45 protein-coding genes and 4 tRNA genes (2 of these 49 cut by a window edge) are annotated in these 57,671 nt (G+C 61.0%); 39 read left to right on the top strand and 10 right to left on the bottom strand.

From position 1 onward, the window contains the following. Nucleotides 1-548 carry the 5' portion of an HlyD family secretion protein gene (locus M1E04_RS15445; protein WP_456291642.1) on the bottom strand. It extends 508 nt beyond the left edge of the window, so 548 of the gene's 1,056 nt are visible here — the first part of the coding sequence; it begins with the start codon at nucleotides 546-548; the stop codon falls past the left edge of the window. A 257-nt stretch (nucleotides 549-805) separates the two neighbouring features. On the opposite strand from M1E04_RS15445, the gene gltX reads away from it, so the two are divergent. From gltX to M1E04_RS15400, 9 genes are all read left to right on the top strand, one after another. After that, the gene (gltX, locus tag M1E04_RS15440) at nucleotides 806-2,287 is read left to right on the top strand and encodes a glutamate--tRNA ligase (RefSeq protein WP_065986050.1); all 1,482 of its coding nucleotides are present in this window, start codon (nucleotides 806-808) and stop codon (nucleotides 2,285-2,287) included. A 217-nt stretch (nucleotides 2,288-2,504) separates the two neighbouring features. Then, nucleotides 2,505-2,580: transfer RNA gene (locus M1E04_RS15435), tRNA-Ala, on the top strand. A gap of 83 nt (nucleotides 2,581-2,663) precedes the next feature. Further along, nucleotides 2,664-2,739: transfer RNA gene (locus M1E04_RS15430), tRNA-Glu, on the top strand. A 51-nt stretch (nucleotides 2,740-2,790) separates the two neighbouring features. Next, a tRNA-Ala gene (locus tag M1E04_RS15425) sits at nucleotides 2,791-2,866 on the top strand. 53 nt (nucleotides 2,867-2,919) lie between these two features. Continuing rightward, a tRNA-Glu gene (locus M1E04_RS15420) sits at nucleotides 2,920-2,995 on the top strand. A gap of 197 nt (nucleotides 2,996-3,192) precedes the next feature. Further along, the gene (locus M1E04_RS15415; protein WP_456291641.1) at nucleotides 3,193-3,732 is read left to right on the top strand and encodes a TetR/AcrR family transcriptional regulator; all 540 of its coding nucleotides are present in this window, start codon (nucleotides 3,193-3,195) and stop codon (nucleotides 3,730-3,732) included. 260 nt (nucleotides 3,733-3,992) lie between these two features. Beyond that, nucleotides 3,993-4,433 carry an acyl-CoA thioesterase gene (locus M1E04_RS15410; RefSeq protein ID WP_192134178.1) on the top strand — a complete coding sequence of 147 codons (441 nt, stop codon included), beginning with the start codon at nucleotides 3,993-3,995 and terminating at the stop codon, nucleotides 4,431-4,433. 76 nt (nucleotides 4,434-4,509) lie between these two features. Beyond that, nucleotides 4,510-5,469 carry a tRNA dihydrouridine synthase gene (locus M1E04_RS15405; RefSeq protein WP_456291640.1) on the top strand — a complete coding sequence of 320 codons (960 nt, stop codon included), beginning with the start codon at nucleotides 4,510-4,512 and terminating at the stop codon, nucleotides 5,467-5,469. Nucleotides 5,470-5,583: 114 nt separating this feature from the next. Continuing rightward, nucleotides 5,584-6,027: an Hsp20 family protein gene (locus M1E04_RS15400; protein WP_456291639.1), complete on the top strand. Its 444-nt coding sequence runs from the start codon at nucleotides 5,584-5,586 to the stop codon at nucleotides 6,025-6,027. Between the two features lie 51 nt (nucleotides 6,028-6,078). Here the strand turns inward: M1E04_RS15400 and M1E04_RS15395 are convergent, their stop codons facing one another. Next, a complete protein-coding gene (locus M1E04_RS15395) occupies nucleotides 6,079-6,975 on the bottom strand; it encodes a LysR family transcriptional regulator (RefSeq protein WP_192134175.1) in 897 nt (298 codons plus the stop codon). 155 nt (nucleotides 6,976-7,130) lie between these two features. On the opposite strand from M1E04_RS15395, the gene leuC reads away from it, so the two are divergent. The 4 genes from leuC to asd all read left to right on the top strand — a co-directional run bounded on the left by leuC (nucleotide 7,131) and on the right by asd (nucleotide 11,629). Beyond that, nucleotides 7,131-8,555, top strand: a complete 1,425-nt coding sequence (leuC, locus tag M1E04_RS15390) for a 3-isopropylmalate dehydratase large subunit (RefSeq protein ID WP_456291638.1) — start codon at nucleotides 7,131-7,133, stop codon at nucleotides 8,553-8,555. 10 nt (nucleotides 8,556-8,565) lie between these two features. Next, the gene (gene leuD, locus M1E04_RS15385; RefSeq protein WP_065986057.1) at nucleotides 8,566-9,204 is read left to right on the top strand and encodes a 3-isopropylmalate dehydratase small subunit; all 639 of its coding nucleotides are present in this window, start codon (nucleotides 8,566-8,568) and stop codon (nucleotides 9,202-9,204) included. 148 nt (nucleotides 9,205-9,352) lie between these two features. Continuing rightward, complete coding sequence (leuB, locus tag M1E04_RS15380) at nucleotides 9,353-10,435, top strand: 3-isopropylmalate dehydrogenase (protein ID WP_296308737.1); 1,083 nt, start codon at nucleotides 9,353-9,355, stop codon at nucleotides 10,433-10,435. An 81-nt stretch (nucleotides 10,436-10,516) separates the two neighbouring features. Then, nucleotides 10,517-11,629 carry an aspartate-semialdehyde dehydrogenase gene (asd, locus tag M1E04_RS15375; RefSeq protein ID WP_065986059.1) on the top strand — a complete coding sequence of 371 codons (1,113 nt, stop codon included), beginning with the start codon at nucleotides 10,517-10,519 and terminating at the stop codon, nucleotides 11,627-11,629. A 1,075-nt stretch (nucleotides 11,630-12,704) separates the two neighbouring features. On the opposite strand, the gene M1E04_RS15370 is transcribed toward asd, so the two are convergent. After that, the gene (locus M1E04_RS15370; RefSeq protein WP_456291637.1) at nucleotides 12,705-13,850 is read right to left on the bottom strand and encodes an acyltransferase family protein; all 1,146 of its coding nucleotides are present in this window, start codon (nucleotides 13,848-13,850) and stop codon (nucleotides 12,705-12,707) included. A 390-nt stretch (nucleotides 13,851-14,240) separates the two neighbouring features. Between M1E04_RS15370 and M1E04_RS15365 the strand changes: the two genes are divergently transcribed. From M1E04_RS15365 to M1E04_RS15350, 4 genes are all read left to right on the top strand, one after another. Then, nucleotides 14,241-15,257: a 2-dehydro-3-deoxygalactonokinase gene (locus tag M1E04_RS15365; protein ID WP_456291636.1), complete on the top strand. Its 1,017-nt coding sequence runs from the start codon at nucleotides 14,241-14,243 to the stop codon at nucleotides 15,255-15,257. 1 nt (nucleotide 15,258) lies between these two features. Continuing rightward, nucleotides 15,259-15,894: a 2-dehydro-3-deoxy-6-phosphogalactonate aldolase gene (locus tag M1E04_RS15360; RefSeq protein WP_065986271.1), complete on the top strand. Its 636-nt coding sequence runs from the start codon at nucleotides 15,259-15,261 to the stop codon at nucleotides 15,892-15,894. 54 nt (nucleotides 15,895-15,948) lie between these two features. Next, on the top strand, nucleotides 15,949-17,097 hold the full coding sequence (dgoD, locus tag M1E04_RS15355) for a galactonate dehydratase (protein WP_065986272.1): 1,149 nt from the start codon (nucleotides 15,949-15,951) through the stop codon (nucleotides 17,095-17,097). Nucleotides 17,098-17,277: 180 nt separating this feature from the next. Then, on the top strand, nucleotides 17,278-18,591 hold the full coding sequence (locus M1E04_RS15350; protein ID WP_456291635.1) for an MFS transporter: 1,314 nt from the start codon (nucleotides 17,278-17,280) through the stop codon (nucleotides 18,589-18,591). A 268-nt stretch (nucleotides 18,592-18,859) separates the two neighbouring features. On the opposite strand, the gene M1E04_RS15345 is transcribed toward M1E04_RS15350, so the two are convergent. The 3 genes from M1E04_RS15345 to M1E04_RS15335 form a co-directional block, all read right to left on the bottom strand. After that, nucleotides 18,860-21,970 (bottom strand): autotransporter domain-containing protein, encoded by a 3,111-nt coding sequence (locus M1E04_RS15345; RefSeq protein WP_456291634.1) that lies wholly within the window; start codon nucleotides 21,968-21,970, stop codon nucleotides 18,860-18,862. A 151-nt stretch (nucleotides 21,971-22,121) separates the two neighbouring features. Next, entirely contained in the window at nucleotides 22,122-25,124 is a 3,003-nt protein-coding gene (gene eprS / locus M1E04_RS15340) for an autotransporter serine peptidase EprS (RefSeq protein WP_456291633.1), read from the bottom strand. A 955-nt stretch (nucleotides 25,125-26,079) separates the two neighbouring features. Next, a complete protein-coding gene (locus tag M1E04_RS15335; protein WP_456291632.1) occupies nucleotides 26,080-27,102 on the bottom strand; it encodes a metallophosphoesterase in 1,023 nt (340 codons plus the stop codon). A gap of 237 nt (nucleotides 27,103-27,339) precedes the next feature. Between M1E04_RS15335 and M1E04_RS15330 the strand changes: the two genes are divergently transcribed. Continuing rightward, entirely contained in the window at nucleotides 27,340-28,143 is an 804-nt protein-coding gene (locus tag M1E04_RS15330) for an IclR family transcriptional regulator (RefSeq protein ID WP_065986279.1), read from the top strand. Nucleotides 28,144-28,179: 36 nt separating this feature from the next. Here the strand turns inward: M1E04_RS15330 and M1E04_RS15325 are convergent, their stop codons facing one another. After that, a complete protein-coding gene (locus tag M1E04_RS15325) occupies nucleotides 28,180-29,232 on the bottom strand; it encodes an NAD(P)-dependent alcohol dehydrogenase (RefSeq protein ID WP_065986280.1) in 1,053 nt (350 codons plus the stop codon). A gap of 178 nt (nucleotides 29,233-29,410) precedes the next feature. Here M1E04_RS15325 and M1E04_RS15320 point away from each other — a divergent pair, with 178 nt between their 5' ends. Beyond that, complete coding sequence (locus M1E04_RS15320; RefSeq protein ID WP_065986281.1) at nucleotides 29,411-30,316, top strand: AraC family transcriptional regulator; 906 nt, start codon at nucleotides 29,411-29,413, stop codon at nucleotides 30,314-30,316. A gap of 622 nt (nucleotides 30,317-30,938) precedes the next feature. Here M1E04_RS15320 and M1E04_RS15315 read toward each other — a convergent pair. Further along, entirely contained in the window at nucleotides 30,939-32,603 is a 1,665-nt protein-coding gene (locus M1E04_RS15315; RefSeq protein WP_065986282.1) for an electron transfer flavoprotein-ubiquinone oxidoreductase, read from the bottom strand. Between the two features lie 563 nt (nucleotides 32,604-33,166). On the opposite strand from M1E04_RS15315, the gene M1E04_RS15310 reads away from it, so the two are divergent. The 9 genes from M1E04_RS15310 (at nucleotide 33,167) to M1E04_RS15270 (ending at nucleotide 40,410) form a co-directional block, all read left to right on the top strand. Beyond that, nucleotides 33,167-33,916: an electron transfer flavoprotein subunit beta/FixA family protein gene (locus M1E04_RS15310; RefSeq protein ID WP_065986283.1), complete on the top strand. Its 750-nt coding sequence runs from the start codon at nucleotides 33,167-33,169 to the stop codon at nucleotides 33,914-33,916. Next, nucleotides 33,916-34,845: an electron transfer flavoprotein subunit alpha/FixB family protein gene (locus M1E04_RS15305; protein ID WP_065986284.1), complete on the top strand. Its 930-nt coding sequence runs from the start codon at nucleotides 33,916-33,918 to the stop codon at nucleotides 34,843-34,845. The genes M1E04_RS15310 and M1E04_RS15305 overlap by 1 nt, the downstream gene beginning before the upstream one ends. A gap of 137 nt (nucleotides 34,846-34,982) precedes the next feature. Continuing rightward, complete coding sequence (locus M1E04_RS15300) at nucleotides 34,983-35,804, top strand: substrate-binding periplasmic protein (RefSeq protein ID WP_456293204.1); 822 nt, start codon at nucleotides 34,983-34,985, stop codon at nucleotides 35,802-35,804. Nucleotides 35,805-35,825: 21 nt separating this feature from the next. Beyond that, nucleotides 35,826-36,179, top strand: a complete 354-nt coding sequence (locus M1E04_RS15295; RefSeq protein WP_369320144.1) for a DUF4398 domain-containing protein — start codon at nucleotides 35,826-35,828, stop codon at nucleotides 36,177-36,179. Further along, on the top strand, nucleotides 36,176-36,991 hold the full coding sequence (locus M1E04_RS15290; RefSeq protein ID WP_456291631.1) for an OmpA family protein: 816 nt from the start codon (nucleotides 36,176-36,178) through the stop codon (nucleotides 36,989-36,991). Before M1E04_RS15295 ends, M1E04_RS15290 begins: the two co-directional genes overlap by 4 nt. 151 nt (nucleotides 36,992-37,142) lie before the next feature. Next, complete coding sequence (locus M1E04_RS15285; protein WP_122538388.1) at nucleotides 37,143-38,582, top strand: aminotransferase-like domain-containing protein; 1,440 nt, start codon at nucleotides 37,143-37,145, stop codon at nucleotides 38,580-38,582. A 113-nt stretch (nucleotides 38,583-38,695) separates the two neighbouring features. Next, nucleotides 38,696-39,403 (top strand): translation initiation factor 2, encoded by a 708-nt coding sequence (locus M1E04_RS15280; protein ID WP_456291630.1) that lies wholly within the window; start codon nucleotides 38,696-38,698, stop codon nucleotides 39,401-39,403. A gap of 95 nt (nucleotides 39,404-39,498) precedes the next feature. Further along, nucleotides 39,499-39,756, top strand: a complete 258-nt coding sequence (locus M1E04_RS15275) for a YkgJ family cysteine cluster protein (RefSeq protein WP_065986289.1) — start codon at nucleotides 39,499-39,501, stop codon at nucleotides 39,754-39,756. A gap of 45 nt (nucleotides 39,757-39,801) precedes the next feature. Next, nucleotides 39,802-40,410: an START domain-containing protein gene (locus M1E04_RS15270; RefSeq protein WP_296306307.1), complete on the top strand. Its 609-nt coding sequence runs from the start codon at nucleotides 39,802-39,804 to the stop codon at nucleotides 40,408-40,410. Between the two features lie 85 nt (nucleotides 40,411-40,495). On the opposite strand, the gene gltA is transcribed toward M1E04_RS15270, so the two are convergent. Continuing rightward, nucleotides 40,496-41,785 (bottom strand): citrate synthase, encoded by a 1,290-nt coding sequence (gltA, locus tag M1E04_RS15265; RefSeq protein ID WP_037009384.1) that lies wholly within the window; start codon nucleotides 41,783-41,785, stop codon nucleotides 40,496-40,498. A 362-nt stretch (nucleotides 41,786-42,147) separates the two neighbouring features. On the opposite strand from gltA, the gene sdhC reads away from it, so the two are divergent. The 10 genes from sdhC (at nucleotide 42,148) to brnQ (ending at nucleotide 55,304) form a co-directional block, all read left to right on the top strand. Continuing rightward, entirely contained in the window at nucleotides 42,148-42,522 is a 375-nt protein-coding gene (gene sdhC / locus M1E04_RS15260) for a succinate dehydrogenase, cytochrome b556 subunit (protein ID WP_065986291.1), read from the top strand. After that, nucleotides 42,516-42,884 (top strand): succinate dehydrogenase, hydrophobic membrane anchor protein, encoded by a 369-nt coding sequence (gene sdhD / locus M1E04_RS15255; RefSeq protein WP_065986292.1) that lies wholly within the window; start codon nucleotides 42,516-42,518, stop codon nucleotides 42,882-42,884. Before sdhC ends, sdhD begins: the two co-directional genes overlap by 7 nt. A gap of 3 nt (nucleotides 42,885-42,887) precedes the next feature. Further along, complete coding sequence (gene sdhA, locus M1E04_RS15250) at nucleotides 42,888-44,660, top strand: succinate dehydrogenase flavoprotein subunit (protein WP_065986293.1); 1,773 nt, start codon at nucleotides 42,888-42,890, stop codon at nucleotides 44,658-44,660. Between the two features lie 11 nt (nucleotides 44,661-44,671). After that, on the top strand, nucleotides 44,672-45,376 hold the full coding sequence (locus M1E04_RS15245) for a succinate dehydrogenase iron-sulfur subunit (RefSeq protein ID WP_065986294.1): 705 nt from the start codon (nucleotides 44,672-44,674) through the stop codon (nucleotides 45,374-45,376). Between the two features lie 269 nt (nucleotides 45,377-45,645). After that, nucleotides 45,646-48,477 carry a 2-oxoglutarate dehydrogenase E1 component gene (locus M1E04_RS15240; protein ID WP_296306315.1) on the top strand — a complete coding sequence of 944 codons (2,832 nt, stop codon included), beginning with the start codon at nucleotides 45,646-45,648 and terminating at the stop codon, nucleotides 48,475-48,477. A 42-nt stretch (nucleotides 48,478-48,519) separates the two neighbouring features. Beyond that, nucleotides 48,520-49,815 (top strand): 2-oxoglutarate dehydrogenase complex dihydrolipoyllysine-residue succinyltransferase, encoded by a 1,296-nt coding sequence (odhB, locus tag M1E04_RS15235; protein ID WP_456291629.1) that lies wholly within the window; start codon nucleotides 48,520-48,522, stop codon nucleotides 49,813-49,815. 172 nt (nucleotides 49,816-49,987) lie between these two features. Continuing rightward, nucleotides 49,988-51,424 carry a dihydrolipoyl dehydrogenase gene (gene lpdA, locus M1E04_RS15230; protein WP_456291628.1) on the top strand — a complete coding sequence of 479 codons (1,437 nt, stop codon included), beginning with the start codon at nucleotides 49,988-49,990 and terminating at the stop codon, nucleotides 51,422-51,424. A 198-nt stretch (nucleotides 51,425-51,622) separates the two neighbouring features. After that, complete coding sequence (gene sucC, locus M1E04_RS15225) at nucleotides 51,623-52,789, top strand: ADP-forming succinate--CoA ligase subunit beta (RefSeq protein ID WP_004882574.1); 1,167 nt, start codon at nucleotides 51,623-51,625, stop codon at nucleotides 52,787-52,789. After that, nucleotides 52,789-53,676: a succinate--CoA ligase subunit alpha gene (gene sucD / locus M1E04_RS15220; protein WP_037009399.1), complete on the top strand. Its 888-nt coding sequence runs from the start codon at nucleotides 52,789-52,791 to the stop codon at nucleotides 53,674-53,676. Before sucC ends, sucD begins: the two co-directional genes overlap by 1 nt. A gap of 314 nt (nucleotides 53,677-53,990) precedes the next feature. Next, entirely contained in the window at nucleotides 53,991-55,304 is a 1,314-nt protein-coding gene (gene brnQ / locus M1E04_RS15215; protein WP_065986298.1) for a branched-chain amino acid transport system II carrier protein, read from the top strand. A 120-nt stretch (nucleotides 55,305-55,424) separates the two neighbouring features. On the opposite strand, the gene M1E04_RS15210 is transcribed toward brnQ, so the two are convergent. Beyond that, on the bottom strand, nucleotides 55,425-55,676 hold the full coding sequence (locus M1E04_RS15210) for a hypothetical protein (protein ID WP_065986299.1): 252 nt from the start codon (nucleotides 55,674-55,676) through the stop codon (nucleotides 55,425-55,427). Nucleotides 55,677-56,003: 327 nt separating this feature from the next. Here M1E04_RS15210 and htpG point away from each other — a divergent pair, with 327 nt between their 5' ends. Then, nucleotides 56,004-57,671 carry the 5' portion of a molecular chaperone HtpG gene (htpG, locus tag M1E04_RS15205; RefSeq protein ID WP_456291627.1) on the top strand. 237 nt of this gene lie beyond the right edge of the window, so only the first 1,668 of its 1,905 coding nucleotides appear in the window; the start codon lies at nucleotides 56,004-56,006; its stop codon lies beyond the right edge, outside the window.

Below are 57,671 nucleotides of genomic sequence, written 5' to 3'. Positions count from 1 at the left end.
AGCGCGTTGACCTGCTGGCGCTGACTCTGGGCATCGGCCTGGGCCTTGGTGACCTGGGAGCGGGCAACGTTGCTGTCGGCGGTCATGGTGGTCACCTGGGCTTCCGAGACGAAGCCCGGGGTGCGCAGCTTTTGCAGTCGCGCCAAGTCCAGTTGCGTGCGCCCGAGGGTCGCCTGATTCGCTTGCACCTGCGCATCGCTGGCGGCGATCAGGCTCGACTGCTGGGTCAAGCGGCTCTGTGCCTGCAGGCGCTCCGCTTCGCGGGTTGCCAGGGTCGCCTGGGCCCGGTCGATGGCCAGGCGGAAATCATCCGGCTCAAGCCGCACCAGCAACTGGCCTTTTTCCACGTGCTGGTTGTCCTGCACCAACACCTCGTTGATCCGCGCGCCGAGCTGGCTGGACACCCGGGTGATTTCACCCTGCACGTAGGCGTTGTCGGTGGACTCGTGAAAGCGTCCTTTCAGGTACCACTGGGCGAAGAAGGCGAGGGCGATCAGCAGGACCACCACGAAGAAGATGAACAGGCGGCGCTTGAGTTGGGCGGGCATGGGCGTTCTGAATTATTGGAATGTACACAAATTTATCAGGGTTGGCGGTCTGGCACCTAGCCATCGTCGCGATCATGACCGCCACTGATGGCGCGGCATTCGTTGCAACATGCGTGGCGACGCGTGCCGGGCGGCGAGGGCGGGGCCGCCTGTCCTGCCATTACCACGATTCTGCGCTCCATCAAGCGTCCGCGCTGGAGCCGCGCAGGCCGCGCCTGTTAACATTCGCGGCTTGTTCGACCTATCCGGGATTTTCCATGACCACCGTTCGCACCCGCATCGCGCCATCGCCCACCGGCGACCCCCACGTTGGCACGGCCTACATCGCGCTGTTCAACTATTGCTTCGCCAAGCAGCATGGCGGCGAATTCATCCTGCGCATTGAAGACACCGATCAACTGCGCTCGACCCGCGAGTCCGAACAACAGATTTTCGACGCCCTGCGCTGGCTCGGCATCGAGTGGAGCGAAGGCCCCGACGTCGGCGGTCCCCATGGCCCGTATCGCCAGAGCGAGCGCGGCGACATCTACAAGAAGTATGTGCAGGAACTGGTCGACGCCGGTCATGCCTTCCCGTGCTTCTGCACCGCTGAAGAGCTTGACCAGATGCGCGCCGAGCAGACCGCCCGGGGCGAAACCCCGCGCTACGACGGCCGCGCGCTGCTGCTGTCGAAAGAAGAAGTCGAGCGCCGCCTGGCCGCCGGCGAACCCCATGTGATCCGCATGAAGGTGCCGAGCGAAGGCGTCTGCGTGGTACCGGACATCCTGCGTGGCGAAGTCGAAATCCCGTGGGACCGCATGGACATGCAGGTCCTGATGAAGACCGACGGCCTGCCGACCTACTTCCTGGCCAACGTCGTCGACGACCACCTGATGGGCATCACCCATGTGCTGCGCGGCGAAGAGTGGCTGCCGTCGGCACCGAAGCTGATCCTGCTCTACGAGTACTTCGGCTGGGAAAAGCCGGCGCTGTGCTACATGCCGCTGCTGCGTAACCCGGACAAGAGCAAACTCTCCAAGCGCAAGAACCCGACCTCGGTGACGTTCTACGAGCGCATGGGCTTCATGCCGGAAGCGATGCTCAACTACCTCGGTCGCATGGGCTGGTCGATGCCCGACGAGCGCGAAAAGTTCTCGCTGGACGAAATGGTCGAACACTTCGATCTGACCCGCGTGTCCCTGGGCGGGCCGATCTTCGACATCGAGAAACTGTCGTGGCTCAACGGCCAATGGCTGCGTGAGCTGCCGGTGGAAGAGTTCGCCACCCGCGTGCAGAAGTGGGCGTTCAACAGCGACTACATGATGAAGATCGCCCCCCACGTTCAGGGCCGCGTCGAGACGTTCAGCCAGATCGCGCCGCTGGGCGGCTTCTTCTTCGCCGGTGGCGTGACCCCGGACGCTAAGCTGTTCGAACACAAGAAGCTGTCGCCGGAACAGGTGCGTCAGGTCATCCAGCTGATTCTGTGGAAGCTGGAGTCCCTGCGTCAGTGGGAGAAGGACAAGATCACCGGTTGCATTCAGGCAGTGGTCGAGCACCTGGAACTGAAGCTGCGGGACGCCATGCCACTGATGTTCGCCGCCATCACCGGTCAGGCGAATTCGGTATCGGTCACCGACGCCATGGAGATTCTGGGCCCGGACCTGACCCGTTTCCGTCTGCGCCAGGCGCTGGACATGCTGGGCGGGGTGTCGAAGAAAGAGAACAAAGAATGGGAGAAGCTGCTCGGCGCCATCGGCTGAGTGACCACCTGAATGAGCCAGGGCCATTGAGCGATGGCCTGTTCGCCGGCGTGGGCCGGTTTTCCGGGAGGCGGTAAGTGATTGTTATCCCGGAAAATTCTTTTGGAATTGTTTAAAAAAGAGTTTGACAGCTTTGTGGGTCGCACTTAATATGCGCCCCGTCCACACGGCAACGCAGAAATACGCGGTAACGCGGCGTTCTACGTAAGTGTATTGTGGGGCTTTAGCTCAGCTGGGAGAGCGCCTGCATGGCATGCAGGAGGTCAGCGGTTCGATCCCGCTAAGCTCCACCAAATTAAAAGCTTCAAGGTTTGCTTTACTGCCTTGAAGTTTGTCCCGCTCCGGAACCAGCACCGAGGCGGTACGCAAGGGTTACGTCCCCTTCGTCTAGTGGCCTAGGACACCGCCCTTTCACGGCGGTAACAGGGGTTCGAGTCCCCTAGGGGACGCCAGTTTTACCGAGTGAGGCCTTAGAGCTGATCTCCGCCGAGAGGCGTAAATCCGGGGCTATAGCTCAGCTGGGAGAGCGCCTGCATGGCATGCAGGAGGTCAGCGGTTCGATCCCGCTTAGCTCCACCAATTTCTGCCAGGGTTCGTCAGTTGTCATCGGCGAATCTGCTCGAAGGTTTTGCGTCCCCTTCGTCTAGTGGCCTAGGACACCGCCCTTTCACGGCGGTAACAGGGGTTCGAGTCCCCTAGGGGACGCCACGATTTCTCGCTCTGCGAGACCAAGGGTCATTCGATTATTGAATGACCCTTTTGTTTTTCCGGGGTTTGGTTCCAGACCCTGTTTTTCTTTGCCTCTCTCTTCGTTCATCTGCCCATCGTTCATCCCAAGCACCGGTGTCGTCCTTGCCAATGCACATGATGAGGATAATATTATCGCCATCATCCCGGAGGCGGTCATGAACGATAAAAAAGCACAGACCCGCGAACGCATTCTCGCTGCTGCCAGTACCGCGTTGATCGCCCGCGGCCCGATCGAACCCAGCGTCAACGAGATCATGGGCGCAGCCGGGCTGACGGTAGGGGGCTTCTACGCCCATTTCGACAGCAAGGAAGCGCTGATGCTTGAAGCGTTCCGCCAGTTGCTGGCGGAACGCCGTGAGATGGTCGCCGGCATCGACGGTCAATTGCCGGGTGAGGAGCGCCGCGCGCTGCTGGCCGCGTTCTACCTGTCGCGCAGGCACCGCGACGCCGAAGAGCACGCGTGCCCGCTGCCGACAGCGATCGGGGAGATGGCGCGTCTGTCCGAGGATTTTCGCAACGCCCTGGCGGAACACGTCGAACTGATGGTGGCGCAGCTCGCTGCCAGCCCTGAAGAATCCGACAAGACCCTGGCCGACATCGCATTGATGGTCGGCGGCCTGGCCCTCGCCCGAGCCCTGGGGCCCGGTGAACTGTCGGATCGCGTGCTCCGGGCGGCGAAGTCCGCGGTGCTGTGATGCCATTGTAGGACCGGCTTCAGCCGGGAAGAGGCCAGCGTGGGCACCCGCAATTTTGCAGCGTGACATCCGACGCCTTCCCGGCTAAAGCCAGTCCTACAGAACTCCCACGCACCCCGTAGGACTGGCTTCCGGCGGCTGAGGGGACTGATTTATTTACAACGCTTCACCGTAAATTAATCTGTCCCCGGCTGGACCATTTCTTGTCCGATGCTTTTAGTTACACTGCCCGGGTGATGAATTTGATAGGGCATTAAGAAATGGTCTGGGATCTGGCAACGCCGTTCGTCATCGATCTGCAGGTGGGCGAGGAGGATATCGACGGCCTGGGTCACGCCAACAACGCGGTGTATGTCACCTGGCTCGAACGCTGCGCATGGCGGCATTCCCAGCAACTGGGCCTGGACCTGACCGAGTACCGTCGACTCGACCGGGCCATGGCCGTGGTGCGGCATGAGATCGACTACTTGGCCAGCGCCTATCAGGATGACGAACTGCAACTGGCGACCTGGATCGTCGACTGGGATCAACGCCTGAAAATGACCCGGCGCTTCCAGCTCAAGCGGCCCAGTGATGGCGTGACCTTGCTGCGCGCGCAGACCACCTTCGTCTGCATCGAACTGTCGTCGGGTAAACCCAAGCGCATGCCGAGCGAGTTCATCGACGGCTACGCCGCCGGCCTCCACAGCGCGGTCTCCTGACGCTCGGCGCGCGTAAACCGTATCCAATCCGCCGGCCTCTGCGTAAACTGCCGGACTTTTTTTCGAGTGTGACCCCATGCAAATTGCCCTGGCACCCATGGAAGGCCTGGTCGACGACATCCTGCGTGACGTGCTGACGCAAGTCGGCGGCATCGACTGGTGCGTGACCGAATTCATCCGGGTGACCGAGCGCGTGTTGCCGGAGCATTACTTCCACAAGCTCGCGTCCGAGCTGTTGCAGGGCTCGAAGACCCGCGCCGGCGTGCCCTTGCGTGTGCAGCTACTGGGGTCGGACCCGGTATGTCTGGCCGAGAACGCAGCCTTCGCGGCCGAACTGGGGGCGCCGGTCATCGACCTGAATTTTGGCTGCCCCGCCAAGACCGTCAACAAATCCCGAGGCGGGGCGGTGTTGCTCAAGGAGCCGGAGCTGCTGCACACCATCCTCAGTCACGTACGCCGCGCCGTGCCTGCGCACATTCCGGTCACCGCCAAGATGCGCCTGGGCTACGACAGCACTGAACCGGCGCTGGATTGCGCCCGGGCCCTGGAAGCGGGCGGCGCGGAGCACATCGTCGTCCACGCCCGCACCAAGGTCGACGGCTACAAGCCGCCGGCGCACTGGGAGTGGATTGGCAAGATTCAGGACGTGGTGAAGATTCCGATCATCGCCAACGGCGAGATCTGGACCGTCGACGACTGGCGCCGCTGCCAGGAGATCTGTGGCGCCCGCGACATCATGATCGGCCGCGGTCTGGTGGCGCGTCCGGACCTGGGTCGGCAGATCGCCGCCGCGCAAGCCGGGCGTGACGTCATCCCCCTGACCTGGGCCGAGCTGCAGCCGCTGCTGCGCGATTTCTGGCTGCAGGCCATGGCCAAGATGACCCGCGTCCAGGCACCGGGCCGCCTCAAGCAGTGGGTGGTCCTGCTCACCAAAAGCTACCCCGAAGCGACCGTCCTGTTCGATGCCCTGCGCCGCGAAACCGACTGCGAGCGGATCAGCCAGATGCTCGGTGTGAGCGTGCCGGAAGCCGCCTGAAAATTTTTTTGCACGACTCTTGAAACGCAAATGGCCGTCCCTATTTTGGGATTACGCGATGCCGAAGTCGGGTCGCGGCGATAACCACTTGCTGATTTATCAGGAGATTTTCAGATGACTACTGCATTTTCCCTGGCTCCACTGTTCCGTCACTCCGTTGGCTTTGACCGCTTCAATGACCTGTTCGAGTCGGCGGCGCGCAACGAGTCGGCCAGCAGCTACCCTCCCTACAACGTCGAGAAACACGCTGATGACCAATACCGCATTGTCGTCGCGGCAGCGGGTTTCCAGGAGGAAGACCTGGAGCTGCAAGTCGAGAAGGGCGTACTGACCGTCACCGGCAACAAGCGCGAGAATACGGCGGAAGGCGTGACCTTCCTGCACCAGGGCATTGCCCAGCGTGCCTTCAAGCTGTCGTTCCGCCTGGCTGACCACATTGAGGTCAAGAACGCTGCTTTGGCCAATGGCCTGTTGAACATTGACCTGCTGCGTCTGGTGCCTGAAGAGGCCAAGCCAAAACGCATCCAGATCAATGCCCGGAAAACCCTGACTCACTGATCCAGAGTCAGCGTGAGAAGGCGCCCTGCGGGGCGCCTTTTTTGTGCGCGCTCAGCGCGCGGGCGATTGCTCCAGCCCTGCAGCTTGCGCATCCAGCAGCGCCATGAACGCCCGCGCCGCGTTAGACAGCGTGCGTTCGGTGTGGACGATATACCCCAACTGCCGCCGTAACTGGACACCCGGCAACGGGATGGGGGTGACTTGCTCGTCGAGCATGGTCCGGGGCAGCACGCTCCAGGCCAGTCCGATGGACACCATCATCTTGATCGTCTCCATATAGTTGGTGCTCATGGCGATATTCGGCTTCAGCCCCTGCGACTCACAGAGCTCGCTGACGATGTGGTGGGTGAAGGTGTTCTCGCCCGGAAACACCGCCGGGTAGCGGGCGAGGTCGGCCAGGCTGACGTTTTTCCGGGTCGCCAGCGGGTGCTCGGGCGCGGCGACGAAATCCAGCGGGTCGTCCCAGACCTTGACGGCTTTCACCAGCGCGTGGGGCTCGGGTGCCAAGGTGATCACCGCCAGCTCCGCACGGCCGTGGAGGATTTCTTCGTAGGCCACTTCCGAATCGAGAAACTGAATGTCCAGCGCGACGTCCGGGTAGGTCTTGGTAAACGCCCTTAATAGCGTAGGCAACCGGTGCAAACCGATGTGGTGACTGGTCGCCAGAGTCAGCCGCCCGGTGACCTCGCCGGTCAGGTTGGTCAGCGCGCGACGGGTGTCGTCCAGCACATTGAGGATCTGATAAGCGCGGGGGAGCAGGGCGCGTCCGGCTTCGGTCAGGCTGACCTCACGGCCCAGCCGATCAAAAAGCCGCACGTCCAGCTGCTGCTCCAGACCGGCGATGCGCTTGCTGACCGCCGGCTGAGTCAGGTGCAGGCGCTCGCCAGCGGCCGAGAAGCTGCCCATCTCGGCGATGGCAATGAAGGCATTGAGATTAGCCAGATCCATCTCGGATTCCTGTTGGTTATGCAAAGCATGAAAAATATGAATTTGAGTTATTTAAGCATATTCCCTAGCATCACCCCCACAAGCCAAGGGTCTTTACGGTGTCATCTCGACATCGGCGGCCGGGGCATAGAAATACGCTGATGAGGAACCGTCTGATGGCCGGCAAAACGCTCTACGACAAGCTCTGGGATTCGCATTTGGTCAAGCAGCGCGACGATGGCTCTGCGCTGCTCTACATCGACCGTCACATCATTCACGAAGTGACGTCGCCTCAGGCTTTCGAGGGCTTGCGCCTGGCCCGGCGCAAACCGTGGCGCATCGACGCCAACGTCGCCACCGTCGACCATAACGTGCCGACCACCCCCGACCGCAAGGACGGCGTCGACGCCATCGTCGATCAAGTGTCGCGCTTGCAGGTCAAGACCCTGGATGACAACTGCGACGAGTACGGCATCACCGAATTTAAGATGAACGACATCCGTCAGGGCATCGTTCACGTGATCGGTCCGGAGCAGGGCGCGACCTTGCCGGGCATGACCGTGGTCTGCGGCGACTCGCACACGTCCACCCACGGCGCATTCGGCGCGCTGGCCCACGGCATCGGCACTTCCGAGGTCGAGCACGTCCTCGCGACTCAGTGTTTGGTCGCGAAGAAAATGAAGAACATGCAAGTGAAGGTCGAAGGCAAGCTGCCGTTCGGCGTCACGGCCAAGGACATCGTCCTCGCCATCATCGGCAAGATCGGCACCGCCGGCGGCAACGGCCATGCCATCGAATTCGCCGGCAGCGCCATTCGCGACCTGTCCGTCGAAGGCCGCATGACCATCTGCAACATGTCCATCGAAGCCGGCGCCCGTGTCGGGCTGGTGGCGACCGATGAAAAGACCATTGCCTACGTGAAGGGTCGTCCTTTCGCACCGACTGCCGAGCAGTGGGGCGCAGCCGTCGAGGCCTGGAAAGACCTGGTGTCCGACGACGACGCGGTGTTCGACACCGTGGTTGAGCTCGACGCGACCCAAATCAAGCCGCAGGTCAGCTGGGGCACCTCGCCGGAAATGGTCGTGGCCGTGGATCAGCATGTGCCCGATCCGGCGCAGGAAGCCGATCTGGTCAAGCGTGGCTCGATCGAGCGCGCCTTGAAGTACATGGGCCTAAAAGCCAATCAGGCGATCACCGACATTCAGCTGGATCGCGTGTTCATCGGCTCGTGCACCAACTCGCGGATCGAAGACCTGCGCGCCGCAGCGGACATCGCCAAAGGCCGCAAAGTGGCGTCGACCATCAAGCAGGCGATCGTCGTGCCGGGCTCGGGTCTGGTGAAAGAACAGGCCGAGCGGGAAGGGCTGGACAAGGTCTTCATCGAAGCCGGCTTTGAATGGCGCGAGCCGGGCTGCTCGATGTGCCTGGCGATGAACCCGGACCGCCTCGAGAGCGGCGAGCACTGCGCGTCCACCTCCAACCGCAACTTCGAAGGCCGTCAGGGCGCCGGTGGGCGTACTCACCTGGTCAGTCCGGCGATGGCAGCAGCGGCTGCGGTCAGCGGCCGTTTCGTCGACGTTCGCACCATGAGCCAGGCATAAGGAGCCCCGTATGAAGCCTTTTACCCAACACACCGGTCTGGTCGCTCCGCTGGATCGCGCCAACGTCGACACCGATCAGATCATCCCCAAGCAATTCCTGAAGTCGATCCGCCGGACCGGCTTTGGCCCGAACCTGTTTGACGAGTGGCGCTACCTTGATGTGGGTCAGCCGTATCAGGACAACAGCAAGCGTCCGCTGAACCCGGATTTCGTGCTCAACGCCGAGCGTTACCAGGGCGCCAGCGTCCTGCTGGCCCGGGAAAACTTCGGCTGCGGCTCGAGCCGTGAACACGCCCCATGGGCGCTGGAGGAGTACGGTTTTCGCAGCATCATCGCGCCGAGCTACGCGGACATCTTCTTCAACAACAGCTTCAAGAACGGCCTGCTGCCGATCATCCTGAGCGAAAGCGAAGTCGATGAGCTGTTCAAAGTGGTCGAGGCGACGCCGGGCTACCAGTTGAACGTGGACCTGCAAGCCCAGACCGTGACCCGTGAAGATGGCAAGGTCTACCACTTTGAAATCGACGCCTTCCGCAAGCACTGCCTGCTCAACGGCCTGGACGATATCGGCCTGACCCTGATGGACGGCGAGGCGATTGCCGCGTTCGAGAGCAAGCATCGGGCTTCGCAGCCGTGGCTGTTTCGCTGAGGGGCAGTTATTAGCTTCAAGCTTCAAGCTGCAAGCGGCAAGTTGACCGCGGTGTGACTGCTGATTCTTGCAGCTCACCGCTTGGAGCTTGCCGCTCCCGAGCCGGCACCGATCACCGGCTCGACACGTATTCTGAAACGAGGGTTTTATGAGCAAGCAGATTCTGATTCTCCCAGGTGATGGCATCGGCCCGGAAATCATGGCCGAGGCGGTCAAGGTGCTGGAACTGGCCAGCGAGAAATACCAGCTGGGTTTCGAACTGAGCCACGACGTTATTGGTGGCGCGGCGATCGACAAACACGGCGTACCACTGGCAGATGAGACCCTTGAGCGCGCTCGCGCTGTTGATGCCGTGCTACTCGGCGCCGTGGGCGGCCCGAAATGGGACGCCATCGACCGCGACATCCGTCCGGAGCGCGGCCTGCTGAAGATCCGCTCGCAACTGGGCCTGTTCGCCAACCTGCGTCCGGCGATTCTGTATCCGCAACTGGCCGATGCGTCCAGTCTGAAGCCTGAAATCGTCGCCGGCCTGGACATCCTCATCGTCCGTGAGTTGACCGGCGGTATCTACTTCGGCGCACCGCGTGGCACCCGCGAGCTGGAAAACGGCGAGCGTCAGTCCTACGATACGTTGCCCTACAGCGAAAGCGAGATCCGCCGCATCGCCCGCGTCGGCTTCGACATGGCCCGTGTACGCGGCAAGAAGCTCTGCTCCGTGGACAAGGCCAATGTGCTTGCGTCCAGCCAGTTGTGGCGTGAAATCGTCGAACAGGTGGCCAAGGATTACCCGGACGTCGAACTCAGCCACATGTACGTCGACAATGCTGCCATGCAGCTGGTCCGCGCACCGAAGCAGTTCGACGTGATTGTCACCGACAACATGTTCGGCGACATCCTCTCCGACGAAGCGTCGATGCTCACCGGCTCTATCGGTATGCTGCCGTCGGCGTCGCTGGATTCGAACAACAAGGGCATGTACGAGCCTTGCCACGGTTCGGCCCCGGACATCGCCGGCAAAGGCGTGGCCAACCCGCTGGCGACGATTCTGTCGGTGTCGATGATGCTGCGTTACAGCTTCAACGAGCACACCGCTGCCGACGCCATCGAGAAAGCCGTGAGCCTGGTGCTGGATCAGGGCCTGCGCACCGGGGACATCTGGTCTGAGGGCAATGCCCGGATCGGTACGCAGGAAATGGGCGACGCCGTAGTCGCCGCGCTGCGCAATCTGTAATATCTCGGGCCCACGACTGTCAGGTTGAGCCCAGTGGCTCTCTGCGGTCGGGGCCCCACTTTTAATTAAGGTGTAGTTGCGATGAAACGTGTAGGTCTGGTCGGTTGGCGCGGGATGGTCGGTTCCGTGCTCATGCAGCGCATGCTGGAAGAGCAGGATTTCGATCTCATTGAGCCGGTTTTTTTCACCACCTCCAACGTCGGCGGCCAAGGCCCGTCGGTGGGCAAGGACGTCGCGCCGCTGAAAGATGCCTACAGCATCGACGAGCTCAAGACCCTGGACGTGGTGCTGACCTGCCAGGGCGGCGACTACACCAACGAAGTCTTCCCCAAGCTGCGCGAAGCGGGCTGGCAGGGTTACTGGATCGACGCGGCGTCGTCCCTGCGCATGCAGGACGATGCGGTGATCATCCTTGATCCGGTCAACCGCAAGGTCATCGACCAGCAGCTGGATGCCGGCACCAAGAATTACATCGGCGGCAACTGCACCGTCAGCCTGATGCTGATGGGCCTGGGCGGGCTGTTCGAGGCCGGTCTGGTGGAGTGGATGAACGTCATGACGTATCAGGCCGCTTCCGGCGCCGGTGCGCAGAACATGCGTGAGTTGATCAAGCAGATGGGTGCGATCAATGCGTCGGTGGCCGACGAGCTGGCGAACCCTGCCAGCGCGATTCTGGACATCGACCGCAAGGTGGCTGACGCGATGCGCGGCGAGGGTTTCCCGACCGAGAATTTCGGGGTGCCGCTGGCGGGCAGTCTGATCCCGTGGATCGACAAGGAGCTGCCGAACGGTCAGAGCCGCGAGGAGTGGAAAGGGCAGGCGGAGACGAACAAGATTCTGGGTCGTTTCAAGAGCCCGATTCCGGTCGATGGTATTTGCGTGCGCATCGGTGCGATGCGGTGCCACAGTCAGGCGCTGACCATCAAGCTGAACAAGGATGTGCCGATCGCTGACATCGAGGGGATGATCAGTCAGCACAATCCGTGGGTGAAGCTGGTGCCGAATAATCGCGAAGCGAGCATTCAGGAGCTGAGCCCGACGTCGGTGACCGGGACGTTGAATATTCCGGTGGGGCGTTTGCGTAAGTTGAATATGGGTTCGCAGTATCTGGGCGCATTTACCGTGGGCGACCAGTTGTTGTGGGGCGCGGCGGAGCCGTTGCGTCGGATGCTTCGTATTCTGCTCGAGCGGTAATCACTGTTCGTAGGGGACTGATTTATTTACATAGCTTCACCGTAAATTAATCTGTCCCCGGATCTGCGGCGTGAGTTAGTACGCCAGGATCAAGAGCGTCTGCCTAGGGGCAGACGTTTCGCCTTCGGCGAGTTACTTGGAAAAGTCGAAAGTCGCACCATCCCCAAGTAACCAAGGGTGCTTGCTCCTGGCTTGGTTCCTCCTTCGTCGGAATCCCCTCACTCCGGTCCCGCTCCGTGGGCCCGCGCCGAACGGGCATCCATGCCCTGACGGCGCTCTCGCCGCATCCCGGCGGCTCGACCCACTCCGCGAGATTTCCGTTCAGCCTGCACCCAAGTCGCGATGGGTGTCGTCTGGACTTCCTGCGTAGAAGATCAAGATCAACAGCTTCCCGGCTGAAGCCGGTCCTACGGGTGCGCGCGTTCTGTTGGTGGGACTGGCTTTAGCCGGGAAGGGGCCGGCCCATTCACCATCAATTTCCCGGCGCGCCCACCGATGCTTTCCCGGCTGAAGCCGGTCCAACGGGTGCTCGCGGTCTGTTAGTGGGACTGGCTTTAGCCGGGAAGGGGCCGGCTCATTCACCATCAATTTCGCGGCGCGCCCACCGACGCTTTCCCGGCTGAAGCCGGTCCCACAGATGCGCGCGTTCTGTTGGTAGGACTGGCTTTAGCCGGGAAGGGGCCGGCTCATTCACCATCAATTTCGCGGCGCGCCCACCGACGCTTTCCCGGCTGAAGCCGGTCCCACTGTATGCACGCGGTCTACTGTAGGACTGGCTTTAGCCGGGAAGCTTTTAACCTTGCACTTGATCTGCTTTTGATCTTCCTACGCAAAGAGTTCAAACACCGCCAATCGCGACTTGGGTGCAGGCCGAACGCAGACGACGCGCAGTGGGCCGAGCGGCATGGATGCCGCGAGAGCGCCGCCAGGACATGGATGTCCGTTCGGCGCGGGCCCACGGAGCGTCGTCGGAGTGAGGGAACCCGACGAAGTCGGGCCAAACCGAGAGCAGGCACTTTTGGTTACTTTTAGTGCTTTTTTAAAAGTAACTCGCCGAAGGCGAAACAATCTGCCCCTAGGCAGATGCCTCTGATCTTGATCTTGATCTTGATCTTAACCCCGCACAAAGCCGCATCCCCGGCACCTCGATGAAGCGATGAGCCAACATCGAAACCACCACAACCGCCACCACCACCAGCAACATCAACAGGTTGTCGTTCAGCGCACTGCCCGTACTCAAATGCCGCACCAGCGACCCCGGAATCTCCCCCGGCTTGTCCACCAACAGCGGATAACCGCCGAATTTCGCCGCCACCGTCAACCCCGTCGCGACGACGAAAATCACCGCCGCATGGGTCAGGTAAATCGACAGCCACAACCGGCCCAGCGCCGGAAACACCCGCACCTGCAACAGCCGCGACACCGCACCAGCCTCCCAGGCGAACACCAGAATCGCCAGGCAAAACAGCAGCGCCAGCTCAATCGTCATCGGGGCTTGGCCGTCCACCATCAGCCAGCCGATAGTCGCCAAAACCCCCACCTCAAGCACACTGCCCAGCACCACCCCCGGCGCGAAATTCCGCAGCCTCGCGTACAGCCGATACGTCACCGTGCCCGCAAAGAAACAGGCCGCGCCCCACAACACATAGCGCGTCAGCAGGTCGGAATCCGTGAACAACCCGACAAACGCCAACCCCCCCAGCAGCGTGAAAATCGCCCGCGCCATCCCCGGCAGCGCGTAGCAGACCAGCCCGAAGATCAGCCACAGGTAAAACGCGACGCTGACCCACCACGACGGATAGTTGAACGACAGCGCATTGAAGCCCGGCCACCAGGCTTGAATCAGTAAAAGGTTTGGAAGAATTTCCCCAGGCGCGCGGTCACCGCTGAACGCCGGGAAATTCAACAGCAGCCCATAGCGCTCCAGCACCAGTTTCAAACACTCGAAACCGATGAAGAACACCAGCACTGCGATATGCAGCGGCATGACCCGCCCGGCGCGGGCAATCATGAAGTCGCCCAACTGCCGCGGGGTGTTCAGCGTGCCGACGTAGCGCCGGTAAATCAGAAACCCGCTCAGGGCGAAGAACAGGCCGGCGAACTGACTGGCGTTACGGAAAAACGACAACTCCGTGATGCTTCGCTCGATGTGCGAGTGATGAACAATCAGCGTCAGGGCGCAGAGACCGCGCAGGCTGTCGAGCACGAGGAATCGCTTCATCTTGAGGGTCCTTGTTTCAGATGAGTTAAGCGCGCGGGCACGCGAACAGGCGCCGGCAGGCGTGCAGGGCAGAGAACGTAAGGCTGGGCGAGCAGGAAAGTTACCACCTTCGGCGCTGGGGCTGATGAGTGGCGCAAGCAGTGTGAAAAACAGAAGGTGGCGCACCGCAGGCTGGAGGCAGAAGCTAACACTGGGTTCGTGAAAGTTTTGCCAGCGGGCAGCAGTATGCCCGAACCGCAAACCCATCCGGAACGGGCATTAATCAAAATCTGACGACCCAACAACATCAAATCCCAATATGTGGGATAGCGCGTTATATATTGAGATTTCCGGCGCAACCGGTTTATAGTCCGCTCCGCATTCACTCATTAATAACAATCAGGTGAAGCCATGCAGGCGCAATTGATCGCGCTCGATTGGGGGACGACCTCCCTTCGCGCGTATCGACTCGGCGAACACGGCCGGGTACTGGAACAACGTTCGCTCAGCGCGGGCATCATGCAGCTGCCATCGACGCCTCGCTTGATTGGCGGGCAGCAGGTTTCCGACGGATTCGAACTCGCTTTCGACGAAGCCTGCGGCGACTGGCTCGACGCCGAACCGACGCTGCCGGTGATCGCCTGCGGGATGGTCGGCAGTGCTCAGGGCTGGCGCGAGGCGGTCTATCAGCAGACGCCCGCCAGCGTAGCAGCCCTCAGTTCTGCGTTGGTCACGGTGCGCAGTGTGCGCGGCGTCGACGTTCACATCATTCCCGGCATCCTGCAGCGCTCCGAGCTGCCCAATGTGATGCGCGGCGAAGAGACCCAGGTCCTGGGCATTCTTGACTCGCTGCCCGCCAGCGAAACCGCAAAGCCCCTGTTGATCGGCCTGCCCGGCAGCCACTCGAAGTGGGTGAGGGCGGTGGACGGCCGGATCGAGCATTTCGATACCTTCATGACCGGCGAGGTCTACGCCGCGCTGTCCAGCCACACCATTCTTGGCCGCACGATGCAGCGCAGCGACACCTTCGACGCCGAAGCGTTTGACCGAGGCGTGGCGGTGTCGCGGTCGGCCAACGGTGCGGCAGGTCCGCTGTCGACCATCTTCAGTTGCCGCACCCTCGGCTTGACCGGCGTGCTGTCCGGCACCGCTCAATCCGATTACCTCTCTGGCCTGTTGATCGGCCATGAAATCGTCGCGCTGGCGAAGCTGCTGCGCCAGACCGACGCGCACTTGCCCGCCGTGATCCTGATCGGCAGCGACGCCCTGATCGCACGCTATCAGCGCGCCCTCGATGCCAACGGTTTCCCCCAAGTGACCCTGGCCGAGCAGGCCACCGAGCGTGGCCTCTGGCAGGTGGCGGTGCAGGCCGGTCTGATTCAATCCTCCTCTTCGGCCGTTGCCCGGCCCCTTCATGTAGAGAACTGACATGCTCAAGCAAGCCCTCGTGCAAAACGGTCTGGTCGCGATTCTGCGCGGCCTGCGCCCCGAAGAAGCGCCGGCCATCGGTGATGTCCTGTACACCGCCGGCTTCCGCGTCATCGAAGTGCCGCTCAATTCCCCTCAGCCGTACGACAGCATCCGCTTGCTGCGTCAGAGCCTGCCCGCCGATTGCCTGATCGGTGCGGGCACGGTGCTGACGCCGGAGCAAGTGCGCCAGGTCAAGGAGGCCGGCGGCCAGGTTATCGTCATGCCCCACAGCGATCCGAAGGTGCTGCGCGCGGCAAAAGCCGAAGGCCTGTTCCTTTCTCCGGGCGTGGCGACGCCGACCGAAGCCTTCGCCGCCCTGGCCGAAGGCGCCGACGTGCTGAAGATGTTCCCTGCCGAGCAAATGGGCCCGGCGGTGGTCAAGGCCTGGCTGGCGGTGTTGCCGGCCGGCACGGCGCTGATTCCGGTCGGTGGCATCACCCCGGACAACATGAAAGTGTTCCTCGATGCCGGTGTTTCCGGTTTCGGCCTGGGTTCGGGGCTGTTCAAGCCGGGCATGAGCGCCGAGGACGTTGCCAAGAGCGCCAAGGCCTACGTGGACGCCTGGAACCAGCACAAGCCAGCAAACAACCAGTGACCCACCCGCTCGTTGCGCCATCGAGCATGTGTTTTTGAATAAGAGAGACAAAACATGAAAATCACCAAACTCACGACGTACATCGTTCCGCCGCGCTGGTGCTTCCTGAAAGTCGAAACCGACCAGGGCGTCACCGGTTGGGGCGAGCCTGTGGTCGAGGGCCGCGCCCACACCGTGGCTGCAGCGGTTGAGGAACTGTCCGACTATTTGATCGGCAAAGACCCACGCAACATCGAAGACATCTGGACCGTGCTGTATCGCGGCGGCTTCTACCGGGGCGGCGCCATCCACATGAGCGCGCTGGCGGGCATCGATCAGGCGCTGTGGGACATCAAGGGCAAGGCGCTGGGCGTGTCGGTCAGCGACCTGCTTGGCGGCCAGGTGCGCGACAAGATTCGGGTGTACTCGTGGATCGGCGGCGACCGTCCGGCGGACACCGCGCGTGCGGCAAAAGAAGCGGTGGAGCGTGGGTTCACTGCGGTGAAAATGAACGGCACCGAGGAGCTGCAGTTCCTCGACACCTTCGACAAGGTTGATCTGGCCCTGGCCAACGTCGCCGCCGTGCGCGATGCCGTGGGCCCCAATGTCGGCATCGGCGTCGACTTCCACGGTCGTGTGCACAAGCCGATGGCCAAGGTGCTGATGAAAGAGCTGGACCCGTACAAGCTGATGTTCATCGAAGAGCCGGTGCTCAGCGAGAACTACGAAGCGCTGAAGGAACTGGCGCCGTTGACCAGCACGCCGATTGCCCTGGGCGAGCGTTTGTTCTCCCGCTGGGATTTCAAGCGCGTGTTAAGCGAAGGCTATGTCGACATCATCCAGCCGGATGCTTCCCACGCGGGCGGCATCACCGAAACCCGCAAGATCGCCAACATGGCCGAAGCCTATGACGTGGCGCTGGCGCTGCATTGCCCGCTGGGCCCGATCGCGCTGGCGGCGTGCCTGCAACTGGACGCCGTTTGCTACAACGCGTTCATTCAGGAGCAGAGCCTGGGGATTCACTACAACGAAAGCAACGACCTGCTCGACTACATCAAGAACCCCGAAGTCTTCGACTACGACAAGGGCATGGTGAAGATCCCGAACGGGCCGGGCCTGGGCATTGAGATCAACGAAGAGTACGTCAAGGAACGCGCCGCCATCGGCCACCGCTGGCGCAACCCGATCTGGCGCCATGCCGACGGCAGCTTTGCCGAGTGGTGATTGCTCCCCGGGCTTGAGCCCGACTGATCGTTCCCACGCTCCGCGTGGGAATGCATCCCCCGACGCTCGGCGTCGACTGCCGGACGCAGAGCGTCCAGAGCAGTGTTACCACGCAGAGCGTGGGAACAATCAATTTATGACACTCCAGACCTCAGATAACCATAAAAAGAGGCACTTCCCTTGCGCACACAGACCGCAACCCAGGCGCGGGCGACCACCGCCACGCCGACCCGCAAACGCTTTTTCATCATGGTGCTGCTGTTCATCACCGTGGTGATCAACTACCTCGACCGCAGCAACCTGTCCATCGCCGCGCCCGCACTGACCAGCGAGCTGGGCATCGATCCGGTGCACGTCGGCCTGATCTTCTCCGCCTTCGGCTGGACCTACGCCGCCATGCAACTGCCCGGCGGCTGGCTGGTGGATCGCGTTCCGCCGCGCATCCTTTACACCGTCGCGCTGGCGCTGTGGTCCATCGCGACCATCTTCCTCGGCTTCGTCGGCAGCTTCATCGGCTTGTTCATCCTGCGCATGGCCGTCGGCGCGCTGGAGGCCCCGGCGTATCCGATCAACAGCCGCGTCGTCACCGCTTGGTTCCCGGAGAAAGAACGCGCCACCGCCGTAGGCTTTTACACCTCCGGCCAATTCGTCGGCCTGGCATTCCTCACCCCTGTGCTCGCGTGGCTGCAGACCCGCTACGGCTGGCACATGGTGTTCGTGGCCACCGGTGGCGTCGGCGTGCTCTGGGCGGCCATCTGGTACATGGTCTATCGCGAACCGCGTGACTTCAAAGGCATCAACCAGGGTGAGATCGACCTGATCAAGGACGGCGGCGGTCTGGTCGACATGCAGACCGATGCCTCGAAACGCAAAAGCGGTTTTAGCTGGCAGGACCTCGGCATCGTGCTGACCAAGCGCAAGCTGTGGGGCATCTACCTGGGTCAGTTCTGCCTGAACTCGACGCTGTGGTTCTTCCTCACCTGGTTCCCGACCTACCTGGTCAAATACCGCGGCATGGACTTCATCAAGTCCGGCCTGCTGGCGTCGCTGCCGTTTCTCGCAGCGTTCGTCGGCGTGCTCTGCTCAGGGTTCTTCTCCGACTGGCTGATCCGTCGCGGTTACACCGTCGGCTTCGCACGCAAGACGCCGATCATCGCCGGCCTGTTGATCTCCACCTCGATCATCGGCGCCAACTACGTCGATTCGACTCCGCTGGTAATTGCGTTCCTGGCGCTGGCGTTTTTCGGCAACGGCCTGGCGTCGATCACCTGGTCGCTGGTCTCAACCCTCGCCCCGGCGCGGCTGTTGGGGCTGACCGGCGGCACGTTCAACCTGATCGGCAACCTGGCGGCGATCGCCACGCCAATCGTGATCGGTTTCCTGGCGTCGGGTGATTCCTTTGCGCCGGCGATCACCTACATCGCCGTTCTCGCGTTGCTCGGGGCGTTGTCCTACATCCTGTTGGTGGGCAAGGTGGAACGCATCGAGTTGTGATGGCCGTGTCGATACGGAATGAGGGACGTCAATCACTTGCGCCGTGACCAACGTTTCCTTGAGAGAGGCGTGGAAGCCGGCCATGCCTTGGCATGACCTGGCTTGAGAGGTTGTCTGCATCAACGAGAGCGACATTTCGAGCCGGTGCTCAGGTGCCCCATTGGATAGCTGCTGAAACGTTTGGAGGGACAAAATCGACCCTCCAAACGGTTTTTAGTATCGGGCGGGAGCACCCAAGCTGGCGCAGGCTTTCAGGCAGCGCTTGAGGTTAGAACGCCCAATTCAGCGACAGCCCTACACCGTGGGTTTTATCCCGGGCGCCCAGCAGGCCGTTGTAGTCCAGGTTGATCCGCGCATCCCGGTTCAAGGCGAGGCTGGCGCGGGCGCCCACGACAGCTGCGTCCCGGTCCATGGACACGCTTTGCACGGCAAAGGTATTCACCCCGCTGGCAAAGGCCAGGTGTTGCTCGGCCGAGGTATCGCTCAGGTTATGCTGCCAGCCCAAGGTGCCTGAGACGTCCAGCTTCTGAGTATCGGTGAGGTTGAACCGGCTACCGGCACGCATGCCCAGCGTGGATAGCACCGTGTCGCGGGTGTCGTCATCACCCTTCAGCGCCGTGGCGCCTCCCTTCTCGGTAAAGCTGTCGCTGTGGAAGTGCACATAGGCCAGGTTGGCGAAGGGCTCCAACGCCAGAGGCTGCAGGTTCAGGCGATAGGCCGCTTCGGTGAACACCTGAGTCGATTGCGCGTCGCGCTTGACCTTCAGGCGGTCGGTCGAGGTGCCCAGTTGCAGGTCTCGCTTGACGTCGATGCGGTGCCAGCTATGGGATGCACCCGCGGTCAGGCGCAACGGCCCTTCCTCGTGGCCCATGTAGGCACCCAGGTGGTAGCTATTGGCCGAGGCGCGGGAATGGGTGTCGTCACCCATGCCTAACGAGGTGTCGCTGTAACCGACCATGGCGCCCAACCGGGTGTGCTCAGCCACCAGGCCGTCCACACCGGCGAGCAGGCCGCCCAGGGATGAGGTTGAGCTGGCGCTGTCGCTGCTGCCGGCGTTTTTGCCCCAGGCACCCAGGCCTTTGACCCACAGGTTGTTGTCTTCAACACCCGCCGCAGGCTGGTCGTACAGCCCGTCGACGCGCAGGCGATCACCGACGGCATCGCGGACCTGGCGGCTGTCGTTGATCAACTGAGTGGCGATGGCCGGATGCACTTCGCCGGACAACTGGGTGTAGGCACGCCGAGCGGTAGCCGCATCGGGGCTCAACAGCAGCTCTTCGTACACCGCATTACCGGCCCCTAATTGCTCGGCGGCAGCCGCTACGTTGGCCTGGTTAGTGGTGTGCGCGGCGCTGGCGAAGCTGTCCGCGTTGCGCTCCAGGGCCAAGGCAACGCCCGTACCGCTGTAGGCCAGGTTGCCATCCAGAAAGGCGTAGTTATCCAGCACCGACCCGAACTGGCCCTGCACGCCGCCAGCCGCTTGCAGCACGTTGAACTGCCGGCCGATCAGGCTGTTGACCTCGCCTGTGCTGAAGCCGGCGCCGTTTTCCAGCGAGAGGGCCATGGTCGCACCGCTCACCGTCGCCTGCCCGCCGGCGATGATGCGGTCGCTGCCAGTGGGCGACAACTCCACCGCATACACAGCGCCGGGCGCCAGGTTAAGGTTCCCCGCCACCTGTAAGGTGCCCACGGAATTGCCCGGCGCTACCGTACCGCCGCGGTTGGCGGCAAGTGACGCGATCCGGCCGTTGCCGCCCAGTATGCCGGTGTCATTGACGGTCACGGCCGAGGCCAGCGAACCATTGACCGCCAGCCGCCCTTCATTGATCAGGGTTGGGCCGCTGTAGGTGTTGGCGCCGGTCAGCACCAAGGTGCCGATACCTGTCTTGGTCAAGCCGCCATGCCCGGCTATGTCATTGCTCCACGTGTCCCGCCCGCATTGCGGCCCGCTGCAGAGGCGCTGGGTCGGTTTACCGGCATCGACCACCGCGCCTACCCCCGGCAGGTTGGCCACGAACTGGCTGTCGCCATAGGCGCCACTGATACGAAACTCAGCGGGAATATCCGCCTCGGTGACGAACATGCTCGGGCCGTTGACGGCCTTGCCCAGATTGATCATGCCCCAGCCATAGAGCGCGTCCACGCCAGGCGCGCCGAGGTCGGTGGCGGTGGTTTTCAACACGTCGGCCACCTGTGCGCCGGTCATGTAGGGGAAGCGCTCCATCAGTACCGCCATGCTGCCCGCCACATGGGGCGCGGCCATGGAGGTACCGTTTTTGTTGGCCCAGCCCACGGTCAGGTCTTGCAAGCTGGTGCCGTTAAGCACGGAGCTGTAGATCCGCGTGCCTGGCGCTGACACGCAGAAGCTGGCCGTGTAGCCGCAGCGAGAGGAAAAGGTGCTCAAGGTGTAAGGCGTGGTGCCGGCGGCCGCGGCGTTCGGGTTTTGCTGCAAGGCAGCAACCGTCAGCCAGTTGGGGGCGATCTCTGGCACGAAATACCCGAGTCCGGCCATGGCGTCCGGGTTGTTCAGGTTGTAGTCGTTGCCGGCGGCGAAAATGGTCACCACGCCGCTGCGTGCGGCATCGATGGCGCCCTGGTAAGCGCCCCCTGGGCGGGTACCGAGGATCTGTTGGATCTGATTGAACTGCAGCTGCGCATCCTGCACGGTAAAGTGCGCAAAGGCCGGATCGCGACCGCCTTGGTCAAAGCGGTCGGTAATGCCAATGCCCCAGCTGTTATTGATGATGCGCGCGCCACTGCTGACCAATGCATTCCAGCCCGCCTGGTAAACCGCGCCGTCGTTGCCCAGCACAATGCCGTCTTCCGGGCCAGGGTCGCCGTTGTCGGCGCTGATGATCTGGGCATTGAACGCCACGCCGTGCATGGGCCCGCCGTCTCGGTTGCCGCCCGCGATGCCGCCTACGTGGGTGCCATGGTTACCCAGCCGGCCGTTGGAGTCAGGGGTAGGGGTGCCATCGTAACGGAAGGCGTCGCCGGCCTTTACCGGGATATAGGGGTCGGTGTACTCGCGAATGCCACTGGTGACCAGGTTGATCACTTTATCCGGGCTGGCGAATTCCGGGTGCGGTGCGTACACCGGCTGATCGAAAATCCCCAGCTTCACGCCCTTGCCGGTGTAGCCGGCGGCGTAGGCCTGGTCGGCGTTGATCGCGCCCAGCCCCCATTGGGCCGTGAACTCCGGGCTGCGCCAACTGGCGACATTCCCGGCCTGGCCGGCTTCTACGTAAGGCGCAGCCTGGGCTGCACCGAGGGTGGCCAGGTAGCAGGCCAAGGCGCCGCAAGAAACGCGATTGGCTTGCCGAATAGCGTGCCGAATGGAGCTGACAGCAAGCTGTCGAGTGGTGGATGGCTTTTTCATAAATACAACTGTCCTTAGTTAGCGCACACAAAACCCCGCGCGAATGCCGTCTTGGTATCCGCGTCGTTCTTTTTCCAACAATGGGTAGGTTGAAACATTCAGCTTCAGGAAAGCGGCGGGCGAAGGCCTGGCTCGCCCTGCCGCTTTGCGTTTAGAACTGCCAGTTAAGGCTCAAGCCAATGCCGTGGCTTTTTTCACGGCTGGCCAGTTGGCCGTTGTAGTCCAGGCTAACGCTGGCCTCACGACTCAGCGCCATGCGGGCATGGGCACTCGCCAGGGCCGCATCACGCACCAAGGGCGAGCTTTCGATACCAAAGCGACTGCCACCTGCCGCAAAGGCCATGTGCTGCTCTGAATCGGTATCGCTCAGGTTGTGCTGCCAGCCCAGGCTGCCGGACAGGTCGAGCTTCTGATGATCATTGATTGCGACGGTTTTAAGCGCCCGTACGCCCAGCGTACCGAGCACGGCTTCACGGGTGTCGCTGCCGGAGGCAAGCGCTGCGGTATCTCCCTTCTCGCTGAAGCTATCCGTGCCAAGGTGTACATAGGCCAGGTTGGCGAAGGGTTCAAGCACTGCGGGCTGCAACTGAATACGGTACGCCGCTTCGGTGAATACCTGTGCGGTTTGCGCATCGTGTTTGGTTTTCTCCCGCCCGCTGGCGTCGCCGACCTGTACATCGCGCTTGCCATCGATCCGGTGCCAGCTGTAGGCACCGCCGAGGGTCAAGCGCCAGGCGCCGATCTCATGACCCAGGTAGGCGCCCAGATGGTAGCTGTCTACCGATGCACGGGAATGGGTGCCCGAGCCCATGTTGACCGAGCTGTCGCTGTAGCCGCCTACCAGGCCAAGGCGCGTGTCGTCACCCACGTCGCCGTCGACACCCGCCAGCACGCCGCTAATCGATGAGGTATAGCCAGCCGTATCGCTACGGGAATCCGTTTTGCCCCAAGCACCCAAGGCCTTGAACCACACATTGTCTTGCGCTGCCGTATTGGCATCGGCACCGAACACGCTGGCGCCCAGGCGCTCGCCAACGGCGTCACGCACATAGCGGCTGTCGTTGATCAACTGGGTGGCGACTGCCGGGTAGATCTCGCCCGACAGCTGCTGGAAACTCTCCCGGGCCGAGGCGGCACTTGGCGCGAGCAGCAGGTTTTCATACACCGCGTTGCCCGTCCCCAATTGCTCGGCGGCCGAGGCCACGGCTGCCTGGTTAGGGGTTTGCGCCACGCTGTCGAAAGCCGCCGTGCGCTCGATATTCAGTGCAACGCCGTTAGCGGCGTATTCCAGCCGGCCGCCGAGGAAAGCGTAGTTGGAGGTGACCGCAGCGAACTGCCCGTTCACACCGTTGGCGGCTTGCAACACGTTGTACTGGCGGCCAACCAGGGTTTGGCCAGGCGTGGCATTCAAGGCCAGCGGCGTTGGGTCCAGGGCCAGGGTCATGTTGGCCCCCGACACCGTGGCACTGCCGGTGGCCACAAGGCGGTCACCGGCCGTGGGCGAAAGCTCTACCGCGTAGGTTGAGCCTGGTGCGAAGGTTACGTCACCGTTCACCTGCAAGGTGCCGATGGAGTTACCGGGCGCAACCTGCCCGCCGCTCAACGCGGTGAGGTTACCGACCTGGCCATTGCCGCCCAAGGTGCCCCCCGCATTGACCTGCACAGCGGACGCCAGAGAGCCATTGACCGACAGCACACCCCCGTTGACCTGGGTATCGCCGCGATAGGTATTGTTGCCTTCAAGAATCAACCGGCCCGCGCCGGACTTGATCAGGCTGCCTTGGTACTGGCGCTGAGCCGCTGCCGCAGCACGGGCGGTGCCCACGGCGTAGTCGGTCTGGTCCTGTTGGCTGGCGGTGCTGGCCACGCCGTTCTGCCAACCTCTGCTCACCAGGGTTTGCTGCCAGGCGGCCTGTTCAGCAGTGTCCTCGGCCTGACGCTGGATCAACGCCTGATCAGAAATATCGTTGCTCCAGACATCGGTTTGGCCGGCACCCAGGGTGGCATTGAAGGTGCCCAGCAACTGGCCCGGGCCGCGCATGGCCCGTTCCAGGTTGACTACACCCCAGCCCACAGCGCCATTGGGCGCCTGGGTGACCGAACCATCGAGCTGGGTCGCGGTGGTGAGCAGCACCTGCAAGGCCTGCTCGTTGTTCATGTAAGGGTAGCGCTCCATCACCAGCGCCAATGCGCCCGTGGCATGGGGCGCGGCCATGGACGTACCGGACTTGAGCGCATAGCCGCCGCCAGGCACGGTGCTGTTGATCAGCCTCCCGGGCGTGGTGATGCACCAATATTTGGCAATGCCGCACTGGTTGTAGCGCTGGGCATTGGCGCTATCCAGGCCAGACACCGCCAGCCAGTGGCCTTCCAGGTCCGGCTCGAAATACGGCAGCGCAGACCGCACACTGGCGTTGGCATAGCCAGTATTGCCAGCACTGAAGACGTTGATCACGCCCTTGCGCGACACGTTAGCCGCTTCATCCAGCCAGGTGCCCCGGTTGTAATGCTGGGCATAGGCAGCCTGTACGCCTTTCAACGTCGCGTAGGTCACATCCGGCGGCTGGCTACCCCAACTGTTGTTAATCGCCCGCACACCGGCATCGGCCAGCGCGCCATAGGCCGCCTTGAAGTACTGCGGATCCGGGCTCGGGCCAAACAGGAAGCTGTCGCTCTGGTTGGTGTTGGCCACATAGATTTGCGCGTTGTACGCCACGCCATGCATGCCGACGCCATCACGGGCCGCGCCCATGGTCCCGGTCACGTGCGTGCCGTGGGTGTCGTTATTGGGGTTGATGGCACCCGTGATGCTAAAGGGCGAACCATCTACATAGGTGCCGTTGGCGGTTACCGCATGGTAGCGGGATGGGCTGGCTTCGGGATGAGAGGGGTCGAAACCTGAGTCCATCGCGCCGATTTTTACGCCGGCGCCGGTGATACCGGCGGCATAAGCCTGGTCCGCCTGGATACGGCCCAATCCCCAGTCGCTCTTGAATTCTTCCGAGCGCCAACTGGCCGCGTCGCCTAACTTCCCCTGTTCTGCATAGTCGGCATAAGCCGAGCAGCCAAAGGTAATAGACAACGCGCAAAGTGCGGTAGTGGTTGCGGGTTTAACGGAATAACGGACAGCATTCGACGGCTTGAACCTTCGCATCCCTGCACACCTTTTTTATTTGTTAGCTCCCTAGTGAGCGCCGTAAGAAAATAGTCCGCTGCGCAGGGGATGGCAACTTATTTGTTTCAGATTTGATACAAAGCCAACAGTAACTAAGCAGGCAGGTAATAAGGCACAAGGCGCTGTGATGAGGCATCTAGACGGAGCAGGCACAATTACGGTGCATTGCGAGATAGTGGCCTTTTAGTTCCATTGTCGAAAATCCAGCGCGTTTTTTAGTTAATCTAGCGTTGGCGTATTGGCGGCTTCGCTCAGTCACGAGAGCCAGGCAGGGAGGGTAGAAAAGAGGTATTCAAATAATGAATAGTCAAACCCTAGCCTAGCCATTACTTAGCCATGCCACAACATCATCCTTGGCCAGCGTCTCGCTGTTGAGCAAGCGGCAGCCGCGCAGCCGTGGTAGTTGAGAAGGTCATGCCGGGTGCCCAAAACAGTGGGGTGCTTTGAAGTGATCATTATCGCTACAAGTGGGGGTAGCCTTTATATTTTGGCGCGTCATGGCCCAGTAACTTGGGGTCAGAGAACCTCGGGGCGCCTGAGACTTCTGGCTTCTGGTTTGCTCCGATTATTTGCGTTATGAGCAGTAATGGGTTTTAAACGCACAAGCGCGAAGGGTCTGCCGGCGCAATGATTTTATACTGGCGCAACTTTTCGTAGTGCTGGCCACGGCAAGCAATACTTCGTAAGCGGCCGGCGAATGCACCGCAAGTGAATGGCAAAGACACACTGGATTAGGCGGTACTGCCCAATTTTCTTGTTGATCGAGCAATCTTGGGGCACGCCACAATCCACTTGATGACTCCGCCGTCGCCGTTCCTCGAGTATTGGCCGCATTGTAGGAAGGAGCATAACGACGGCTTGCGATAATGCTGGCATGGGGAAAGGCTCGTAGAGCAGATCTATGGATACTGTCGGGAAGCAATAGATCTCGCGTCTAGCAAAACAGCCTGTTCAGTAATCCTTCAATGGGGGTTCCTTCGTATCCAGACCGTAATTCTTCGAGCTTCAGAACCCTACGCTCTCCGCCAAGCAGGCTGAGCCCGTGGAGCTCATTCAAGAGCTTCTGAGACGCTTCGACCTCAGGCTGCAGTGCAAGCCAGGCAGTATTCGCCCGAGCCGCCAAATCTTCAGCCTTATGACTCAGGCGTTGGGATTCGATGAGCGTGCTCGCACTCAACATGCTGTTGAGTTCTGCCTGCGTGCGCTCTAGATCGTTAAGCAAATCGGTGAAAACTTCAGCTTGGTCAAGCGCCACGGAAAGACCGTCGACATAGAGGGTGTCTTCCTGCACGCAGTAAATCCCCAACGGCCCGTCACCGCCTCCGGTGCAATCCAGCGCGAGCAGGTTCCCGAGGCGTAACGGCTCTGGAATCCACGTGTGACCCGTGCAAACACGCCAAACGCCGGCGACGCCTTGACGGTAATGCTTTTTGATCCGCTCTCGCCCCCAGAGGGCTATTTCTTCGACTTGCGCGTTGTCGATATCGTTGACGAACCCCTGCCAGGACAAGCCTCTCGGTACATCCCCATGTACAACGCCCACGACCCCACGGGGTGATTCGATCTCGATGAGGGTAGGGAGGGTCTCAAGCTTGACGATGATCATCTCTTTCGACTCATCGGCGACGGTTGCCCACCAACCAGCCCCATGAGAGACATAACGAGCGTCCGGGTTTTCACGGTAAGCCCGAATCAGCATCTGTTCATGGTTACCCATTACGGTGAAAAACCACGGCTCGCCCAAAAGCTTGAGCCCGTCGAGCACGCCCGGGCCGCGATCAATGAGGTCGCCGACGCCGATGACTCGGTCAGTCTGGCTGTCAAAGCCGAGTTTGCGCAGGCCTTTGTACAAGTCGGTGGTTTTGAAGTGAATGTCACCAACGACAAAGTCACGGCCATGGTGATTTTGCGAAAGTCTCAGAACTTTTTGCCTCATGCCTGCGGAATCCTTGGTCATCGAAACGGCTTAATTATCTGCCCTCAGACGCGTGCTACCAAGGTGAATCTTGGGGAGAATGCGGTGGTCTTCGAGCGTGCGTACGGCGCGTTGTCCTACATCCTGTTGGTGGGCAAGGTCGAACGCATCGAGTGGGTATGACCCTGCGCCGACGCCGAGCAAATTCTGCACAGCGCTGGCAGGCTTCAAGGCTGGCGACGATAATGGCGCCGGTTTTCTGATTCGATAAGGCGCGCCATGCAAGATGCATCCGACACCGCCGTCACTGGCAAAGACCCTGCACCCACCGGTACGCAAACGCTGATTCGCGGCCTGGGCGTGATTCAGGCGGTCGCCAGCGGCGCTCGCGACCTCAAGGAAATCGCCCGGTTGATCGGCACCACCCGCAGCACCACCCACCGGCTCGCCAGTTGTCTGGTGGAGGAGCGCTACCTGCGGGTGTTGCCGCAGGTGGGGTATGTGCTCGGGCCGAGATTGATCGAGCTGGGGTTTCAGGCTCGGGAAGAAGTGCCGCTGCTGGTGCTGGCCAGACCCTTTCTCGACGAACTGTCGGCACTCACAGGGGACACCGTGCACCTGGCCATGCGCGATGGCGACGAGGTCTTGTACCTGCATAAAAATCCCGGGCGCAATGGCCCGGAGATGCGATCGCGGGTGGGCCATCGCATGCCGCTGGCGCGCACCGGCATCGGCAAGGCATTGCTGCTGGACAGTCCGGTAAGCGAATGGCGACGGCTGTACGAAATCAGTGTGCCGACCACCGGCAAGAACCCGTTGTGGCCGGCCCACGAAGAACAGACCTGGGAGCAGGTGCAGGCGCGTATGCACGAGTACGTACAGGGCGGCTATGCGTTCGATCTGGAAGACAACGAACCGTCGATCCGCTGTGTGGCGGCGCCGGTGCGTGATGCCAGCAAGCAGATTGTCGCCGGCATCAGCATCGCCAGCACCGTGCCGTACATGCCGCTGGAAAAGATGGCCGACCTGGTGCCGGTGATCAAGGACGCGGCGGCAAGGTTGTCGGCGGAACTGGGCGGCTAGCGTTTCGCCCCGCATTGCGCGGGGCGAACCGGTGGATCAGGCCTTCAACGTGGCCATATCAATCACGAAACGGTACTTCACATCGCCCGCGATCATGCGGCTGTACGCTTCGTTGATGTTCTTGATGTCGAGCATCTCGATGTCACAGGTGATGCCGTGCTCGGCGCAGAAATCCAGGACTTCCTGGGTCTCGGCGATGCCGCCAATCAGTGAGCCCGCCAGTACGCGGCGCTTCATCACCAGGTTGGCCGCATGCAGCGCCGGGTCGACGGGTTCGATCAGGCCGACGAGAATGTGCACGCCGTCAAAACTCAGGGTTTCCAGATAGGGGTTCAAATCGTGCTGCACCGGAATGGTGTCCAGCAGGAAGTCGAAGTGACCGGCAGCGGCTTTCATCTGCTCGGCATCGGTCGAGACGATGACGTGATCGGCGCCCTGGCGACGACCTTCTTCGGCCTTGCTCGCCGAACGGGTGAACAGCGTCACTTCCGCGCCCATGGCCTTGGCGAACTTGATGCCCATGTGGCCCAGACCGCCCATGCCCAGTACGCCCACTTTGTCGCCGGCCTTGACGCCGTAATGCTTGAGTGGCGAGTAGGTGGTGATGCCGGCACACAGGATGGGCGCCGCGGCGGCCAGGTCGAGTTTCTCCGGGATACGCACGACGAAGTGCTCGCTGACCACGATGCTGTTGGAGTAGCCGCCCATGGTGTTGCTGCCGTCGACGCGGTCGGGGGTGGCGTAGGTCATGGTCGGGCCTTCGAGGCAATACTGCTCAAGGTCCTGCGCGCAGGCTTCACACTGACGGCAGGAGTCGACCATGCAACCGACGCCGACCAGATCGCCGACTTTGTGCTTGCTGACATTGGCGCCGACTTCGGTGACTTTGCCGACGATCTCGTGGCCCGGCATCAGCGGGTACACGGCGATGCCCCACTCGTTGCGCGCCTGGTGGATGTCGGAGTGGCAGACGCCGCAGTACAGAATCTCGATGGCCACGTCGTCCGGCCGCGGGCTGCGGCGGCTGAACGTCATAGGGGCGAGGGGGGCGGTGGCGGACTGGGCGGCGTAACCGATGGCTGTGTACATGAAGAACCTCGCAGAAACGATGACGGTTGAGGCGGTGCATTGTCCCCAGGCAGGGCATTGCCGGCCATGGTCATTCCTCCGCCTGTCATGCCTGATCCTCCGGATTTCACGAATCGAATAGGGCGTCACGCCGCTGATCTGCGATGATGGCGGTGTCAAATCCTCCGTACGGCTGCCCATGTCCCCTCTTTCCCATTCCGATGCCAACGCCGAGTTGGTCGCCCTCATCAAACCGTTGGCGTCGCGCCCGGGTTTCGTCGACACCCGCGTCCCGGGCGTGCAGGCGATGTCCTGGGATTACTACGTCGCCAGCAGCCCGCAGATCTATGAACCGAGTCTGGTGATCATTGCCCAGGGCAGCAAGCTCGCGCGCCTGGGCCCGCGAACGCTGGAATACGGCGCCGGTCATTATCTGGTGCAGGCGCTGTCGGTGCCGTTCATGTGCGAAACCTTCGCCACGGCCGAGGCGCCGATGTATGGCGTCGCCGTGTCAATCGATCGCGCGCTGCTGGGCGAGTTGGTGCATGCCATGGGCGAGGCGCCGAACGTCAAGGTCAAGGCGCAGACGCCGGAATCCATGACCTCCGCCGAGCTGGATGCGCCGATGCGTGAGAGTGTCGAGCGGCTATTGCGCTGCCTGCACGATCCGCTGGACGCACAAGTGATGGGCCAGGCGCGGGTCAGGGAAGTGGTGTATGCCGCGTTGCGCGGTCCCCAGGCCGGGGTGCTGCGGGCATTGGTCGAGCAGACCGGCCACTTCGCGCGCATTGCCGCGTCGCTGCAGCATCTGCGCGACCACTATGATCAGGCCTTGAGTGTCGAGGATCTGGCCCGCTGCGCCAATATGAGCGCCTCGACCTTCCATGAGCATTTCAAGCGCAGCACGCTGCTGTCACCCGTCCAGTACTTGAAACGCGTGCGGCTGCTCAAGGCTCAGCAGATGCTCATCGGCGAGGGCATGGGCGTGGCGCAAGTGGCGCACAAGGTCGGGTATCAGAGCACGTCGCAGTTCAGTCGCGAGTACAAGCGCTACTTCGAGCGCAATCCGGGGGAAGAGGGCGAGCGGCTGAAGATATCAGCGTGAGGGGTGACGCTGAACCTCAAGAGCTTTCCGGCTAAAGCCGGTCCTACGAAGGTTACGCGGTGTCTTTGCGGGACCGGCTTCAGCCGGGAAGAGGCCAGTGTGTGCACCATCATTTTTGCGCGATGGCCGCTGACGCCTTCCCGGCTAAAGCCGGTCCTACGAAAGTTACGCGGTGTCTTTGTGGGACCGGCTTCAGCCGGGAAGAGGCCAGTGTGCGCACCATCAATTTTGCGCGATGGCCGCTGACGCCTTCCCGGCTAAAGCCGGTCCTACGAAGGTTACGCGGTGTCTTTGTGGGACCGGCTTCAGCCGGGAAGAGGCCAGTGTGCGCACCATCAATTTTGCGCGATGGCCGCTGACGCCTTCCCGGCTAAAGCCGGTTCTACGAAGGTTACGCGGTGTCTTTGTGGGACCGGCTTCAGCCGGGAAGAGGCTAGTGTGCGCACCATCAATTTTGCGCGATGGCCGCTGACGCCTTCCCGGCTAAAGCCGGTCCTACGAAGGTTACGCGGTGTCTTTGTGGGACCGGCTTCAGCCGGGAAGAGGCCAGTGTGCGCACCATCAATTTTGCGCGATGGCCGCTGACGCCTTCCCGGCTAAAGCCGGTCCTACTCAGAATCCTTTACATATTGGGATAGGTCGGGCCGCCTGCGCCTTCCGGTGCTACCCACGTGATGTTCTGCGACGGATCCTTGATGTCGCAGGTTTTGCAGTGGACGCAGTTCTGCGCGTTGATCTGGAAGCGCTTGGCGCCGTCTTCCTGGGTCACCACCTCGTAAACCCCCGCCGGGCAGTAACGCTGGGCAGGCTCGTCGTACTTGGGCAGGTTGACGCTGATCGGGATGCTCGGATCCTTCAGCTTCAGGTGGCACGGCTGCTCTTCTTCGTGGTTGGTGCCGGAGATGAACACCGAACTCAGCTTGTCGAAGCTCAGCTTGCCGTCGGGTTTCGGGTAGTCGATTTTCTTCGAGTCGGCCGCCAGCTTCATGCACGCATAGTCCGGCGTGGTGTCACGCAGGGTGAAGGGGATCTTGCCGCCAAACAGGTTCTGGTCGACGAAGTTGAACGCGCCGCCGAAGATCGCGCCGAACTTGTGCACCGCCGCGCCGAAGTTACGACTGGCGAACAGTTCTTCGTGCAGCCAGCTGGCCTTGAAGCCCTCGACGTAGCCGTTGAGCGTGTCACCACCCTCGTTGCCGGCAAACAGCGCATCCGCCACCGCTTCGGCGGCGAGCATGCCGGATTTCATGGCGGTATGGCTGCCCTTGATCTTGGCGAAGTTCAGCGTGCCCAGGTCGCAACCGATCAGCGCACCGCCGGGGAACACCATCTTCGGCAGCGAATTCAGGCCGCCCTTGCAGATGGCCCGTGCGCCGTAGCTGATGCGCTTGCCGCCTTCCAGGTACTGCTTGAGGACCGGGTGGTGCTTGAGGCGCTGGAATTCGTCGAACGGCGACAGGTAAGGGTTGGCGTAGGAGAGGTCGACGATCAGGCCGACCACGACCTGATTGTTTTCCAGGTGGTAAAGGAACGAGCCGCCGGTGTTTTCGGTGCCCATGATATCCAGCGGCCAGCCGGCGGTGTGAACCACCAGGCCCGGCTGATGTTTGGCCGGATCGACTTCCCAGATTTCCTTCAAGCCGATGCCGTAGTGTTGGGCGTCGGCCTCACTGTCCAGCTTGAAGCGATTGATCAGTTGCTTGCCGATGTGACCACGGCAGCCTTCGGCGAACAGCGTGTACTTGCCGCGCAGTTCCATACCGGGGGTGTACAGGCCTTCTTTCGGATTGCCTTCACGGTCGACGCCCAGATCACCGGTGAGAATCCCGCGCACCACGCCGGTCTCATCGATCAGCGCTTCCTGAGCCGCGAAGCCCGGGTAGATTTCGACGCCGAGGTTCTCGGCCTGCTGTGCCATCCAGCGGCACAGGTTGCCCAGGGAGATGATGTAGTTGCCTTCGTTGTGCATGGTCTTGGGCACGAACACGCCCGGGACTTTCTGGCTGGCGTCCGCACCGGTCAGCACATAGATGTCGTCGGTTTTGACCGGGGTATTGAGCGGGGCGCCCAGGGCTTTCCAGTCGGGGAACAGCTCGTTGAGGGCGCGGGGTTCGAACACTGCGCCGGAGAGAATATGAGCACCGACCTCGGAGCCTTTTTCCACCACGCAGACGCTGATTTCCTGACCGGCGTCAGCGGCTCTCTGTTTCAGGCGGCAAGCGGCAGACAGCCCGGCGGGCCCGGCTCCGACGATGACGACGTCGAACTCCATAAATTCGCGTTCCACAGGCTATCTCCTACTCAAGGCTCAACGGCGTATTTTTTAGGCGTATTTTTTATAGATGGCTAAAACCAACCCCCGGAAGCTCATTTATCCGGGTGTCGTCTTGAAGGCGCGCATTATATCTACACCACCTCGCAGGTCCAATACAAACGTTTGTTTGAATCGGCCGAAACCCTGATAAATCATGGTGAGACGGCTTGTGACTGGCGTTTATGTCGTATTGACCCGACCCGGCGTTGCGGTCAAGATACGGGCGGTTTTGCGCTCGCTACAGTTGGCCGCCGGCCTTGTCGGCTGCGTGCAAACTGTCGGTAGCAGAACACCGCTAAAAGCAACGTGAGCATCGCCCCCGCGCAACCCTCAGCCCCAGGCCTGCGGCGCGCTGCAGTTTACACGGGCGGGCAACGTCTGGCTTGGATTGCCGCCGTAGCGTGGCCGCTTTTGCTGATATCAGCATTCACCAACCACGAATACGTTGTTTTCACAGGTGTTCTTTACACTGACGAGTACCCATCGCCGGGCAAGGCCTGGCGATTTTCTTTTCACCGGAGAGAAACGAGGAATCCATGAAGGTTCTTGTAGCTGTCAAACGAGTGGTCGACTACAACGTCAAGGTTCGCGTCAAAGCGGACAACTCCGGCGTCGATCTCGCCAACGTTAAAATGTCGATGAACCCCTTCTGCGAGATCGCGGTAGAAGAAGCCGTCCGCCTGAAAGAGAAAGGCGTTGCGACCGAGATCGTCGTCGTTTCCATCGGCCCGACCACCGCCCAGGAGCAACTGCGTACCGCGTTGGCACTGGGTGCCGATCGCGCCATCCTCGTGGAATCCGCTGACGAACTGACCTCCCTGGCCGTGGCCAAGTTATTGAAGGCCGTTGTCGACAAAGAACAACCGCAGCTGGTCATTCTCGGCAAGCAGGCGATCGACAGCGACAACAACCAGACTGGCCAGATGCTGGCTGCGCTGAGCGGTTATGCCCAGGGTACCTTCGCGTCCAAAGTCGAAGTGTCCGGCGACAGCGTCAACGTCACCCGTGAAATCGACGCCGGCGCGCAGACCGTTTCGCTCAAGCTGCCGGCCATCGTCACCACCGACCTGCGTTTGAACGAGCCGCGCTACGCGTCGCTGCCGAACATCATGAAAGCCAAGAAAAAGCCCCTCGAAGTGCTGACCCCTGATGCGTTGGGCGTTTCGATTGCGTCCACCAACAAGACCCTGAAGGTTGAAGCGCCGGCTGCCCGCAGCGCAGGTATCAAGGTCAAGTCGGTTGCTGAACTGGTTGATAAACTGAAAAACGAAGCGAAGGTGATCTGATGACGACCCTGGTTATCGCTGAGCACGAAAACGGCGCAATCGCTCCCGCCACTCTCAATACCGTTGCCGCGGCCACCAAGATCGGTGGTGACATTCACGTTCTGGTCGCCGGTCTGAATGTCGGTGCCGTCGGCGAAGCAGTTGCGAAAATCGCAGGCGTGTCCAAGGTCCTCGTGGCTGACCACGCAGCCTATGAACACCAGCTGCCGGAAAACGTTGCCCCGCTGGTCGTCGAGCTGGCTTCGGCCTACAGCCACGTGCTGGCCGCTGCAACCTCCAACGGCAAGAACATCCTGCCGCGTGTTGCTGCCCAACTGGACGTCGACCAGATCTCCGAGATCATCTCGGTCGAAAGCGCTGACACCTTCAAGCGCCCGATCTACGCGGGTAACGCCATTGCGACCGTTCAGTCGTCGGCAGCCGTGAAAGTCATCACCGTTCGCGCCACCGGCTTTGACGCCGTTGCAGCGGAAGGCGGTTCTGCTTCGGTTGAAGCCGTCAGCGCGGCCCATGATGCGGGCAAATCGTCCTTTGTCAGCGAAGAGCTGGCCAAGTCCGATCGTCCGGAGCTGACCGCTGCCAAGATCGTCGTTTCCGGCGGTCGTGGCATGCAGAACGGCGACAACTTCAAACACCTGTACACCTTGGCTGACAAGCTGGGTGCAGCGGTCGGCGCTTCCCGCGCGGCCGTCGACGCAGGCTTCGTGCCCAACGACATGCAGGTCGGTCAGACCGGCAAGATCGTCGCGCCGCAGCTGTACATCGCGGTCGGCATTTCCGGCGCGATCCAGCATCTGGCCGGCATGAAAGACTCCAAGGTGATCGTTGCGATCAACAAGGACGAAGAAGCGCCGATCTTCCAGGTGGCCGATTACGGCCTCGTGGCGGATCTGTTCGAAGCGATCCCCGAGCTGGAGAAGCTGGTTTAATCCACTTCCCTGACTTATAAAGAGAACCCGTTCGTTCGGGCTGCCGTCAGCGCCGGTCATCGTTCACTCGATGAACCAGCGCTCAGGCAGTCGGAGCTGGCGGGTTTTTTTATGGGCTCAAAAAGGACGTTGTCATGTTGTCGCCAAAGCAAACGCTGGCTTCACTGCTGGGCGGGTTGCTGTTGCTGCCGTCGCTGGCCTGGTCTTCGGGCAAATGTGACCGGCTGATTGTCACCGGCAGCCCGGACGCGCCGCCGTACCTGTGGCGCGACCCGCAGGACCCCAAGCACCTGATGGGCGCCAATGCCGACCTACTCAAGGAGGTCGCGCAACAGATCGGCGTCAAGGTCGAGCTGCTGTATGGCGGCAAGCGCAGCCAGGCCCTGGAAGAGGTGCGCACCGGGCGCATGGACATGCTGGCGGACACGCCCCTCAACAGCGCCGAGCTGGAATCCCTGGATTTCATCCACCCGCCCATCGCCCAGAACGAGATCATGGTCTGGACCCGCACCGGCCATGAGCAGCCATTCAATTCGCTGGCCGATCTGCAGAGCCATCCCGGCGCCATGTCTGAAAAAACCCGCGTGACACCGGGGTTCGATGAGGCGATCAAGGCGCACCTGACGCTGGAGAGGCAGGCCAGTCTTCTCCAGGCCTTTCAGAAGCTGGCGGCGGGGCAGGTCGAATTCGTCCTGGCCGGCCGCTATGCGGGGATGGCCGTGACTCAGGCGCTGGACGTCGCCAAAGACCTGCAAACCCAGCCCATGCCCCTCGATCGTCCGGGCTTTTATCTGGCGCTGTCGTTCAACTCCGCCTGCAACGATCCATGGCTGCGCGGACAGCTGGCGAAAAAAATGACAGAATTGGCGGCTTCCGGTCGCTCCAGTGAAGCCGTCACGCGCAACCTGGACCTGTGGAAAATCCAGTTGCAGCAGTCCGGTAGCGCCCTCCATCAGTAGGAATGTGTTTTGAGCTTTCTTTTGAAAATCCAGCCTGTATTCGCCGCTGTCGTGCTCGTCGCTCTCGTCGGCTGTGCCAACGACCCAGCGCCCACCGAACAACTCAAACTCACCGAACAGGCTGTCGCCCAGGCCACCGCGGTCGGCGCTACGGATGAAGAACCGGACCTGGTGACAGCGCAGACCAAGCTGACCCAGGCCCGCGCCGACATGGCGGACAAGTCCTACAAGGACGCGCGCATGCAGGCTGAGCAGGCCGAGCTGGACGCCCGTCTGGCGGAGGCCCGTGTGCTGACGCAGAAGAGTGAAGCACAGGTGGCCCAGGTCAACACCCGCCTCGAGCGCCTGCGCAAGCAGCTGGGGGCTGGCCAATGAATGCCGTTGCGCGAAGCCTCAGTCTCGGCCTTTTGCTGGCCAGTGCCGGTCTTGCTGGCTGTGCCGGCCACCAGAGCAGTGAACAGGGGTTGCAGGGCGCCGTTGCCGATTACCAGAAGGTCAGGGAAGACACCAACGTCCTGCGCAGCGCGCCGAAGGACGTGATCCGTGCCGGTGAATTGCTGGGCCGGGCCGAGCGCCTGTCGAGCTACATCGGCAGCGCTGACGACGTCAGTCATTACGCGTACCTGAGCAGCCGTTACAGCGCGATCGCCCGGGAGCACAGCAAGTTGCTGCTGAATCAGGAAAAGCTCGCGCGACTGGAGCTGGAACGTCAGCGCCTGCAGTTGGCCTTGCGTGAGGCCAAGCTGGCCGGCGCCCAGCAACAGGGCAAGTGGGCCGAAGATCAGGTGATTAGCCTGTCGACGCAGCAGAATGAGCGGGGGCTGGTGATGACCCTCGGCGACATGCTCTTCGATACCGGCCGCGCCGAACTGAAAAGCTCGGCCAACCGCACGGTACTGAAGGTCGTGCAGTTTCTGCAATTCAATCCCAAGCGCGTCGTGCGCATCGAGGGCTACACCGACAGCACCGGCGATAGTGAGGTAAACCTCGCGCTTTCGAAAGACCGGGCACAGGCCGTCGCTGACGTGCTGTCTGATCTGGGCATTGAGGAAGATCGCATTCAGGTCGAAGGTTATGGCGATCAGTACTCGGTGGACTCGAACGCCTCTGAAAGCGGCCGCGCCCAGAACCGCCGTGTCGAAATCGTCTTCTCGGACGACAAGGGGCATCTGAGCGCGCCTCGTTGAAGAGCAGCGGACTGTCACAATCCGAGTGATTCAAACACCGCGCCCTCTAGCCGGAACAGGAACTGTCACCGTACACTTCTGAACTGTTCCGGTGATCCTTCTCCTTTGGTCACCGCACGCATGATCAAGGCACGGGATCGAGGGACGCGAAATGACCAGTCTGTTGCTGTACCAACGCATCGCCCAGCAGCTGGCCGAAGACATTCGCCGGGGCGTGTATCAGCCAGGCGAGCGCGTGCCCTCGGTGCGCAAGATGAGCTCCCAGCTCAACGTCAGTCATGCCACCGTCCTGCAGGCCTATGCCAACCTTGAAGATCAGGGTTTGATCCGCGCGCGGCCGCAGTCCGGCTATTACGTGCACCAAACCCCGGCCCTCACGGCGGCGACCCCCGATATCGCGCGGGTTGAGCGTCCCGGCCTGGTCACCCGCGCCAGCATCATTCAGCAGGTGCTGGTCGAAGCGCGGCGTGAAGGGGTGTTCGCGTTTGGCGCTGCTGTCCCGCACATCGATTACTTGCCGTTGCGCGCATTGCATCAGCAACTGGCCAAGGTCACCCGGTTTCAAAGCCCCCGCGCATTCAACTACATGTTCAGCCCTGGCTTCGAGCCGCTGCGCCGGCAAGTGGCGATCCGGATGCGCGACGCCGGCGTGGTGATCGACCCCTCGGAAGTGGTGATCACCCACGGTTGCGTCGATGCGCTGCAGATGTCGCTGCGGGTGCTGACCAGCCCCGGTGACCTGATCGCTGCAGAATCCCCAACCTATTATGGCCTGCTGCAACTGGCCGATCTGCTTGGCTTGAAAGTCATCGAAATCCCCAGCGACCCCAACACCGGGATCAGCCTGGAAGCGCTGCAACTGGCGGCCAATCAGTGGTCGATCAAGGCGCTGGTGATGACGTCGCGGCTGAGCAACCCGCTGGGCAGCACCATGCCGGAAGAGCGGCAGAAACACCTGCTGCGCCTGGCCTCGGATTTCGACATCCAAATTATCGAGGACGACATCTACGGCGAGCTGATGTACGAGCAGAACAAGACCAAGGCGTTGAAGGCGTTCGACCGGCTGGGCCACGTCATTTACTGCTCCAGCTTCTCCAAGACCCTGTCGCCGGGCGTGCGGATCGGCTGGATGATCGCCGGGAAATACCAGGCGGAAATCCAGCGCCTGCAAACCTTCAGCACCCATTCGGCGTGCAGCGTGACGCAGATGGCGGTGGCGTCCTACCTCGAAAACGGCGGTTATGACCGGCACTTGCGCTTTATCCGTCAGGAGCACCGCAAGAATCTGAGCGCCTTCCAGCTCGCCGTGCAGCAAATGTTCCCCGAAGGCACGCAGATCAGCCGGCCTGCGGGCGGGTTCATCCTGTGGATCAGCCTCCCGGGGCGGGTGAACACTCAGGAGTTGCATGTGCGCGCGCTGGAGCAGGGCATCAGCATCGCGCCGGGCCTGATCTTCAGTAATACCGAGCAGTTCAACCACTGCATTCGCCTGAATTGCGGGCTGCCGTGGAACCGTGAAGCGGAGAGGGCGTTGATGACGGTGGGCATGCTGGCCAAGCAGTTATGCCAGGACGCCGGGCAATCCTGGTGAACTCGTAGTGCCGCCAGCTTTCCATACTATCGAGGGGGGCTGACAGGGAACTTGTCAGCCGCCGTGCAACGGGCCAGCATATGGCCCCTGTCTTACTTACTGCCGTTCAGACTATGAAATCACTGCGTTGTTTAAGTGTGATGGTGTTGGTGTTGCTGAGCGCCTGTGATGCCGATAAAGCGCCCACCCCGCCGGCGAAAGCTACCGCTTCTGCGCCTGCTGCGGGTGACGCTGCGCCGGCCGAAGCTGCTAAAGCAGCGAAGCCAGCGTCAGAGCCTGAGTCCGCGCCTGCGCTGGCGGACAAGCCTGCTGCGGATGCGCCAGCGGTCCATGCGCTGGCGCCGAACATTCCCGCCGTGCCTGTAGTCGCGTCGGGTAAGTCGTCGGCTGAGGCGCCGCGGGCGGTCACCGATGTCAAGGCTGCGGACGGTAAGTCCGCTGGCGCCAACGCCAAATCTGCCAAGGTTAAAGCGGATAACGCCGAAGTCGCGCGGCGTGCGCCGGTGGCCAGCAAGAGCAAATCGGCGTCACAAGTGGTCAAGGAGACACGCCTGAACAAGGTGCCCCTCGACCTGAGTCTGCCGCCCGAGATGGTTAAGCAACTGACCCCGCCGGCGAATGTGATCTCCTCGGCGTCGAAGTCCAAAGCCCAGTCAACTGGCGCCAAGCCGTTGCTGCCTAAAATGTTTCCTGATTCGGATGCGGACCCTGACTTCCAGATGCAAGGCCGTCTGCTGAGCAATGAAATGGATTTGCAGTTGCGTAATGAGGCACGCAAGGACGTGGAAGGCGCTGCTCTGGATTTCACCTTTAAAAAGTGATGAACGCACGGCGCTGTCCCAGGACCTGATTTTCAAACGTGTGTTTTAGCGCGTAAGATCCTGCCATCGTCCTCACTGCCACACAGGTTCTCTCCATGGAATGCCGTTCAGGCTGCGGCGCGTGCTGCATCGCGCCGTCCATCACATCACCGATCCCTGGAATGCCCAACGGCAAACCTGCCGGCATGCGCTGCCTGCACCTGTCGGTGGACATGCTCTGCGCAATCTTCGGGCAGCCGGGAAGGCCGGCGGTATGTGGCCAGTTTGCGGCGGAGCCCGAAGTGTGTGGCAGCGGTCCCGAGGATGCGATCAGGCTGATTGGCTGGTGGGAAAAGATGACATCGGTGGCGTGAATTGCGGCCGAGGCACGACTGAACTTCAACAATAAGGAACAACATATGAGTTCGCTGTACCGCATTGCTTTCGGATTGGGACTGACTGTATGGGTGGCGGCTTCGGCGCAGGCTGAGGAGTGGAAAGTCGCGAAGAACGAGGAGGGGATCAAGGTCTCACTCAGCGAATTCCCCGGGTCGCAGTACAAGGCCTATCAGGGCGTGACCACCATCAAGGCGAGCATCGGCAAGCTCCGTGCGTTGCAGGAAGACGTGGTCAGCGCCTGTGCCTGGATTCACGAATGCAAACTGCAGAAGATACTCAAGCATGAGGGCGACAAGACCTGGACCTATTCCCAGTTCAACACGCCCTGGCCGGTCACACCCCGGGATTCGGTGTTGAAGGTCACCACAGTGGAGGGCGCCGATGGCAGCATGACCCGTCAGCTGGAAGGCGACCCCAAGTACATCCCGGAAGAGAAGGGCTTTGTGCGGGTGGCGCAGGTCGAGGGGTTCTGGAAGTTCGTGCCCAAAGGCGAGAATCTGACCGAGGTCACCTATCAGGTGCACACCGAGCCGGGCGGCAGCGTGCCGTCGTGGCTGGCGAACAAGTTCGTGGTGGACGCGCCGTTCAATACGCTCAAGGCGCTCAAGGAGCGTGCAGAGAAGAACTGACCAGTTCGCGTCCGACGCTGACGCCACGCACTAAAAAGGCTGCCCGAGGGCAGCCTTTTTTTGCGTCTTGGCGGGTGCTGCCGAGTTACTTACGCTCGGCCAGCGGAACGATGTCCCGCGACACTTCGCCGGTGTACAGCTGGCGTGGACGGCCGATCTTGTAAGGGCTCGACAGCATTTCCTTCCAGTGGGAGATCCAGCCGACGGTTCGCGCCAGGGCGAAAATCACGGTGAACATACTGGTCGGGATGCCGATCGCCTTGAGGATGATGCCCGAGTAGAAGTCCACGTTCGGGTAAAGCGAGCGTTCGATGAAGTAAGGGTCGGTCAGGGCGATCTCTTCAAGACGCATGGCCAGTTCGAGCTGCGGGTCGTTGGTGATGCCCAGCTCGCGCAGGACTTCGTCGCAGGTCTGCTTCATCACGGTGGCGCGCGGGTCGCGGTTCTTGTAAACCCGGTGGCCAAAGCCCATCAGCTTGAACGGATCGTTCTTGTCCTTGGCCTTGGCGATGTAGGTGTCGATGTTGGACACATCGCCAATCTCATCGAGCATGGTCAGCACGGCTTCGTTGGCGCCGCCGTGGGCAGGGCCCCAGAGCGCGGCGATACCGGCTGCGATACAGGCAAACGGGTTGGCGCCCGACGAGCCTGCCATGCGCACGGTGGACGTCGAGGCGTTCTGTTCGTGGTCGGCGTGAAGGATGAAGATCCGGTCCATGGCCTTGGCCAGCGTCGGGCTGATCGGTTTGATCTCGCACGGCGTGTTGAACATCATGTGCAGGAAGTTTTCCGCGTAGCTGAGGTCGTTGCGCGGGTACATCATGGGTTGACCCATGGAGTACTTGTAAACCATTGCGGCCAGGGTCGGCATCTTGGCGACCAGGCGGATCGCGGAGATTTCCCGGTGCTGCGGATTATTGATGTCCAGGGAGTCGTGGTAGAACGCCGACAGGGCGCCAACCACACCGCACATGACGGCCATCGGGTGGGCGTCGCGGCGGAAACCGTTGAAGAAGGTCTTCAGTTGCTCGTGCACCATGGTGTGATTCTTCACGGTGACGACGAATTCGGCTTTTTGCTCGGCGGTTGGCAGCTCGCCGTTAAGCAACAGGTAGCAGGTTTCCAGGTAGTCCGATTGCTCGGCCAGCTGTTCGATCGGGTAGCCGCGATGCAGCAGAATGCCGTTGTCACCATCGATATAGGTGATCTTCGATTCGCATGAGGCGGTGGACATGAAGCCTGGGTCGAATGTGAAGCGTCCGGTGGCAGTCAGGCCGCGTACGTCGATAACATCGGGACCAACGGTGCCGGTCAGAATGGGCAGCTCGACGGGGGCTGCGCCCTCGATGATCAACTGCGCTTTTTTATCAGCCATGTGGCCTCCTAATTATGCTTCAAATCATCAGACAGACCCCCCACGCAGGGCCCGCATCACTATAGTGAGATAAATTCTAAAGTCAATTTGCCAAAAGTCTTGTAGCAGAGGGCTTTAAGCCATGGTTTTCGTCGAAATTACGGGCCATTTACGCCAATTATCGGGCTAAAGCAATCCACCCTTGGGACAGGGTCTGCGCGTTGTCATTAGCGGGCTAACTGTCTATACTCGGCGTCCGACCGCCAGGGGCTTTCAGGCCTGATTCAACGGGGTTGGTCACTTCCTGGGTAGTGGGTACCTGACCAGTACACTTCCCAACAACTTGCCCTGAGTGTTAGGGCTCTTCAGTGTGAAAAAAAGCCGTGAAAAGCCAACGACCTGTAAACCTAGACCTAAGGACCATCAAACTCCCTATCACTGCTTACACGTCCATCCTTCACCGTATTTCCGGTGTCATCCTCTTCGTCGGCATTGCCATCATGCTTTATGCATTGGACCTGTCGCTCGACTCCGAGGAAGGCTTCGCGTCGGTGAAAGCGGGACTGACCAGTCCGCTGGCCAAGTTCGTGATCTGGGCTCTTCTGTCCGCACTGCTTTATCACCTGGTGGCGGGCGTCCGTCATCTGATCATGGACACGGGCATCGGCGAGACGCTGGAAGGCGGCAAGCGGGGCTCTCAAATTGTTATCGCCGTGTCTGTGGTGGTGATCGTTCTGGCAGGAGTGTGGATATGGTAACCAACGTCACTAACCTTTCTCGTTCGGGCCTGTATGACTGGATGGCGCAACGCGTCTCCGCCGTCGTACTCGCGGCTTATTTCATTTTCCTGATCGGGTACCTGATCGCGCACCCTGGCCTCGATTTCGCCACGTGGCACGCGCTGTTCTCCCATAACGCAATGCGCATCTTCAGCCTGTTGGCCCTTGTTGCCCTGGCGGCTCACGCCTGGGTTGGCATGTGGACCATCGCGACCGATTACCTGACGCCGATGGCGCTGGGCAACTCCGCGACAGTGGTGCGTTTCCTTTTTCAGGCGGTGTGCGGCATTGCGATGTTCGCTTACTTCGTCTGGGGTGTGCAGATTCTTTGGGGTATCTGATTCATGGCTAACATTAATACGCTTTCATTCGACGCCATTATCATTGGCGGCGGCGGTGCGGGCATGCGTGCCGCATTGCAGCTGGCTCAGGGCGGCCACAAGACCGCTGTAGTCACCAAGGTTTTCCCGACTCGCTCCCACACCGTTTCCGCACAGGGTGGCATCACCTGCGCCATCGCTTCGGCTGATCCGAACGATGACTGGCGCTGGCACATGTACGATACCGTCAAGGGCTCCGACTACATCGGTGACCAGGACGCTATCGAATACATGTGTTCCGTGGGCCCGGAAGCCGTGTTCGAGCTCGAGCACATGGGTCTGCCGTTTTCCCGTACCGAGCAGGGCCGAATCTATCAGCGTCCGTTCGGCGGCCAGTCGAAAGACTTCGGCAAGGGCGGTCAGGCTGCACGTACCTGTGCTGCTGCCGACCGTACCGGTCACGCACTGCTGCACACCCTGTATCAGGCCAACCTGAAGGCCGGCACTGTATTCCTCAACGAGTACTACGCCGTTGACCTGGTGAAGAACCAGGACGGCGCGTTCGTCGGCATCATTGCCATCTGCATCGAAACCGGTGAAACCTCCTACATTCGCGCTGACGCGACTGTACTGGCCACTGGCGGTGCTGGCCGTATCTACTCCTCCACCACCAACGCCCTGATCAACACCGGCGACGGCGTGGGCATGGCGCTGCGTGCCGGTGTTCCGGTTCAGGACATCGAAATGTGGCAGTTCCACCCGACCGGCATCGCCGGCGCAGGTGTACTGGTCACAGAAGGCTGCCGTGGTGAAGGCGGTTACCTGATCAACAAGCACGGCGAGCGTTTCATGGAGCGCTACGCGCCAAACGCCAAGGACCTTGCCGGTCGTGACGTTGTGGCTCGCTCGATGGTTAAAGAGATCATCGCCGGCAACGGTTGCGGTCCTGACGGCGACCACGTGATGCTCAAGCTCGATCACCTCGGTGAGGAAGTGCTGCACAGCCGTCTGCCAGGGATCATGGAACTGTCCAAGACCTTCGCACACGTCGATCCGGCCGTTGCGCCAATCCCTGTCGTGCCGACCTGCCACTACATGATGGGCGGCGTTGCCACCAACATTCATGGTCAGGCGATCACCCAGGACGCCGCTGGCGTCGACACCATCATCCCGGGCCTGTTCGCGGTGGGTGAAGTGGCGTGCGTATCGGTTCACGGTGCCAACCGTCTGGGCGGCAACTCGCTGCTCGATCTGGTGGTGTTCGGCCGTGCTGCCGGTCTGCACCTGGAGCAGGCACTCAACGAAGGCGTCGACTACCGTCGCGCTTCCGAAACCGACATCGACGTTGCGCTGGCTCGCCTCAATGGCCTGAACTCGCGCACCGATGGCGAAGACGTCGCTACCCTGCGCAAAGAGCTGCAAAGCTGCATGCAGAACTACTTCGGTGTGTTCCGTACCGGCGAATACATGCAGAAGGGTATCGCCCAGCTGGCTGACCTGCGCACGCGCATCGCCAACGTCAAGATCAACGACAAGAGCCAGGCATTCAACACTGCCCGGATCGAAGCGCTGGAGCTGCAGAACCTGCTGGAAGTCGCTGAAGCAACGGCGATCGCCGCAGAGCATCGCAAGGAGTCCCGTGGCGCTCACGCCCGTGAAGACTTCGAAGATCGCGACGACGAGAACTGGCTGTGTCACACCCTGTACTTCCCGGGTGACAAGCGCGTAGCCAAGCGTGCCGTGAACTTCTCGCCAAAAACTGTTCCGACTTTTGAGCCTAAGATTCGGACTTATTAAGGGTGACCGCCATGTTGCAAGTCAGTGTTTATCGCTACAACCCTGATCAGGACGCCGCGCCGTTCATGCAGGATTTCCAGGTCGACACCGGTGGCAAAGACCTGATGGTCCTGGATGTGCTGGCTCTGATCAAAGAGCAGGACGAAGGCTTCTCGTACCGTCGTTCGTGCCGCGAAGGCGTGTGCGGTTCCGACGGCATGAACATCAACGGCAAGAACGGCCTGGCCTGCATCACGCCGCTGTCGGCTGTGGTCAAGGGCAACAAGCTGGTGGTTCGCCCACTGCCTGGCCTGCCGGTCATCCGCGACCTCGCCGTCGACATGAGCATCTTCTACAAGCAGTACGAGAAGGTGAAGCCATTCCTGCAGAACGACACGCCGGCTCCGTCCATCGAGCGCCTGCAGAGCCCGGAAGAGCGGGAAAAACTCGACGGCCTGTACGAGTGCATCCTGTGCGCTTGCTGCTCGACGTCCTGCCCGTCCTTCTGGTGGAACCCCGACAAGTTCCTGGGGCCTGCCGCGATCCTGCAAGCCTATCGTTTCCTGGCTGACAGCCGCGACACCCGGACCCAAGAGCGTCTGGCGTCGATGGACGATCCGTTCAGTGTTTTCCGCTGCCGCGGCATCATGAACTGCGTCAACGTTTGCCCGAAAGGCCTGAACCCAACCAAGGCTATCGGTCACGTGCGCAACATGCTGCTCAAAAGCGGTGTCTGAGTTTGCCGCATCTGTAACACCGCAGCACCCGCTACTGCAGCACCCGTAAACGCTGCGGCGCAGGCTTCAACCGGCGCCGTAGTTTTAACCTGAGCAGTTGTCGCAGGGCTTCAGCTCTTATTTTGAAGAAATGAAACCAGCAGGGGCATCCGGGCTGGTACCCGGACTATCTGCGTGATCCCTAGTGACTTGAAGTCGCTGCACATGGACTTTTCAAGTTTGCGCTGGCATCGACGCCGATGGTGTCCCCTAATCGAGGGTGACCAAGCATGCAAGAAAGCGTGATGCAGCGCATGTGGAACAGCGCCCACCTTTCCGGTGGTAACGCTGCCTATGTGGAAGAGCTCTATGAGCTCTACCTGCACGACCCTAACGCTGTGCCAGAAGAGTGGCGCACCTATTTTCAGACGTTGCCGGCTGACGGCAGCACTGCCACCGATGTATCGCACTCTACGGTTCGCGATCATTTTGTGTTGCTGGGGAAAAACCAGCGCCGCGCCCAACCGGTCTCTGCCGGCAGCGTGAGCAGCGAGCATGAAAAGAAGCAAGTTGAAGTGCTGCGACTTATCCAGGCATTCCGTATGCGCGGCCATCAGGGTGCGCAACTCGATCCTCTGGGTCTGTGGAAGCGTACTGCGCCAGCTGACCTGTCGATCAACCATTACGGTTTGACCAACGCTGACCTCGATACCACATTCCGTGCCGGCGACCTGTTCATCGGCAAAGAAGAAGCGAGCCTACGCGAAATCGTCGAAGCGTTGCAGCAGACATATTGCCGCACCATCGGCGCCGAGTTCACGCACATCGTCGATTCCAACCAGCGCAACTGGTTCATGCAGCGCCTCGAAAGCGTGCGTGGCCGTCCTGCCTATTCCGCCGACATCAAGAGCCATCTGCTCGAGCGTGTGACGGCGGGCGAGGGTTTGGAGAAGTACCTGGGCACCAAATACCCGGGCACCAAGCGTTTCGGTCTGGAAGGCGGCGAAAGCCTGATTCCGATGCTCGACGAGCTGATTCAGCGCTCCGGTTCCTACGGCACCAAGGAAGTTGTCATCGGCATGGCCCACCGTGGCCGTCTCAACGTGCTGGTCAACACCTTCGGCAAGAACCCGCGCGACCTGTTCGACGAGTTCGAAGGCAAGAAGAAGGTCGAGCTAGGCTCCGGTGACGTCAAATATCACCAGGGCTTCTCGTCCAACGTGATGACCACCGGCGGCGAAGTCCACCTGGCGATGGCGTTCAACCCGTCCCACCTGGAAATCGTTTCCCCTGTGGTTGAAGGTTCGGTGCGTGCCCGTCAGGACCGTCGCAACGACGCCACTGGCGAGAAAGTGCTGCCGATCTCGATTCACGGTGACGCGGCGTTCGCAGGTCAGGGTGTGGTGCTGGAAACTTTCCAGATGTCGCAGACCCGCGGCTTCAAGACCGGTGGCACGATCCACATCGTGATCAACAACCAGGTCGGCTTCACCATCAGCAAGCAGGAAGACTCGCGTTCCACCGAGTACGCGACCGACGTTGCCAAGATGATTCAGGCGCCGATCCTCCATGTGAATGGCGATGATCCGGAAGCCGTGTTGTTCGTGACCCAGCTGGCGATCGACTACCGCATGCAGTTCAAGCGTGACGTGGTCATCGATCTGGTCTGCTACCGTCGTCGCGGTCACAACGAAGCCGATGAGCCGAGTGGCACCCAGCCGCTGATGTACCAGCAGATCGCCAAACAGCGCACCACCCGTGAGCTGTATGCCGATGCACTGGCCACCGCCGGCATCCTCAACGCCGAAGCCGCTCAGGCCAAGGTCGACGAGTACCGCAACGCGCTGGACAACGGCATGCACGTTGTCAAAAGCCTGGTCAAAGAGCCGAACAAGGAATTGTTCGTTGATTGGCGTCCGTACCTGGGTCACGCGTGGACAGCACGTCACGACACCAGTTTCGACCTCAAGACCCTGCAGGAACTGTCGGCCAAGCTGATGGAAGTGCCGGAAGGTTTCGTGGTTCAGCGTCAGGTCCAGAAAATCTACGAAGACCGCCAGAAGATGCAAGTCGGTGGCCTTCCGATCAACTGGGGTTACGCCGAAACCATGGCCTACGCCACGCTGGCGTTCGAAGGGCATCAGGTTCGCATCACCGGGCAGGACGTTGGTCGCGGTACGTTCTCGCACCGCCACGCCGTGCTGCACAACCAGAAAGACGGCGCGACCTACGTGCCTTTGCAGAACCTGTACGCCGGTCAGCCTCGCTTTGACCTGTACGACTCTTTCCTGTCGGAAGAAGCTGTGCTGGCGTTCGAATACGGTTACTCAACCACTCAGCCCAATGCGCTGGTGATCTGGGAAGCCCAGTTCGGTGACTTTGCCAACGGTGCACAGGTCGTGATCGACCAGTTCATCACCAGCGGCGAGCACAAATGGGGCCGTCTGTGCGGCCTGACCATGCTGTTGCCCCATGGCTACGAAGGGCAGGGCCCGGAGCACTCATCGGCACGTCTTGAGCGTTACCTGCAATTGTGCGCCGAGCACAACATCCAGGTCTGCGTACCGACCACCCCGGCTCAGATCTACCATCTGCTGCGCCGTCAGGTGATCCGTCCGCTGCGCAAGCCGCTGATCGTGTTGACGCCGAAGTCGTTGCTGCGCCACAAGCTGGCCGTGTCGACCCTGGAAGATCTGGCCCATGGCTCGTTCCAGACGGTCATCCCGGAAATCGACACCCTCAATGCCGCGAAAGTGACGCGTCTGGTGCTGTGCAGCGGCAAGGTCTACTACGACCTGCTGGAAAAGCGCCGTGCCGAAGGCCGCGAAGACATCGCCATCGTGCGTCTCGAGCAGCTCTATCCGTTCCCGGAAGACGACCTGATGGACGCTATCGCGTCGTATACCAACCTGACCAACGTGGTCTGGTGTCAGGAAGAACCGATGAACCAGGGCGCCTGGTACAGCAGTCAGCACCACTTGCGCCGCAGCATCGGCAATCACAACCGCAACCTCGTTCTCGAGTATGCCGGCCGTGATGCCTCCGCTGCCCCTGCTTGTGGATACGCTTCGATGCACGCCGAACAGCAGGAAAAACTGCTGAAAGACGCGTTCTCCGTTTAACGCCTTCGCGCACTAGAAACCGAATTAAAGGAATTACAGATAATGGCTATTGAGATCAAAGCCCCCTCTTTCCCGGAATCCGTTGCCGACGGCACCGTTGCCACCTGGCACAAAAAACCGGGCGACGCCGTCAAGCGTGATGACCTTATCGTTGATATCGAAACCGACAAGGTTGTGCTGGAAGTACTGGCCGAAGCTGACGGCGTACTGGGCGCAATCGTTGCCGAAGAGGGCGCTACTGTCCTGTCGAACCAGCTACTGGGATCGATCGAAGAGGGCGGTGCTGCCGCTGCCCCAGCCGCTGCCGCTGCCGCTGCCGCTCCAGCCGCTGCCGCTGCCGCTGCCGCTCCAGCCGCTGCTGCATCGGCTCCGGCTGCTGCGCCTGCCCAGGCTGCTGCTGCACCTGCCGCCGCTTCCGGTGACGAAGACGCCATCGGCGCTCCGGCTGCCCGCAAGCTGGCCGAAGAAAACGGCATCAACCTGTCCAGCGTCAAAGGCACAGGCAAAGACGGCCGCGTGACCAAGGAAGACGTTGTTGCTGCCATCGAAGCGAAGAAATCCGCTCCGGCCGCTGCACCTGCCGCCAAGCCTGCTGCCGCTGCCGCTGCCGCCGCGCCTGTGGCTGCCGTGGGCGACCGCACCGAGAAGCGCGTGCCGATGACCCGTCTGCGCGCCAAGGTGGCAGAGCGTCTGGTTGAAGCTCAGTCGAACATGGCGATGCTGACCACCTTCAACGAAGTCGACATGACCGAAGTCATGGCCCTGCGTTCGAAGTACAAGGACCTGTTCGAGAAGTCCCATAACGGCGTACGCCTGGGCTTCATGTCGTTCTTCGTCAAGGCCGCGACCGAAGCGCTGAAACGCTACCCGGCCGTCAACGCCTCGATCGACGGCACTGACATCGTTTATCACGGTTATGCCGACGTCGGCGTTGCCGTGTCGAGCGATCGCGGTCTGGTGGTTCCGGTGCTGCGCAACGCCGAGCAGATGAGCCTGGCTGAAATCGAAGGCGGTATCGCTACCTTCGGCAAGAAAGCCCGTGACGGCAAACTGTCCATCGACGAGATGACTGGCGGTACCTTCACCATCACCAACGGTGGTACTTTCGGTTCGATGATGTCGACCCCTATCGTCAATCCGCCGCAAGCGGCCATTCTGGGCATGCACAACATTCTGCAGCGTCCTATGGCGATCAACGGCCAGGTCGTGATCCGTCCGATGATGTATCTGGCGCTGTCCTACGATCACCGCCTGATCGACGGTAAAGAAGCCGTGACGTTCCTGGTGACCATCAAGAACCTGCTGGAAGACCCGGCGCGTCTGTTGCTGGACATCTGATTCAAGGACAGCTGCAAGCCGCAAGCGTCAAGCTGCAAGTTACAGCAGCCTGGCGCCGACGCTTGGGTCGTCGCAACATCCTAATGAACAGGCTGCAACTCGTCTGTAAAGCATCACGGATCAGCTTGCAGCTTGTGGCTTAAAGCTCGCAGCTAAAGAGGAACTCTTTTCTATGTCCCAAAAATTCGACGTGGTAGTGATTGGCGCTGGCCCTGGCGGCTATGTGGCCGCTATCAAGGCCGCGCAACTCGGTCTCGCGACTGCCTGCATCGAGAAGTACCAGGATAAAGAGGGCAAGCTGGCCCTCGGCGGTACCTGTCTGAACGTGGGCTGCATCCCCTCCAAGGCGCTGTTGGACAGCTCCTGGAAATTCTACGAAGCCAAGAATCAGTTCGGTGTTCACGGTATCTCGCTCAGCGACCTGAAGATGGACATTGCTGCCATGATTGGTCGCAAGGCACAGATCGTCAAAGGCCTGACCGGCGGCGTTGCCAGCCTGTTCAAGGCCAACGGCGTCACTTCCCTGCAGGGCCACGGCAAACTGCTGGCCGGCAAGAAAGTCGAGCTGACCAAGCCTGACGGCACCACCGAAGTCATCGAAGCCGAAAACATCATTCTGGCGTCCGGTTCGCGTCCGATCGACATTCCGCCGGCTCCGGTCAATCAGGTCACCATCGTCGATTCGACAGGCGCCCTGGAATTCCCGGCAGTGCCTGAGCGCCTGTGCGTCATCGGCGCCGGCGTTATCGGTCTGGAACTGGGTTCGGTCTGGGCTCGCCTGGGTGCCAAAGTGACAGTTCTCGAAGCGCTGGAGAAATTCCTGCCTGCCGCTGACGAAGCCGTTGCCAAGGAAGCGCAGAAGACGTTCAACAAGCAGGGTCTGGACATCAAGCTGGGCGCTCGCGTTACCGGTTCCAAGGTCAATGGCGATGAAGTTGTCGTGACCTACACCGACAAGGACGGCGAGCAGAACATCACCTTCGACCGCGTGATCGTGGCCGTTGGCCGTCGCCCGGTGACCACCGAGCTGCTGGCTGCCGACAGCGGCGTCGACATCGACGAGCGCGGTTTCATCTTCGTCAACGAGCAGTGCGAGACCAGCGTTCCTGGCGTATACGCCATTGGTGACGTGGTTCGTGGTCTGATGCTGGCGCACAAAGCGTCCGAAGAAGGCATCATGGTCGTCGAGCGCATCAAGGGTCACAAGACCCAGATGAACTACGACCTGATCCCGTCGGTTATCTATACCCACCCGGAAATCGCGTGGGTCGGCAAGACCGAGCAGACGCTCAAGGCCGAAGGCGTGGAAGTCAACGTCGGTCAGTTCCCGTTCGCGGCGAGCGGCCGTGCAATGGCAGCGAATGACACCGGCGGTTTCGTCAAGGTCATCGCTGATGCCAAGACCGACCGTGTACTGGGTGTGCACGTCATTGGTCCTGGCGCTGCAGAGCTGGTACAGCAGGGCGCGATCGGTATGGAGTTCGGCACCAGTGCCGAAGACATCGGCATGATGGTCTTCTCCCACCCGACGCTGTCCGAAGCGCTGCACGAAGCGGCACTGGCAGTGAATGGCGGCGCCATCCACATCCAGAACAAGAAAAAACGCTGAAAATAACCACGACGATCCGCCCGTCGCAGGCCCTGCTCGCAGGGCTTACCGCGGAAGGATCGTTGGACTCGAACTCCCGGCAGCACAGGCAGGCTTCACGCCTGATCTGCGTTATCCGGGAGAAGCGGTCACAGGTGGTGCGGCACGCTTTGACGAGCAGCACCGAATGCGCAGTACCTAACGAAGACGGTAATAAGCATGAATCTTCACGAGTATCAGGGTAAGCAGCTGTTTGCTGAATACGGCCTGCCAGTATCCAAGGGCTATGCAGTAGACACCCCGGAAGCAGCAGCAGAAGCGTGCGACAAGATCGGCGGAACCGAGTGGGTCGTCAAAGCCCAGGTTCACGCAGGCGGTCGCGGTAAAGCGGGCGGCGTCAAGCTGGTTCGCAGCAAGGAAGACGCCGCTGCGTTCGCTCAACAGTGGTTGGGCAAGCGTCTGGTCACTTACCAGACTGATGCCAACGGTCAGCCGGTCACCAAGATCCTGGTTGAATCGTGCACTGACATCGCCAAAGAGCTGTACCTGGGCGCTGTAGTCGATCGTTCGAGCCGCCGTATCGTGTTCATGGCGTCCACCGAAGGTGGCGTGGACATCGAGAAAATCGCTCACGACACGCCTGAGAAGATTCTCAAAGCGACCATCGATCCACTGGTTGGCGCTCAGCCATTCCAGGGTCGCGATCTGGCCTTCCAGCTGGGTCTGGAAGGCAAGCAGGTCACTCAGTTCGCCAAGATCTTCACCGGTCTGGCCAAGCTGTTCCAGGACCACGACCTGGCCCTGCTGGAAGTGAACCCGCTGGTGATCAAGGCTGACGGCGATCTGCATTGCCTCGACGCCAAGATCAACATCGACGCCAACGCCATGTACCGTCAGCCGAAGCTGAAGGCTTTCCACGACCCGTCGCAAGACGACCCACGTGAAGCCCACGCTGCCAAGTTCGAACTGAACTACGTGGCACTGGAAGGCAACATCGGCTGCATGGTCAACGGTGCCGGTCTGGCCATGGGTACCATGGACATCGTCAACCTGCACGGCGGCAAGCCAGCCAACTTCCTCGACGTAGGCGGCGGCGCAACCAAAGAACGCGTTACCGAAGCGTTCAAGATCATCCTGTCCGACACCAACGTCGCTGCAGTACTGGTCAACATCTTCGGCGGCATCGTCCGTTGCGACATGATTGCCGAAGGCATCATTGGCGCGGTGAAAGAAGTCGGCGTGAAAATCCCGGTTGTTGTTCGCCTTGAAGGCAACAACGCTGAGCTGGGCGCTAAAGTACTGGCAGAAAGCGGCTTGAACATCATCGCAGCTACCAGCCTGACCGACGCTGCTCAACAAGTCGTCAAAGCTGCGGAGGGCAAATAATGAGCGTCCTGATCAATAAAGACACCAAGGTTATCTGCCAGGGCTTCACCGGCTCCCAGGGTACCTTCCACTCCGAGCAAGCCATTGCCTACGGCACCAAAATGGTTGGCGGCGTGACCCCAGGCAAGGGCGGCACCACGCACCTGAACCTGCCAGTGTTCAACACGGTGTCCGAAGCAGTAGAAAAAACCGGCGCAACCGCTTCGGTCATCTACGTTCCGGCTCCGTTCTGCAAGGATTCCATCCTTGAAGCAGCGTTCGGCGGCATCAAGCTGATCGTCTGCATCACCGAAGGCATCCCGACCATCGACATGCTCGAAGCCAAGGTCAAGTGCGACGAACTGGGTGTGGTCCTGATCGGCCCTAACTGCCCAGGCGTCATCACCCCGGGCGAGTGCAAGATCGGCATCATGCCAGGTCACATTCACTTGCCAGGCAAAGTCGGGATCGTGTCGCGTTCCGGCACCCTGACTTACGAAGCTGTGAAGCAGACCACTGACGCCGGTTTCGGTCAGTCGACGTGCGTCGGCATCGGTGGTGATCCGATCCCGGGTTCGAACTTCATCGACATCCTGAAGCTGTTCCAGGAAGACCCGAAGACCGAAGCGATCGTCATGATCGGCGAGATCGGCGGTTCGGCTGAAGAAGAAGCGGCTGCCTACATCAAGGCACACGTGACCAAGCCAGTCGTTTCCTACATCGCGGGTGTGACTGCTCCTCCGGGCAAGCGCATGGGCCATGCGGGCGCGATCATCTCCGGCGGCAAAGGCACTGCAGACGAGAAATTCGCTGCGCTGCAAGACGCAGGCGTGAAAACCGTGCGTTCGCTGGCAGACATCGGCAAAGCCCTGGCTGAGCTGACCGGTTGGGAAGTGAAGAAGGCTTAATCGCCCTCGTCTCACTGCCTGATCAACAAAAGCCACCTTCGGGTGGCTTTTGTGTTTCTGGCGTTTCGATTTGCGCCGGCGGGAAGGCCCTGATCCTGTAAGACATTTCTGATATGCGACACGAACGTGCGTTCAGCGGTCGCACCGCCCTGTATCGGTGCGCCAAATAGGGTAGGCTAGCCGCCGTTTTGTGCAGTCGGCTCCCACAAGGAGCGGCGGCGCGCTCAGGGTCTGTCTTAAAAGGGCGGGCAGCATTTCCCCCACCCTCAGGGAAATCCTCTTCTTAATTCCGATTCAGCAGTGTGGTTTCCTCAATGAAAGTGTTGAAAGGCCAGGACATTCTGGCACTGGGTTTCATGACGTTTGCGCTGTTCGTGGGCGCTGGCAATATCATCTTCCCTCCGATCGTAGGCCTCCAGGCTGGCCCCAATGTATGGATGGCCGCGTTGGGCTTTCTGGTCACGGCGGTCGGCCTTCCGGTGGTCACCGTGATCGCACTCGCCAAGGTAGGCGGCGCAATGGACGCCTTGAGCAGTCCAATCGGCAAGGTCGCCGGAACCATCCTCGCCGCCGTCTGCTACCTGTCCGTGGGTCCATTGTTCGCCACGCCGCGCACGGCGACGGTGTCGTTTGAAGTCGGCCTGGCGCCCTTAACCGGTGAAAGTCCGCTCGCGCTGTTTCTCTACAGCCTGGTTTATTTCGTGCTGGTGTTCTGGATTTCGCTTTATCCGGGTCGTTTGCTCGACACCGTCGGCCGTTTCCTGGCGCCACTGAAAATCATTGCTTTGGCCATCCTCGGCATCGCCGCGTTTGTCCTGCCGGCGGGTGACGTCGGTATTGCCGAACCTGCCTACGTCGCCGCGCCGTTCTCCCAAGGCTTCATCAACGGCTACCTGACCATGGACACCTTGGGCGCGCTGGTTTTCGGCATCGTCATCGTCAACGCGATTCGCTCCCGCGGTGTCGAGTCGCCTCGGTTGATCACCCGCTACGCCATCATCGCCGGCCTGATCGCCGGTGTGGGACTGGCACTGGTGTACATCAGCCTGTTCCGTCTGGGTTCCGACAGCCACGCCATCGCTGCCGGGGCAACCAATGGCGCCGCTGTGTTGCATGCCTACGTCCAACACACCTTCGGCACGTTGGGCAGCAGCTTCCTTGCCGTGCTGATCTCGCTGGCGTGTCTGGTGACCGCCGTCGGCCTGACCTGCGCCTGCGCCGAATACTTCAGCCGCGTGCTGCCCCTGTCTTACAAGACGCTAGTGATTCTGCTGGCAGTGTTTTCCCTGCTGGTGTCCAACCTGGGCCTGACCAAGCTGATCCAGTTCTCGATTCCGGTGCTGACCGCGATCTACCCGCCGTGCATTGCACTGGTGGCGTTGAGCTTCTGCAAGGATTTCTGGCACGAGCAGGGGCGGATCGTGGCGCCGGTCATGCTGGTGGCGTTCCTGATCGGTGCGGTGGATGCGGTGAAGGGCTCTGCGCTGGGTGTGTACCTGCCGGATGCGCTGGCTCATCTGCCCTTGAGCGAGCAAGGCCTGGCATGGCTGATCCCGTCGCTGATCACGCTGTTCGTCGCGTTCGTCGTGGACCGCATGCTCGGCAAGCGCAGCGAGGCACTGGCCTGAGGGGGGGAGGTTGGCGCGCCGTGAAAGCGATGCGCCGATCACTCTGAAGCAGAGCTGATCATTTGATAGAAAAAACAAAGCCCGCTTAATGCGGGCTTTGTTTTTTGAAACTCTGGAAACTTACTGCTTAGTTGCAGGTGCTGCCTGGTTCGCTTCTTTAGCGCGCTCTTGAGCGGCTTCAGCGTTCTTTTGAGCGGCTTCCTGACTTTCTTTGGCAGCGTCGTTCACTTTGTCTTGCGCTTTTTGCATCGATTCTTGCGACTGCTCGGCAGCCTTGTTTGCATCTTGCTGTTTATCTTCGGATTTTTTGTCACAGGCGGCGAGGCCCAGAGTGGCAGAAAGCATCAGGGCAATAGCTAAAGATTTACGCATGGGGTGTTTCTCCTTATTGGTCATCAACGTGCCTTCGAGCACTCGGTTATTAGGTTAGTTCCATGTTCCGTCGGGATAAATACATAAGCGTCCCGGCGACGTAATCACTGAGCCGAAGAGAGACTGTGATCGTTTGTGCGCCGTCCTCAGCCATGAGATCGGCGGCCCGAAGATTTTCAGAGGGTGAAGATTCTGCACTGACCGCACGCCTGTCCCTTGAAATCGTCTCCCCAGCCCCCACCTTGATGACAACGCGCTGCTCCGAGCCGCCTTGGGCGTTTCGAGCAGCTCCCCCTATTTGTGTGGACTGATTGGAGTTTGATGACCATGAGTGTGGAAACTCAAAAGGAAACCCTGGGCTTCCAGACCGAGGTGAAGCAGCTGCTGCACCTCATGATCCATTCGCTGTACTCGAACAAGGAAATTTTCCTTCGCGAGCTGATTTCCAACGCGTCTGACGCGGTGGACAAGCTGCGCTTCGAGGCACTGTCCAAGCCTGAGCTGCTGGAAGGCGGCGCCGAGCTGAAGATTCGTGTCAGCTACGACAAGGATGCCAAGACCGTTACCCTGGAAGACAATGGCATCGGCATGAGCCGCGAAGATGTCATCACGCATCTGGGCACCATCGCGAAGTCCGGCACCGCCGACTTCATGAAGAACCTGTCCGGTGATCAGAAGAAAGATTCCCACCTGATCGGCCAGTTCGGTGTCGGCTTCTACTCCGCGTTCATCGTTGCCGATCAAGTCGAAGTGTTCACCCGTCGCGCCGGCCTGTCCGCCAGCGAAGGTGTGCACTGGTCGTCGAAAGGCGAGGGCGAGTTCGAAGTCGCCACGATCGAGAAAGCCGATCGCGGTACGCGCATCGTGCTGCACCTCAAGAGCGCCGAAGACGAGTTCGCTGACGGCTTCCGTCTGCGCAACATCATCAAAAAGTACTCCGACCACATCGCCCTGCCGATCCAGCTGCCGAAAGAACAGGCGTCGGTCGAAGGCGAAGCCGAGCCTGTTGAAGAGTGGGAAACCGTCAACCGTGCCAGCGCCCTGTGGACCCGTCCGCGTACTGAGGTCAAGGACGAGGAATACCAGGAGTTCTACAAGCACATCGCCCACGATTTCGAGAACCCGCTGAGCTGGAGCCACAACAAGGTTGAAGGCAAGCTGGAATACAGCTCGCTGTTGTACGTGCCGGCCCGCGCGCCGTTCGATCTGTACCAGCGCGAAGCACCGCGCGGCCTGAAGCTGTACGTGCAGCGCGTATTTGTCATGGACCAGGCGGAATCGTTCCTGCCGCTGTACCTGCGCTTCATCAAGGGCGTGGTCGATTCCAACGACCTGTCCCTGAACGTGTCCCGTGAAATCCTGCAGAAAGATCCGATCATCGATTCGATGAAGTCCGCGCTGACCAAGCGTGTGCTGGACATGCTGGAGAAGCTGGCGAAAAACCAGCCGGAAGAATACAAAGGCTTCTGGAAAAACTTCGGTCAGGTGCTGAAAGAAGGGCCGGCCGAAGACTTCGCCAACAAAGAAAAAATCGCCGGCCTGTTGCGCTTCGCATCGACCTCCGATGACAGCGGCGAGCAAATCGTGTCGTTGACCGACTACCTGTCGCGCGCCAAGGAAGGTCAGGACAAGATCTACTTCCTCACCGGCGAAAGCTACGCCCAGGTCAAGAACAGCCCGCACCTCGAAGTCTTCCGCAAGAAAGGCATTGAAGTGCTGCTGCTGACCGACCGCATCGACGAGTGGCTCATGAGCTACCTGAGCGACTTCGACGGCAAGGGCTTTGTCGACGTGGCACGCGGTGACCTGGATCTGGGCAAGCTTGATTCCGAAGAGGACAAGAAAGCCCAGGAAGAAGTCGCCAAGGACAAGGAAGGCCTGATCGAGCGCCTGAAAACGGCGCTGGGTGAGGCCGTCAGCGAAGTGCGGGTTTCCCACCGTCTGACCGATTCGCCGGCGATTCTGGCGATTGGCGAGCAGGACCTGGGTCTGCAG

The sequence above is a fragment of the Pseudomonas sp. AK106 genome (assembly GCF_053903055.1).
The sequence above is the reverse complement of the archived record's forward strand: the minus strand, read 5'-3'. Positions and strand labels throughout refer to the sequence as shown.

What these genes read in the sequence shown, in the direction of transcription:
- gltX (WP_065986050.1), top strand. Translation starts at nt 806, where the DNA reads ATGACCACCGTTCGCACCCGCATCGCGCCATCGCCCACCGGCGACCCC.
- M1E04_RS15415 (WP_456291641.1), top strand. Translation starts at nt 3,193, where the DNA reads ATGAACGATAAAAAAGCACAGACCCGCGAACGCATTCTCGCTGCTGCC.
- M1E04_RS15410 (WP_192134178.1), top strand. Translation starts at nt 3,993, where the DNA reads ATGGTCTGGGATCTGGCAACGCCGTTCGTCATCGATCTGCAGGTGGGC.
- M1E04_RS15405 (WP_456291640.1), top strand. Translation starts at nt 4,510, where the DNA reads ATGCAAATTGCCCTGGCACCCATGGAAGGCCTGGTCGACGACATCCTG.
- M1E04_RS15400 (WP_456291639.1), top strand. Translation starts at nt 5,584, where the DNA reads ATGACTACTGCATTTTCCCTGGCTCCACTGTTCCGTCACTCCGTTGGC.
- M1E04_RS15395 (WP_192134175.1), bottom strand. Translation starts at nt 6,975, where the DNA reads ATGGATCTGGCTAATCTCAATGCCTTCATTGCCATCGCCGAGATGGGC.
- leuC (WP_456291638.1), top strand. Translation starts at nt 7,131, where the DNA reads ATGGCCGGCAAAACGCTCTACGACAAGCTCTGGGATTCGCATTTGGTC.
- leuD (WP_065986057.1), top strand. Translation starts at nt 8,566, where the DNA reads ATGAAGCCTTTTACCCAACACACCGGTCTGGTCGCTCCGCTGGATCGC.
- leuB (WP_296308737.1), top strand. Translation starts at nt 9,353, where the DNA reads ATGAGCAAGCAGATTCTGATTCTCCCAGGTGATGGCATCGGCCCGGAA.
- asd (WP_065986059.1), top strand. Translation starts at nt 10,517, where the DNA reads ATGAAACGTGTAGGTCTGGTCGGTTGGCGCGGGATGGTCGGTTCCGTG.
- M1E04_RS15370 (WP_456291637.1), bottom strand. Translation starts at nt 13,850, where the DNA reads ATGAAGCGATTCCTCGTGCTCGACAGCCTGCGCGGTCTCTGCGCCCTG.
- M1E04_RS15365 (WP_456291636.1), top strand. Translation starts at nt 14,241, where the DNA reads ATGCAGGCGCAATTGATCGCGCTCGATTGGGGGACGACCTCCCTTCGC.
- M1E04_RS15360 (WP_065986271.1), top strand. Translation starts at nt 15,259, where the DNA reads ATGCTCAAGCAAGCCCTCGTGCAAAACGGTCTGGTCGCGATTCTGCGC.
- dgoD (WP_065986272.1), top strand. Translation starts at nt 15,949, where the DNA reads ATGAAAATCACCAAACTCACGACGTACATCGTTCCGCCGCGCTGGTGC.
- M1E04_RS15345 (WP_456291634.1), bottom strand. Translation starts at nt 21,970, where the DNA reads ATGAAAAAGCCATCCACCACTCGACAGCTTGCTGTCAGCTCCATTCGG.
- eprS (WP_456291633.1), bottom strand. Translation starts at nt 25,124, where the DNA reads ATGCGAAGGTTCAAGCCGTCGAATGCTGTCCGTTATTCCGTTAAACCC.
- M1E04_RS15335 (WP_456291632.1), bottom strand. Translation starts at nt 27,102, where the DNA reads ATGACCAAGGATTCCGCAGGCATGAGGCAAAAAGTTCTGAGACTTTCG.
- M1E04_RS15330 (WP_065986279.1), top strand. Translation starts at nt 27,340, where the DNA reads ATGCAAGATGCATCCGACACCGCCGTCACTGGCAAAGACCCTGCACCC.
- M1E04_RS15325 (WP_065986280.1), bottom strand. Translation starts at nt 29,232, where the DNA reads ATGTACACAGCCATCGGTTACGCCGCCCAGTCCGCCACCGCCCCCCTC.
- M1E04_RS15320 (WP_065986281.1), top strand. Translation starts at nt 29,411, where the DNA reads ATGTCCCCTCTTTCCCATTCCGATGCCAACGCCGAGTTGGTCGCCCTC.
- M1E04_RS15310 (WP_065986283.1), top strand. Translation starts at nt 33,167, where the DNA reads ATGAAGGTTCTTGTAGCTGTCAAACGAGTGGTCGACTACAACGTCAAG.
- M1E04_RS15305 (WP_065986284.1), top strand. Translation starts at nt 33,916, where the DNA reads ATGACGACCCTGGTTATCGCTGAGCACGAAAACGGCGCAATCGCTCCC.
- M1E04_RS15290 (WP_456291631.1), top strand. Translation starts at nt 36,176, where the DNA reads ATGAATGCCGTTGCGCGAAGCCTCAGTCTCGGCCTTTTGCTGGCCAGT.
- M1E04_RS15285 (WP_122538388.1), top strand. Translation starts at nt 37,143, where the DNA reads ATGACCAGTCTGTTGCTGTACCAACGCATCGCCCAGCAGCTGGCCGAA.
- M1E04_RS15280 (WP_456291630.1), top strand. Translation starts at nt 38,696, where the DNA reads ATGAAATCACTGCGTTGTTTAAGTGTGATGGTGTTGGTGTTGCTGAGC.
- M1E04_RS15275 (WP_065986289.1), top strand. Translation starts at nt 39,499, where the DNA reads ATGGAATGCCGTTCAGGCTGCGGCGCGTGCTGCATCGCGCCGTCCATC.
- M1E04_RS15270 (WP_296306307.1), top strand. Translation starts at nt 39,802, where the DNA reads ATGAGTTCGCTGTACCGCATTGCTTTCGGATTGGGACTGACTGTATGG.
- gltA (WP_037009384.1), bottom strand. Translation starts at nt 41,785, where the DNA reads ATGGCTGATAAAAAAGCGCAGTTGATCATCGAGGGCGCAGCCCCCGTC.
- sdhD (WP_065986292.1), top strand. Translation starts at nt 42,516, where the DNA reads ATGGTAACCAACGTCACTAACCTTTCTCGTTCGGGCCTGTATGACTGG.
- sdhA (WP_065986293.1), top strand. Translation starts at nt 42,888, where the DNA reads ATGGCTAACATTAATACGCTTTCATTCGACGCCATTATCATTGGCGGC.
- M1E04_RS15245 (WP_065986294.1), top strand. Translation starts at nt 44,672, where the DNA reads ATGTTGCAAGTCAGTGTTTATCGCTACAACCCTGATCAGGACGCCGCG.
- M1E04_RS15240 (WP_296306315.1), top strand. Translation starts at nt 45,646, where the DNA reads ATGCAAGAAAGCGTGATGCAGCGCATGTGGAACAGCGCCCACCTTTCC.
- odhB (WP_456291629.1), top strand. Translation starts at nt 48,520, where the DNA reads ATGGCTATTGAGATCAAAGCCCCCTCTTTCCCGGAATCCGTTGCCGAC.
- lpdA (WP_456291628.1), top strand. Translation starts at nt 49,988, where the DNA reads ATGTCCCAAAAATTCGACGTGGTAGTGATTGGCGCTGGCCCTGGCGGC.
- sucC (WP_004882574.1), top strand. Translation starts at nt 51,623, where the DNA reads ATGAATCTTCACGAGTATCAGGGTAAGCAGCTGTTTGCTGAATACGGC.
- sucD (WP_037009399.1), top strand. Translation starts at nt 52,789, where the DNA reads ATGAGCGTCCTGATCAATAAAGACACCAAGGTTATCTGCCAGGGCTTC.
- brnQ (WP_065986298.1), top strand. Translation starts at nt 53,991, where the DNA reads ATGAAAGTGTTGAAAGGCCAGGACATTCTGGCACTGGGTTTCATGACG.
- M1E04_RS15210 (WP_065986299.1), bottom strand. Translation starts at nt 55,676, where the DNA reads ATGCGTAAATCTTTAGCTATTGCCCTGATGCTTTCTGCCACTCTGGGC.